The 40,726-nt window shown below is 56.9% G+C and carries 39 protein-coding genes and 2 tRNA genes; 15 read left to right on the top strand and 26 right to left on the bottom strand.

Translation table 11 applies throughout. The annotated features are described in order from the left end of the window. Positions 1–237: 237 nt before the first annotated feature. Both ABF824_RS05560 and ABF824_RS05555 read left to right on the top strand, forming a co-directional pair. Positions 238–543: a hypothetical protein gene (locus tag ABF824_RS05560; protein WP_415486892.1), complete on the top strand. Its 306-nt coding sequence runs from the start codon at positions 238–240 to the stop codon at positions 541–543. A gap of 222 nt (positions 544–765) precedes the next feature. Then, complete coding sequence (locus ABF824_RS05555; RefSeq protein WP_415486891.1) at positions 766–1,947, top strand: DEAD/DEAH box helicase; 1,182 nt, start codon at positions 766–768, stop codon at positions 1,945–1,947. Positions 1,948–1,953: 6 nt separating this feature from the next. Here the strand turns inward: ABF824_RS05555 and bioD are convergent, their stop codons facing one another. From bioD to bioF, 3 genes are read right to left on the bottom strand one after another with little or no spacing between them, the layout of a single operon-like run. Next, on the bottom strand, positions 1,954–3,384 hold the full coding sequence (gene bioD / locus ABF824_RS05550) for a dethiobiotin synthase (protein ID WP_415486890.1): 1,431 nt from the start codon (positions 3,382–3,384) through the stop codon (positions 1,954–1,956). After that, complete coding sequence (locus ABF824_RS05545; protein ID WP_415486889.1) at positions 3,377–4,006, bottom strand: alpha/beta fold hydrolase; 630 nt, start codon at positions 4,004–4,006, stop codon at positions 3,377–3,379. The genes bioD and ABF824_RS05545 overlap by 8 nt, the downstream gene beginning before the upstream one ends. After that, a complete protein-coding gene (bioF, locus tag ABF824_RS05540) occupies positions 4,003–5,196 on the bottom strand; it encodes an 8-amino-7-oxononanoate synthase (RefSeq protein ID WP_415486896.1) in 1,194 nt (397 codons plus the stop codon). The genes ABF824_RS05545 and bioF overlap by 4 nt, the downstream gene beginning before the upstream one ends. 173 nt (positions 5,197–5,369) lie before the next feature. Between bioF and ABF824_RS05535 the strand changes: the two genes are divergently transcribed. Next, positions 5,370–6,575: an adenosylmethionine--8-amino-7-oxononanoate transaminase gene (locus ABF824_RS05535; RefSeq protein WP_415486895.1), complete on the top strand. Its 1,206-nt coding sequence runs from the start codon at positions 5,370–5,372 to the stop codon at positions 6,573–6,575. A gap of 9 nt (positions 6,576–6,584) precedes the next feature. Here the strand turns inward: ABF824_RS05535 and ABF824_RS05530 are convergent, their stop codons facing one another. The 6 genes from ABF824_RS05530 to ABF824_RS05505 form a co-directional block, all read right to left on the bottom strand. Continuing rightward, positions 6,585–7,034, bottom strand: a complete 450-nt coding sequence (locus tag ABF824_RS05530) for a molybdenum cofactor biosynthesis protein MoaE (RefSeq protein WP_415486888.1) — start codon at positions 7,032–7,034, stop codon at positions 6,585–6,587. A gap of 4 nt (positions 7,035–7,038) precedes the next feature. Continuing rightward, positions 7,039–7,302: a molybdopterin converting factor subunit 1 gene (gene moaD / locus ABF824_RS05525; RefSeq protein ID WP_415486887.1), complete on the bottom strand. Its 264-nt coding sequence runs from the start codon at positions 7,300–7,302 to the stop codon at positions 7,039–7,041. A gap of 37 nt (positions 7,303–7,339) precedes the next feature. Next, positions 7,340–8,020, bottom strand: coding sequence for a hypothetical protein (locus ABF824_RS05520; protein WP_415486886.1), 681 nt, complete (start codon positions 8,018–8,020; stop codon positions 7,340–7,342). A 136-nt stretch (positions 8,021–8,156) separates the two neighbouring features. Beyond that, positions 8,157–8,762 carry a CDP-diacylglycerol--glycerol-3-phosphate 3-phosphatidyltransferase gene (gene pgsA, locus ABF824_RS05515; RefSeq protein WP_415486885.1) on the bottom strand — a complete coding sequence of 202 codons (606 nt, stop codon included), beginning with the start codon at positions 8,760–8,762 and terminating at the stop codon, positions 8,157–8,159. A gap of 116 nt (positions 8,763–8,878) precedes the next feature. Beyond that, the gene (gene uvrC, locus ABF824_RS05510; RefSeq protein WP_415486884.1) at positions 8,879–10,786 is read right to left on the bottom strand and encodes an excinuclease ABC subunit UvrC; all 1,908 of its coding nucleotides are present in this window, start codon (positions 10,784–10,786) and stop codon (positions 8,879–8,881) included. Between the two features lie 280 nt (positions 10,787–11,066). After that, positions 11,067–12,128 (bottom strand): dipeptidase, encoded by a 1,062-nt coding sequence (locus ABF824_RS05505; RefSeq protein WP_415486883.1) that lies wholly within the window; start codon positions 12,126–12,128, stop codon positions 11,067–11,069. Positions 12,129–12,256: 128 nt separating this feature from the next. Between ABF824_RS05505 and ABF824_RS05500 the strand changes: the two genes are divergently transcribed. Beyond that, complete coding sequence (locus ABF824_RS05500; RefSeq protein ID WP_415486894.1) at positions 12,257–13,051, top strand: exodeoxyribonuclease III; 795 nt, start codon at positions 12,257–12,259, stop codon at positions 13,049–13,051. 6 nt (positions 13,052–13,057) lie between these two features. On the opposite strand, the gene ABF824_RS05495 is transcribed toward ABF824_RS05500, so the two are convergent. Beyond that, the gene (locus ABF824_RS05495) at positions 13,058–15,103 is read right to left on the bottom strand and encodes a TonB-dependent receptor (RefSeq protein WP_415486882.1); all 2,046 of its coding nucleotides are present in this window, start codon (positions 15,101–15,103) and stop codon (positions 13,058–13,060) included. Between the two features lie 421 nt (positions 15,104–15,524). Beyond that, on the bottom strand, positions 15,525–16,241 hold the full coding sequence (locus tag ABF824_RS05490) for a response regulator transcription factor (RefSeq protein WP_415486881.1): 717 nt from the start codon (positions 16,239–16,241) through the stop codon (positions 15,525–15,527). A gap of 297 nt (positions 16,242–16,538) precedes the next feature. Between ABF824_RS05490 and ABF824_RS05485 the strand changes: the two genes are divergently transcribed. Beyond that, complete coding sequence (locus ABF824_RS05485; protein WP_415486880.1) at positions 16,539–17,075, top strand: L,D-transpeptidase family protein; 537 nt, start codon at positions 16,539–16,541, stop codon at positions 17,073–17,075. Here ABF824_RS05485 and ABF824_RS05480 read toward each other — a convergent pair. Further along, the gene (locus tag ABF824_RS05480) at positions 17,053–18,915 is read right to left on the bottom strand and encodes a cation:proton antiporter (protein WP_415486879.1); all 1,863 of its coding nucleotides are present in this window, start codon (positions 18,913–18,915) and stop codon (positions 17,053–17,055) included. The two genes, ABF824_RS05485 and ABF824_RS05480, sit on opposite strands and share 23 nt — an antisense overlap. 216 nt (positions 18,916–19,131) lie before the next feature. Here ABF824_RS05480 and ABF824_RS05475 point away from each other — a divergent pair, with 216 nt between their 5' ends. Next, complete coding sequence (locus tag ABF824_RS05475; protein WP_415486878.1) at positions 19,132–19,422, top strand: putative quinol monooxygenase; 291 nt, start codon at positions 19,132–19,134, stop codon at positions 19,420–19,422. Between the two features lie 34 nt (positions 19,423–19,456). Here the strand turns inward: ABF824_RS05475 and ABF824_RS05470 are convergent, their stop codons facing one another. The 3 genes from ABF824_RS05470 to ABF824_RS05460 form a co-directional block, all read right to left on the bottom strand. After that, entirely contained in the window at positions 19,457–19,645 is a 189-nt protein-coding gene (locus tag ABF824_RS05470) for a hypothetical protein (RefSeq protein ID WP_415486877.1), read from the bottom strand. Positions 19,646–19,669: 24 nt separating this feature from the next. Then, positions 19,670–20,305: a D-sedoheptulose 7-phosphate isomerase gene (locus tag ABF824_RS05465; protein WP_415486876.1), complete on the bottom strand. Its 636-nt coding sequence runs from the start codon at positions 20,303–20,305 to the stop codon at positions 19,670–19,672. Positions 20,306–20,397: 92 nt separating this feature from the next. Further along, complete coding sequence (locus ABF824_RS05460) at positions 20,398–22,389, bottom strand: glycosyltransferase family 2 protein (RefSeq protein ID WP_415486875.1); 1,992 nt, start codon at positions 22,387–22,389, stop codon at positions 20,398–20,400. Between the two features lie 82 nt (positions 22,390–22,471). Here ABF824_RS05460 and ABF824_RS05455 point away from each other — a divergent pair, with 82 nt between their 5' ends. After that, on the top strand, positions 22,472–23,881 hold the full coding sequence (locus tag ABF824_RS05455) for a glycosyltransferase (RefSeq protein WP_415486874.1): 1,410 nt from the start codon (positions 22,472–22,474) through the stop codon (positions 23,879–23,881). Further along, positions 23,881–25,233, top strand: coding sequence for a glycosyltransferase family 4 protein (locus ABF824_RS05450; RefSeq protein WP_415486873.1), 1,353 nt, complete (start codon positions 23,881–23,883; stop codon positions 25,231–25,233). Before ABF824_RS05455 ends, ABF824_RS05450 begins: the two co-directional genes overlap by 1 nt. A gap of 29 nt (positions 25,234–25,262) precedes the next feature. Here ABF824_RS05450 and ABF824_RS05445 read toward each other — a convergent pair whose 3' ends face one another. Then, a complete protein-coding gene (locus tag ABF824_RS05445; RefSeq protein WP_415486872.1) occupies positions 25,263–26,252 on the bottom strand; it encodes an adenosine kinase in 990 nt (329 codons plus the stop codon). A 272-nt stretch (positions 26,253–26,524) separates the two neighbouring features. Here ABF824_RS05445 and ABF824_RS05440 point away from each other — a divergent pair, with 272 nt between their 5' ends. Further along, entirely contained in the window at positions 26,525–27,262 is a 738-nt protein-coding gene (locus ABF824_RS05440) for a bactofilin family protein (RefSeq protein WP_415486893.1), read from the top strand. A 126-nt stretch (positions 27,263–27,388) separates the two neighbouring features. Here ABF824_RS05440 and ABF824_RS05435 read toward each other — a convergent pair whose 3' ends face one another. Together ABF824_RS05435 and rnd are read right to left on the bottom strand one after the other, a co-directional pair. Beyond that, positions 27,389–28,093 carry a GcrA family cell cycle regulator gene (locus tag ABF824_RS05435; protein ID WP_415486871.1) on the bottom strand — a complete coding sequence of 235 codons (705 nt, stop codon included), beginning with the start codon at positions 28,091–28,093 and terminating at the stop codon, positions 27,389–27,391. A 136-nt stretch (positions 28,094–28,229) separates the two neighbouring features. Further along, on the bottom strand, positions 28,230–29,420 hold the full coding sequence (gene rnd, locus ABF824_RS05430; RefSeq protein ID WP_415486870.1) for a ribonuclease D: 1,191 nt from the start codon (positions 29,418–29,420) through the stop codon (positions 28,230–28,232). A 105-nt stretch (positions 29,421–29,525) separates the two neighbouring features. Here rnd and queF point away from each other — a divergent pair, with 105 nt between their 5' ends. Beyond that, on the top strand, positions 29,526–29,996 hold the full coding sequence (gene queF / locus ABF824_RS05425; RefSeq protein WP_415486869.1) for a preQ(1) synthase: 471 nt from the start codon (positions 29,526–29,528) through the stop codon (positions 29,994–29,996). Between the two features lie 95 nt (positions 29,997–30,091). Here queF and atpC read toward each other — a convergent pair whose 3' ends face one another. From atpC to ABF824_RS05390, 7 genes are all read right to left on the bottom strand, one after another. Then, complete coding sequence (atpC, locus tag ABF824_RS05420; protein ID WP_415486868.1) at positions 30,092–30,499, bottom strand: ATP synthase F1 subunit epsilon; 408 nt, start codon at positions 30,497–30,499, stop codon at positions 30,092–30,094. Positions 30,500–30,526: 27 nt separating this feature from the next. Next, positions 30,527–32,005 (bottom strand): F0F1 ATP synthase subunit beta, encoded by a 1,479-nt coding sequence (atpD, locus tag ABF824_RS05415; RefSeq protein ID WP_415486867.1) that lies wholly within the window; start codon positions 32,003–32,005, stop codon positions 30,527–30,529. A gap of 60 nt (positions 32,006–32,065) precedes the next feature. Next, positions 32,066–32,947 (bottom strand): F0F1 ATP synthase subunit gamma, encoded by an 882-nt coding sequence (locus tag ABF824_RS05410; protein WP_415486866.1) that lies wholly within the window; start codon positions 32,945–32,947, stop codon positions 32,066–32,068. Between the two features lie 16 nt (positions 32,948–32,963). Then, on the bottom strand, positions 32,964–34,499 hold the full coding sequence (atpA, locus tag ABF824_RS05405; RefSeq protein WP_415486865.1) for a F0F1 ATP synthase subunit alpha: 1,536 nt from the start codon (positions 34,497–34,499) through the stop codon (positions 32,964–32,966). After that, positions 34,499–35,089 carry a F0F1 ATP synthase subunit delta gene (locus ABF824_RS05400; protein ID WP_415486864.1) on the bottom strand — a complete coding sequence of 197 codons (591 nt, stop codon included), beginning with the start codon at positions 35,087–35,089 and terminating at the stop codon, positions 34,499–34,501. The genes atpA and ABF824_RS05400 overlap by 1 nt, the downstream gene beginning before the upstream one ends. 209 nt (positions 35,090–35,298) lie before the next feature. After that, positions 35,299–36,726 carry an MFS transporter gene (locus ABF824_RS05395; protein ID WP_415486863.1) on the bottom strand — a complete coding sequence of 476 codons (1,428 nt, stop codon included), beginning with the start codon at positions 36,724–36,726 and terminating at the stop codon, positions 35,299–35,301. Between the two features lie 101 nt (positions 36,727–36,827). Further along, positions 36,828–36,901, bottom strand: a tRNA-Gly gene (locus ABF824_RS05390). A gap of 217 nt (positions 36,902–37,118) precedes the next feature. Here ABF824_RS05390 and ABF824_RS05385 point away from each other — a divergent pair. From ABF824_RS05385 to nusG, 3 genes are all read left to right on the top strand, one after another. Beyond that, positions 37,119–37,195, top strand: a tRNA-Trp gene (locus ABF824_RS05385). 158 nt (positions 37,196–37,353) lie between these two features. Continuing rightward, the gene (secE, locus tag ABF824_RS05380) at positions 37,354–37,548 is read left to right on the top strand and encodes a preprotein translocase subunit SecE (protein WP_415486862.1); all 195 of its coding nucleotides are present in this window, start codon (positions 37,354–37,356) and stop codon (positions 37,546–37,548) included. 9 nt (positions 37,549–37,557) lie between these two features. Further along, positions 37,558–38,088: a transcription termination/antitermination protein NusG gene (gene nusG, locus ABF824_RS05375; protein WP_415486861.1), complete on the top strand. Its 531-nt coding sequence runs from the start codon at positions 37,558–37,560 to the stop codon at positions 38,086–38,088. Between the two features lie 130 nt (positions 38,089–38,218). On the opposite strand, the gene ABF824_RS05370 is transcribed toward nusG, so the two are convergent. Beyond that, positions 38,219–38,692 (bottom strand): DUF2501 domain-containing protein, encoded by a 474-nt coding sequence (locus tag ABF824_RS05370; RefSeq protein ID WP_415486860.1) that lies wholly within the window; start codon positions 38,690–38,692, stop codon positions 38,219–38,221. Positions 38,693–39,100: 408 nt separating this feature from the next. On the opposite strand from ABF824_RS05370, the gene ABF824_RS05365 reads away from it, so the two are divergent. Then, positions 39,101–40,123, top strand: coding sequence for an aspartate-semialdehyde dehydrogenase (locus tag ABF824_RS05365; RefSeq protein WP_415486859.1), 1,023 nt, complete (start codon positions 39,101–39,103; stop codon positions 40,121–40,123). A gap of 264 nt (positions 40,124–40,387) precedes the next feature. Further along, positions 40,388–40,726: succinate dehydrogenase, cytochrome b556 subunit (gene sdhC, locus ABF824_RS05360; protein ID WP_415486858.1), on the top strand; the 339-nt coding region annotated here is incomplete at its 3' end.

Genomic DNA, 40,726 nt, shown 5'->3' with positions numbered 1-40,726 from the left:
TTTTTGATAAATTTAATCATAAATAAAAATATATTATTCGACACAACATTTCACTATATGAACAATAAACACTGAAAAAGTTGCATTTAAATATTTGTACAAAATATAAAAATAGATAACTTATTATAGCAACACACCCATCATCGTTAATAGAACGTCAAATCTCGCCTTCGTTTTTCAGTTGGTATCGGAATAATGAGGCCGTTCACCCGATCTGAAAGAGAAAGAGAGTATTTAATGCCTCGCGCACTGACATGGTCTCCTGACCAAGATGAAAATCTTTTCTTCCTTCTTAATAAAAAGAAAATGACACTTAGAAGTGCTGCTAAATTACTTGGTGTAAGCAGAAGTTTTATTCATAGACGATCACAGAAAATCCAACGTGAAGTTCATTTCCACGCATGCAGCACTGTCAGAGAAGCAGCAGGACTGGAGCCGCTTGCTGTTGGACACCCCATCAGCTGGAGAGCAATAGAAACTCCCTCTCAGGCTCGTTTGCGGCAGTCCGCAGAAAATATGATCGAATTTGCAGAAGCTGCCTGATATTCAGGCATCACAGGCACGTCCCAGAATGGGCAGGCTCAATCCTGCATTGATCCGGTTCGGGTGAACAGATTTCCATAACCAGCAATCGAAGTGAATTGGAGCGAATGCCACCTTGTCGTGGCGTTCGCTCCTGTCTTTTGGCATATGTTCCGGCACCTATCCGATCACAGTGTCTGTTATCACTGCTTTCCATCGGCTTCTCTTTGCCTGGATCACTTCATGTCTCATGCCTCTTCCACCAACGACACCTCCAGCCGTGACGCGTTCGTGTCGCTTGGGCTATCGCCAGCCTTAAGCGCCAAAGCAAAAAACGCTGGCATGAAGGAACCGACGCCGATCCAGACCATCGCCATCCCGCGACTGCTCTCTGGAGTGGACGCTGAGATTCTGGCACCGACAGGAACCGGCAAGACAGGCTGTTATCTCCTGCCGCTGTTCGCCATTCTGCAAAAAAGGAAAAAACTGACCGGTCTCGTGATCGTCCCGACCCGCGAACTGGCGCGACAGGTAACGGACATGGCCATGCTACTGGCGCCTTCCGAAGCTTTTGCCCCTTTCGCAGTATATGGCGGCGCAAAAGACGCTGAAGATCAGAATGACATTCCACCTCCCAATACCCGTCTGATCGTTGCAACCCCCGGACGGCTGCTTGACCTTTTCCGCTCGGAGCGGATCGAACCTGCCGACTGCCGCTTCCTCGTACTGGATGAGGGCGATCGGCTGATGACCAATGAATTTGGAGAGGAGATGCACGATATTCTGGCTCTGCTCTCAAAAGACCGCCAGACAGTCCTTGTGTCCGCAACTGCCTCAGACGACACCATCAAAGCGGCACAGCAGTTCCTGCACAAGCCGGTGCGCATAGAGCCTGCCCGCACGGAAAAACCTTCCATCAGGCAGGCGATCTTCTTCACGACCATGCAGGAGAAACCAGCCGCCACCGAAGCACTTTTGCGCAAACATCCCGACCGTAGCGCCATTGTTTTTGCATCCACGCGCGACGAAGCGGACCAGATCACACGCCACCTCCGCAAACGAGGTCTGAAAGTCACCACTCTGCATGGTGGCCTGAGCCAGCCCGCGCGCAATGCCTCCGTAGAGGCTTTCACCTCCGGCAAGGCAACCATACTTGTCGCAACGGATATCGCCGCTCGTGGTCTTGATATCGAACAGGTCGATCAGGTGATCAATCTCTCCCCACCAGAACAGCCTGAGACCTTTCTCCACCGGATCGGGCGCACTGGACGTGCGGGACGCACCGGCTGGGCCGCAACGCTCTGTGCTCCAGAAGAACGCAAGACAATGCGCAAGATCGAAAGCGCTTTGAAATTGAAGCTTGCTGTTCTGCCAGTTCCGCCACTACCGCAAGGGAGCGCTGGGCGAGCACGCGGCAATCGCTGAACGCCCTTACGCCTCAGCCCATGCCGGCATGAACTGGCAAGCGGTCGCTACGCTTTCCGCATTCACTGTCTCAAACATAGGCACTTCGGCCAGAACGGACACATGGCCATGTGCTTCAATCGCCGCCTTATTGCCGGGATTGAGGGGGCCGTTCAGCACTACGCCCGCAACAGCAATCCCGCGCCTGCGCAAGGCCGAGAGACTGAGTAGTGTATGATTCACCGTGCCCAACCCGCTGCGCGCCACCAGCACAACCGGCAATCCCAAACGTGCAATCAGATCAATCATCAGCAGTTCGGATGTAACCGGCACATCCAGTCCGCCTGCCCCTTCCACTACAAGCGGTCGCTCCGGCTCCTGCATGGGCAGAACGAGACGCGATGGATCAACGCAGCGCCCTTCCGCTGCCGCAGCCGCCTCTGGTGACAATGGCGCCAGAAAAGTATCGCCCGGCGGCACAATACTGGCTGGCGCGATGGTTGTGAGATGTCTGATGGTTGGTGTGTCGCCTTCCTCATCCGCCAGACCGGTCTGGAGCGGCTTCCAGTAAAGCGCGTCCCATGCCTGCACCAGACAGGCGGAAATGAATGTCTTGCCGACCCCTGTATCAGTGCCTGTAACAAACACCCCCGCGCGCGCAGGCTTGCGGATCAATCCGTAGCCAATATCCCAAGAAACCGCTGCCCCATCTCCATCGAACCGGCGAATGACCCGCTTCAGCATTGCCGCATTCAGTGGTCGGCTTCCCGCCACTGGTGCCGTTGCCCCGATCGCCCTTAAACCTTGCAGAAAGGCAAGCCCTCCTCCGGTCTGTTCCAGCACTGTGTCAAAATGCCAGTGCACGGCAGGATGACCGAACACTGATCCTTGATTGATATGTAGCGCTACAGTCTCCAACGCCGTCCGACTTGGATAACGCCTTATATTGGCCTCGATGTTTTCTGCGTGATGCGCCTGTCGCCATTCATGGAAACTGTCGCAAGCCAGCGTCGAGACGGCGAGAAGCCCGCCGGGAGACAGCTTCTGATAGAGAGCCGACAGGGCGCGTTCCGGTGGTTCGACCCACTGCAAGGCGAGATTGCCGCAGATCAGATCAAACGTTCCCTCCACCTCTGGTTCAACAGCATCCATGAGCATGAAGCGAACACTGGAACCGCAGCGTGCTTCTGCCCGATTCAGCATGGCCGGGGCCAGATCTGTCGCAATCAGTTCAGTATCGGGCCAGAGTGTATGAAGAAGCTGCGTAAACGCACCCGTCCCACATCCAAATTCCAGAATGCGCCGGGGTTTGCGGCCCGCCAACTCCTGTTCGATACGCTTCAGAAGCTGCCGTCCGACAAGCCTCTGCACTGACGACGCCGAATCATAATGTCTCGCTGCATCGAAGCGTTCCGCAATTTGCCGCCGCTCCCTAGCGCCCTGAACCAGTTCAGACATTGGCAGCCCCTTCAATAAAGCGGACACACAATTCCGGACGGGAAAGCGGTAAAAGGTGCCCACCGCTCTCAGCCCAGTGAATACATGTGGGTGATACGGAACTCTCACTCATGGCCGGGCTAACGATCGGATCATCACGGCTGGCCAGAAACGCCTGAACACAATCCGCATTTCCCCGCGCCTCACCGTCCTTCAACAGTTTCAAACCTTCAGCCAACCGTTCGACGCAGGGAACGCCTTTACCCTCATATTCCGTCAAATCCATTCCGCAGTTCGTCAGAAATTGCCGCAACACTGCATGAGGCTCCCTCTGTAATGCCGCCAGCATTCGTTCCAACACGCGGGAAGAAACGCCCATTGGAAAAGAGTCCTCCCGAGCAAAACGGGTAAATCCATTGATGCCGACAATCCGGCTGCCCTCTGGAAGCGTTGCCTGCGTAAGAAGCCACATCAGTCCCAGCGAGTGCCCAACCGCCAGAACAGGTTCGTTCTCAGGAATCGTTGTCTTTTCCGCGCCGAAGAAACCAAGATCGAGCGCCACCGTCTCACCACTCAGCCTGCTGCGCACCGGCTCCCAAAAGGCCGGGGTAAATCCCCATCCATGCACGAGGACGATCTTCATCGCGCCGCCTCCACCAGACGACAGATGGCCTCCCCGAGACGGTCCACGTCTTCCTTCGTATGGGCCGCCGAAAGAGTCACCCGCAGACGACTCCCACCTTTCGGCACAGTGGGTGGCCGAATGGCAGCAGCCAGCAATCCTTCCGCTTCCAGCCGGGCCGCCAGCGCGAGGGCTTCGCCAGCCTCCCCAATCATCACGGGCACGATCTGCGTGCTCGAATTGTCGGTATCGAAGCGCGCCGCATGCAGACGGGCACGCAAAACATCACCATGACGGGCGACACGCAAACGGGCCTCATTCAGAGAGGGCAACAGATCCAGTGCGGCGTCAGCCGCGCCGAGCACCGCTGGGGGCAAGGCAGTGGAATAAATGAATCCCGATGCCGCATTGATGAGCCAGTCACACAGCAACTGTGATCCGGCGATATATGCCCCCATTCCGCCAAGCGCCTTGCTGAATGTACCCATGATCAGATGCACGCCACCCGGCGCTTCGCTTGCGAGCCCAGCCCCATGCGGGCCAAGCACACCCGTGGCGTGAGCCTCATCGAGACAGAGAAAGGCACCGAACCGTTCTGCCAATGCAGCAAGAGCGGCGACGTCGGCACGGTCCCCATCCATGCTGAAAACACTCTCAGTCAGGATAATCCTGAGCCCCGGCTCGCCTTCCCGTGCCGCCAACAGCGTTTGCAGATGATCGAGATCGTTATGTCGAAATCGTATCTGGCGCACACCCGCCGCCGCACACCCCTGATGCAAACTGGCGTGATTCAGCCGATCAGAAAATACAAGCGGAAGAGCGCCTGTCTGCTCCGTTGAAAGACGGGCCAGCGCCGGGACGAGTGAAGCATTCGCCTGCCAGCCGGTAGCAAACAGCAAAGCAGCTTCGGTTTTCTTGAGATGGGCAACCTTTGCTTCCACCTGTTCGTGCAGAAGCCGCGTGCCAGTCACAAGACGTGAAGCCCCGCTCCCCGTGCCATAGCGCTCGGCCCATTCAGCTGCGCGATATTTCAGCGCCGGATGCTGGGATAGCCCGAGATAATCGTTGGACGAGAAATCCGTTACGATCGTCCCATCTCCACGCGCGAACCGAGCAGGACCAGCAGGCGTCAACGGACGAAGAACACGTCTTCGGTCTTCAGCCTGCAAGCCATCGAGGGCATTTCGGAAAAGGGAGTCAAAGCGCGTCATCGTGCCTGTCGTGCCGGAGCAGGCGATGGAGGTCAATTTCCCTCTTTCCAGAACCATTTGCCAAGCCCGAAAACTCCCGCCAAAACCGCCCTAGCATAGTGGAGGAGACACGCGTGTCAGAGCCTGATTGGTACCAAGCCGGACTGCCTCATATCTGGCTCCCCTATTCACAGATGAAGACCGCCCCCGCCCCTCTGGCCGCGCGCTCAACACAGGGAAGCCATATCACTCTGACGGACGGACGTTCTCTGGTGGATGGTGTCGCGGCATGGTGGACGGCCTGCCACGGATATAATCATCCCCATATCCGCGCCTGCGCCGAAGATCAGCTCAAACGGATGCCGCACGTCATGTTCGGCGGGATGGTGCATGAACCGGCGCTTCGTCTCGCAAGCCGTCTCTCCGCCATGCTGCCCGGCGATCTGGAGCGTGTGTTTTATACGGATTCCGGCTCGGTCGCAGTCGAAGTAGCCATGAAAATGGCCATTCAGTATCGGCTGAATCGCGGTGAAACCAATCGCACGAAACTACTCTCTTTCCGTGGCGGCTATCACGGCGACACGCTCGCTACGATGGCGATCTGCGATCCCGAAGAAGGCATGCACCATCTTTTCGCAGGCATAATGCCATCGCAATATGTGGTGGATCTGCCGCGCGACAATGCTTCCACGTCCGCTTTCGAGGCTTTTCTGAACGAACACGCCCACGAAATCACGGCCATCGTGGTCGAACCACTGGTGCAGGGCGCTGGTGGCATGCTGTTCCACGATCCCGCCGTATTACGCCGCTTGCGGGACGCCGCAGATCGCCACGGCCTCCTGCTGATTCTGGACGAGATTTTTACCGGCTTCGGTCGCACCGGCACAATGTTCGCCTGTGAACAGGCCGATATTGTGCCCGACATCATCACTCTGTCGAAAGCGCTTACGGGTGGCACCGTAGCATTGGCCGCGACTGTTGCCAGAAGGCACGTCTACGAGGCGTTTCTTTCAGATAACCCCGAACACGCTTTGATGCATGGGCCGACGTTCATGGCCAATCCATTTGCCTGCGCCTGCGCCAATGCTTCACTGGATCTTTTCGAGACAGAGCCGCGACTGGAGCAGATTGCGCAGATCAATCTTTTGCTCCGTGAACAGTTGGAACCCTGCCGCACGCTGCCCGGCGTCAAGGACGTTCGCGTGCTCGGAGCCATCGGTGTCGTGGAAATGGAAAAGATCGCCGATCCGGCAGCTTTACGGACGCGTTTTATCGAGGAAGGCGTCTGGATCCGTCCTTTCCGCAATATCGTCTATTTGACGCCCGCATTCACCATCACGCCAGACGAGCTTTCAGCGCTTACAGGCGCAATCCACCGCGTGTTGTCACAAGGCTTCTAAAAGCCTCGATCATTCCCAGCCAGCAGCCGCGTGGTCATCTTCGATGCGGCTGTCGACCCATGTGCGGGTGCCATCAGCAAATTCTTCCGCTTTCCAGAACGGTGCACCCGTCTTGAGACGATCGATAAGAAACCGCGTCGCATCAAGCGCGGCTGCACGGTGTCCGGCTGCCGCCAGCACAAGGACAATCGGCTCTCCAACCACGAGCCGTCCAACCCGATGAATCACGGTGCATCCGACCAGATCGAACCGTTCAACTGCCTGACGGGCAAGACTGGTCAGAACCTCTTCACACATACCGGGATAGTGCTCGAGTTCGAGGGCCATCAGGCCATTGCCGCCCCGCACGACACCAAGAAAGGAAGAAAGGCCACCGATCGTCTGGCCTGTTTCCAGAAGACGGGCGATTTCGGCCCCTATGTCAAACGGTTCGGCCTGAACCAGCACCCGAACTGACATGATTTTATCCCCCCGTCATGGGAGGGAAAAAGGCAACCTCATCCCCCACTTTGACAGGTGTTTCCAGACTGCCCAAAGCGCGATTAACAGCCACCTTTACCTGACCGGGTTGTGAAAAGACCTGATCGAAAACAGTATCGCGCTGGCGACACGCAGCCAGAAGATCGCCTACCGTTGCGATATTCTCACCAAGCGGCACATTTTCATTGCCACGCCCCATCCGTTCCCGCAGTGCCGCGAAATACAGGATCGTCACTGTTCCGCTCATCAGGACAGCCTCTCACACCAATTGGGTCTACAACGCCTCAGGGCTGAGAAGGCTGACCTGACGAGGGCAACAACGGCGTCGCTGGCACGATCAGTTCCCGCTTGCTCTTTTCCTGCGGCGAAAGCGGATAACTGTCATGCCAGATATCCTCCTGCCCGTTTTTATCAGACTCAGCAGCTTTGCCTGTGCCGTTCTTTCCGGCCGAAGCACCATGATGCAGCGTGGACGACTTCACCGTGCTGATCGAGCCGTCCGGATGGATCAGGGTTGTCGTGCCATCTCCATTCGGAATCTCGATGGTCGAATTACTGTTCTTGCCCGCACCGTATTTGGACGCCACGTCAGGCTCCACGCTTGGAAGGCTTACGCCCCCTCCTGCACCGGCGCCCGAGAACGAATCATTGGCATCTTCACCGATGGAAAGCTTGCCACCGTCAGGCAGATCGCCTGCCGCCTTGCCAATCGCATCATCACGCTCCGCAGCCACATCAGACAGTGAAGGAAGCGGCTTCGGCGCGCCCGGCCAGATATTCCCATTCTCGGGGAGAATCGGCGTTTCAGCCGTGCCGTATCCCTTCACCCGCCGAACGGTTTCGGAATCCCCAGTCGGAGAATTGGGGTTCTCCCCCGGTAGAGTCGCTGTGTCAGTAAGCCATTTGTCGAAGCCGGAACAACCGCTCAAAACAAGTAATGACGCCACAAGCGCGGCTTTCCGCATAAGATTTCCCCGTCCTCGTGGGTTTATTTGGTCCGTTGATACAAGCCTGACAGCTTCAGGTAAATTACACATTACTCATAAAGTCATCTGAAAGCTGTCATTCCGGAGCCCCACTCAGGAAAAACCAACCCGAATATCAAGTAGCGGAACCTGCCGATCGCTTTCCGTTCCCTGCGGCACCCAGATGGCGCAGGCCCGCCATCAGATAATCCCCGCCTGTTTTGAGGGTCAGCACAGCGGCGATCCACAACATGAGGGATCCCAACAATCCGACAGGCAACCAAGGCATATGCAGAAGGCGGCCAGTACTGTCGCCTGCCAGCAGAAAACCGATAGCCGTCATCTGAAAGCCCGTCTTCCATTTCGCCAGACGCGTGACCGGCAGGTTGATGCGTGTTCCCGCGAGATACTCCCGCAGACCACTGACAAGAATTTCGCGACAAAGTATGACAATCGCCGGCCACAGCGCGCCATAAGGCAGCCGGGCGAGTCCCGCCAGAACCATTAGCGAAGCGCCGACCAGCAGTTTGTCGGCGATCGGGTCCAGCATCCGCCCAAGGTCTGATTGCAGATGACGCGACCGCGCCAGATGACCGTCAAAATAATCCGTAACCGCAGCCACGATGAACAGGACACAGGCTGCCGCGTCCATTTCGGGACGGTTCATGGCGACAAGCCCGAGCAGCACCGGAATGGCGATGATCCGCGACAAGGTCAGGAGGTTCGGCAGATCGGTTATCATGGCCCTGACGATACTCCACTTTCTCACAGACAGAAACGCCATTCGACTGACGATGTTGCACTATTTTCTCTCAGCGCAATGACAGTTTCGTGGCATCGCGCGGTTCTTTTCCCGTTTCAGCCGGTCGCCGTCCAGTCAGGGTGGAAGTGGCCGTAGATTGTGCGGGCCGTCTCCCGATTGACACCCGGAACCGCTTCCAGCTCCGCAAGCCCGGCCTGTCCGACTCCCCGCGCCGAGCCGAAATGATTGAGCAGCGCCCGCTTCCGGCTCGGCCCCACACCGGCAATTTCATCCAATTCCGACTTGACCAGCGCCTTCGAACGCCCCGCACGATGCGTGGTGATGGCAAACCTGTGCGCCTCGTCACGCAGACGCTGAAGATAATAGAGCACTGGATCGCGTGGTTCGAGCTGGAAAGGCGGCGCATCGCCGGTATGGAACCACTCCCGCCCCGCATTGCGGTCCGGCCCTTTGGCGATCGATACGAGTTTCACGTCCGTCACCCCGAGCGAGTCCAGGACTCCACGCACGGCGGAATACTGACCCGCGCCACCGTCGATCAGCAGCACATCAGGCCAGTCAGCGGACTTCTCCCGTCCCTGCTCTGCCGCGTCTTTCAAGGCGCGCCCAAACCGTCGCTCCAGCACTTCGCGCATCATGCCGAAATCGTCACCCGGCGTGATGCCGCCCTTGATGCTGTATTTCCGGTAGGAACGCCGATCGAAGCCTTCGGGCCCACCGACAATCATCACACCGTAGGGGTGCGTCCCCATGATATGGCTGTTGTCGTAAACCTCGATGCGGTTGGGCGGCGCGTCCAGACCAAACACCCGAGCCACGCCTTCCAGCAGCTTGGCTTGTCCGGCGCTCTCCGCCAGCTTGCGCTCCAGCGCCTCACGGGCATTCGTCTCCGCGTGTTCGATGACCTCACGGCGCTCGCCCCGCTGAGGCCGCAGGATTTCAACCTTGTGGCCACGTTTGATGGCCAGCGCTTCCGCCAGTAACGGCGCTTCCTCAATATCCCGATTGACCAGCAGGAGCGACGGCGGCGGCTTGTCTTCGTAAAACTGCGCCACGAATGCCGCCAGGATATCCGAATCCGTCTCACCCTTCGTATGGGCCGGGTAGAAAGCCCGGTTGCCGTTATTCCGTCCCCCACGAATAAAGAACACCTGAATGCAGGCCTGACCGGCTGTCTGCCAGACGGCGATCACGTCCGCATCACGGACGCTCGAAGGATTGATGACCGAAGATTCCTGCATGCCAGCAAGCGCGCGGATACGGTCACGCAACACGGCGGCCCGCTCATAGTCCAGATTGGCAGCCGCCTGCTCCATCTCAGCGGCGAACTGTGCTTTCAGCAAGGTTCCCTCACCGGCGAGAAACTCTTTCGCCTGTTTGACGAGGTGCGCGTAATCCTCCTCGCTGATCCGGTCCACACAGGGCGCAGAGCAGCGCTTGATCTGATGCAGCAGACAGGGACGCGTGCGGGATGCGAACATGGAATCCGAGCAGGTGCGAAGCTGAAACACACGCTGGAGGATGCTGATCGTCTGGTTGACCGACCATGCGGAAGCGAACGGTCCCCAGTAGCTTGTGCCTTTCTCCATCTTGCCACGATGCTTGGCCAGTTGGGGAAAATCGTGTCGGTCCGTCAGCATCAGCCACGGATAGGATTTGTCGTCCCGCAACAGAATGTTGAAGCGGGGCTTCATACGCTTGATGTAGTTGGCTTCGAGCAGGAGGGCCTCAGCCTCCGTATGGGTCGTGACGATCTCCATCGAGGCCGTTTCGGACACCATCCAGCGCAACCGCTCGGGCAGCCGCGAAAGCTGGGTGTACGACGTCACCCGCTTCTTCAGCGCCCGCGCTTTGCCCACATAGAGCACCTCCCCCTTCGCGCTGATCATTCGATAGACGCCGGGCGACAGAGGCATGGTCTTGAGCGCGTTCTGGATCACCTCCACCCCAACCGGGGCGGTAGGCGCAGTTTCCGCTGTTACACCAAGGGTTTCACTGGTCATGGCTCATTCATCCACCGATGATGTGGATAACTCTGTGGAATGTAAGATGACAGTTTGATGGACATCGCGGTTTACCGCCCTGAATCTTGAATTGCATAATTTTTAGGCAAGCAACGCAACCCATTGATTTCATTTATTTTTATTATCTTGAGGAACAAGAGAGCAACTCGAATCGAGAAAAATGAATAAAAATTCAGGGAGTCAATCCCGGAGGTGGACAAAATCGACCGGTTTGGCCGGAACGCCGCCATTCACGACGATCCGGGTTTGTTCACCTGCTTCAGGAGCTTGATGCAGCCGCCTCTTCGGCCTGCCGCAACAGCCGTCGAAAATTCCCTCCCCAGAACGCCTGAATCTCGCTGCGATCATATCCACGTCGCATCAACTCGGCCGTCAGAGCGGGTGATTCCGCCGCGTTGGCCCAGCCATCGAGCTTCCCACCGCCATCGAAATCCGACGAAATGCCGACATACTCCACGCCCAACCGCTTCACGACATAATCGAGGTGGTCCATGTAGTCGGCGACCGTCGCCTTCCGCCCAGCCAGCTCTGCGCGGGAACGCAGAAAGCCGCCGATCGCCGTAATCTGGATGAGACCACCAGAGGCCTTCAGCGCGTCCAACTGCACGTCATCCAGATTGCGCGGGTGATCGCACAAGGCCTTCACGCAGGCATGTGTCGCCACCACAGGCACGGAAGAAACCTCCACCGCCTGCAACATCGTTTCCCGCCCGGTGTGAGACACGTCCACCAACATTCCCAGCCGGTTCATCTCCGCGATTGCCTCACGCCCCAACGCTGACAGCCCCCCATGCCGCATCTCCGGATCACCGAGACGACGGCTGGGCTGGCCTGAGTCGGCCAAGGCATTGTGACCGTTGTGGGTGAGCGTGACATAGCGCGCGCCGAGGGCACGGAATTTCGCCAGCATCCCGATATCGTCACCCATGCCGTAGCCGTTTTCCACGCCGGGAACGACAGCCAGAGCGCCTTCCCGATATGCCGCCTCGATCTCGTCCACAGTGGGGCACACGCGGGCAGTGATCCCGTTGTGTGTGCCCTGCATGCGGTTGATGGTCTCCAGCATGGCGATGGTCTGCGCTTGCGCAGCCTTGTGGCCTTCCTCGTCAACCGTGCCCTGCTCGATATAGGCGACGAAGCAGCCCGCAGAGAGATGGCCGCGCTGCATCTTCGGGAAATCCACAAAGCGGTTGGGCGTGTCGAGGAAGGCATCCCCGCGATCAGGCCACGGGATGTCGATATGGCTATCGAGCGTGAGGAGTGAATTGTGAAGGGCGAGCACATCCTCGGGATAGGACGCAGGGGCTGTATCAGAAGTCATGAGAGGAAAATCGGGTCCGTGCCGGGTGTTTGCAAGAGCTGCACTGTGCCCCGGCCGGGAGGACGATGACCAGCCCTGACCGAATCCCTCTTGCCTCATGGCGTCATTTGGGCGATCCACCACGCCCCATGCGTATCGTGACCTGGAACATCAACTCTCTCCGCCTCCGTCTGCCGCTGCTGGCGGAACTGGATCTGCAACTGCGGCCAGACGTGATCTGTCTCCAGGAAACGAAGGTGCCGGACCCGCTCTTTCCAGCGGAGGCGCTGACCGAACTGGGCTACCCGCATCAGGTGCGTCGGGGAATGAAAAGCTATAATGGTGTGGCCATCCTTTCCCGCCATCCGCTGGAACCCGTCTCCGATACCCCCGACTGGTGCGATAAGGGTGACTGCCGCCACGCCGCCGCACGGATTGCCGGTGAAAATGGTCCTGTAGAAATTCACAATTTCTACGTTCCTGCCGGTGGCGACATCCCCGATGTGGATGAAAACCCGAAATATGCCCACAAACTGGCCTTCGTGGATCAGGTGACGGACTGGTTTCACGATCACCCACGCAAGCGCACGGTAATCGTCGGCGACCTGAATATCGCGCCGCTGGAGCACGATGTCTGGAGCCACAAGCAACTGCTCAAGGTGGTGAGTCACACGCCACCAGAAACAACGCGCCTGAACGCCTGGCTCGACACCGGCTTCGTGGATGCCATGCGGCATTTCGTGCCGCCCACGGAAAAGCTCTACACATGGTGGTCCTATCGGAACCGCGACTGGAGCCTCTCCAACCGGGGCCGTAGACTGGACCACATCTGGGTCACGCCGGACCTGACGGATGCACTGGATGGCATGATGGTCATCCGCGAGACGCGCGACTGGGTCTCGCCCTCGGATCATGTGCCGGTAATGATCGACCTGCGCGCGTAAATCCGCTCAGAAATCGGAAACCCCAGAGAAATACGTGCCGCGCCGCTGGCCGTATTGCGCCTGATAAATCCCGACGCCACTGCCGTCCCGTAACTGGTAGCGGTGGTCGAACAGGTTCACCACATCGGCCCGTATTTTCACATCATGTCCGAACGGCGCTTCGGTGAAAGTATATTGGTAGCCGATATTAAACACGTAATATTGAGGTTCTTTCCCAAGATTGGCAAAGCCCGTTCGCAGACCGTTCCCATATATAAAGTCGAGATAAGCCATGTGGTGTTTCGAACTGTAGGAAACCCCGGCGCTGGCTGTATATTTTCCCTGATGATCGAGTTGGATGGCGTTGCGCGCGATGTAATCGAGCTCATCTGTCGGGAACTGATATTGGGCGGAATTGATATCGCGTGCCGCAGTCCGAACATATGAGAAATTGCCAAACACGGACCAGGGACCGTGGCGCCAGGAATTGCCGATTTCCGCTCCATAGACATGTCCCCGCCGATAGCTGAACGGCGCAAGGATAACGGCGCGGCCGAACTGGCCCAAATCAGTCAGATTATGTGCCCATTTGCTGTAAGCATCGATGGTGATCTGATAATCGCGTGTCACATGCTGAAGGATACCAAAATCGATATAATTGGACCGTTCTACGTGCGTCGGACTATCGATCGTATTAGCCGCGGCATTTGTCGTGCCCGCAAAATTGGCCAGAGTAGAAGGATAGACATATTGTGGTGATGGTGGCGCGAAATATCGTGAAAAGCCGAAATGGAGCGTGGTCGTGCGCGTCGGTTTCCACACCATGTTCGCACGCGGACTGAGCTGCCCCTCATTTCCAAATGAAGAGGCAAAACGATCGTAGCGAACACCATAATTGAAGGTAAGTGTTCGCGTGATTTTGTATTCATCCTGAACGTAGGCTCCCGCCTCCACCGACCAGTTGCCGCTATTATCAATCAGCCTGTGCGGAACATCGCTGGTTTGTTCCCCATTTTGATCGACCGCGAAAACAAGAGAGTTCGTATCGAGACGCTCTCCGGTATATTGTCCAAGCAATCCAGCCCGTAGCGTGTGTCTGCTCGCCACATCCCACGATAGATCGAACTGCATACCGCCAGTGGTGAAGTCGTTGACTTCGTGTTCCGCCACACCCTGAAAGACCAGATCGCGAACCGGGTCTGGCGTGTAGTCGATGCGTCCATATCGGAAATAAGGGGAAAGCTGGAGATTCAGCTTTTCCATGCTGCGCTGGTAGGACAGCACCGCATAGTAATTCTGTTCCGTCTGACTATCTCTCAGATCACGTGACCGCATGCTCGGATCATCAATCTCGTAACCGGCGACCTTATATAAGTGTGGTAACCCAGGCGTGTTCGGCAATTCGAAATCGGCATAGGAAGCACTGGTCAGCAGCGATACGCGACTGATGTCGTCCAGTCTCCACGAGAAGTAACCGAACGCCTTTTCCTGCTCTGTCGTGTCATGCACCGGCCGAAAAGAATGCGTCGGGTTCTCGATGCCAATGTTGTTCCGATTGTAGGACAGAGTGGTGAAATACTCGAACCGGCCTTTTTCGCCTCCCAACTGCATGGACGGCGCGAAGGTATTGTAACTCCCCCCATACAGTGAGACCTGATTGTGCTTCAGGCTCTCGCCCGTTTTGGTTTTTACATCCACCACACCCGCCGTGCGGAAGCCAAACTGCGCCGGTAATGTCCCGGTCAGAAGATCCACTGACTGGATGATTCGCGTGTCCAGTTCCTGCCCAAAGCCGTTCAGTCCTTCGGGCAACAGCACGCCATTGACGCGATAGGTCAGGCCACCATGCTCGCCCCGGACATGCACCTCGCCATAACTGTCGAGAACCACACCCGGCATACGCAGCATGATCTGATTGAATGCCGCGTTCTGTCCCTGCGGTGTGGCCTGTATCTGCCGCTGGTCGATGCCATAAGAAACGGCCCCCAAGCCCGGAAAAATACGTCCCCTAGCCTGATCGAGATGCCCCACGACACTGACACGCTCAACCGATGAGAGGGGGAGCGATGGCACGTGCGTTTTTTGGAGAGCTTTACCAGGCTTGCACTCCGCACCGCCTTTCAACGGTTTTCCATTACCCACAGCCTCGTATACCGTGTTCGCCTCACTCACCGGCGAAAAAAGCACGCTGCACGACAGGCTTACGCCAATTGCCGCGATAACCGCCCTTCCCAAAGACGACCTTCCAAATCCAACCAATACAAAATGCGTTGATATATAGCTTTTGCTATATTTTGGAGCTGCATAATCCGTCCGCCGTACACTTGTATCCTGAGACATTCTTTCCAGAGCCTTGCCTGCCAGAATGCCTATCAAACGCACATGAATGAAATATGCAACATGCTATACAAAAAAGCTAATACATTACCGGCAGCACCGTTCCCATTTCCCATAAAAAAACCGCCCTTTCCGGTGGGAAAGAGCGGTTCCTGCGTCAGGCAGCGGAAGCGCCACCTTCAGGGTCGAGGCGGTAACCGCCTCCTTCCGTGATCAATAGGGTCGCATTCGACGGATCAGGCTCGATTTTCTGCCGCAAACGGTAAATGTGTGTTTCCAGCGTGTGCGTGGTCACGGCCGCGTTGTAGCCCCAGACCTCGTTCAGCAGCACCTGCCGGGGAACAGGGCGTGTTCCGGCGCGATAAAGGAACTTGAGAATCGCGGCTTCCTTCTCCGTGAGCCGGATGCGCTTGTTGCGGGCAGTCTCCACCAGCAACTTCGCGGAAGGACGGAACGTGTAGGGCCCGACGGTAAAAACAGCGTCTTCGCTGTTCTCAAAAATCCGAAGCTGGGCGCGAAGACGGGCAAGAAGTTCAGCAATACGGAAAGGCTTGGCGACATAGTCATTCGCACCGGCATCAAGCCCGCGCACGATATCGGCTTCATCATCCGAACCCGTCAGCATGATGACCGGCATCCGGATTCCTTCGCGACGCAGTTCCATACAGAAGTCGCGACCATCCCCATCCGGCAGCGTCACATCGAGAATGATTGCATCAAACCGTGCATCTGGGGCCCGCAGGGCACTCCACGCAGAGGCGACCGAATCTGCCTCCACGGCCTCGAACTCACCATCAACCTGCAACTGCTCTACCAGCATCTGCCGTAGCGTCTGGTCATCATCGACGATCAGGATTGGTCTTGCGCCCGACATTTAATACCTCTTCTCTTTGTGGGCCCAATAAGCGCCCTTAACCGCCATATCAAAAGGGATGCCTTCGTCCCGGCACCCAGGAACGCAGATGAACTTCTTCCCTCACAGCGCTGTGACAAACTGGCATGAAACGGGCTAGGACGCCAATTCCCGGCCGCATCACTACGCTATAAAAACTTAAAGAGCATTCCCCGATGAAAGGAGAGCGCACCACACGAGGAAAGAACTTCTCGTAAAACGATGCACCGCCACTCTTTATAGAATGACAACTCGCCTGAAAGCAGAACCATACCCATCATGATACATGCGACACTTGTTCCCGAAAACGGCTGCACTGCACATCTGCGTTGCGCAGACCGGATTTTTTCCGCCGTCATCGGCGCAGCGGGCGTCACACACCACAAGGAAGAAGGCGATCACGCCACCCCTGTGGGCGAACTGGTTCTGCGGAAAATTCTCTATCGAGCAGACCGCATCGCACGGCCAAATTTGGGAGCAGCCTCCCCCGACGGAAGGCCCTTATTGCTTGAGCCCATATCCCCGACCGATGGCTGGTGCGATGATTCGTCACACACTGATTACAACCGGCAGATTCGGCTTCCCCATCCTGCACGACACGAAGAGTTGTGGCGGGACGATCACCTTTACGACATCGTGGGCGTGCTGGGGTACAATGACGATCCCCCTGTCCCCGGACGTGGTTCAGCAATTTTTCTTCATCTACAGGCACCCGACAGACGCCCGACGGAAGGCTGCATCGCTCTGACCGAAGCCGATCTGCGCCTCGCCCTCGCAATGGGCCTGTCGTCGATCACGGTTCTGCCGCCTCCATAGGATGCTGCTTGCGCTGCACGGATGACCCTTCCGCGGAGAACATGGAAGGCGGCATCATACAGACAACCACTTCTCCCGCCATCGGGAAAACCTCCTGCCCGTCCTCCGCCGAAAGGATAGAAAAGGAATTGCCCGGACGGATAATGAGGAAGTCCAGCCGTTCGAGGTGCTGCTCGCCGAAACGTGTCTGAGTTTCCGCAGTGACGGGCAACGCCACGAACCGCCATCCATCCTGATACAGCGTGTCGAGGCACGTGAAATTCCACGCAGGTTCACCCAGCAACTTGCCTCGCGCGTCGCGGCTTAGGCCACGATATTCATCCAGTCGCTTAAGCCCCGGACTGACCTGATAGACGCGCGCGCGCCCAAAATGGGGCGCGAGGTGGGCGCAGACCATGCCATTGTAAATCGCGTCAGGCGTTGCCGCGATCAGATAGTCAGCGGGCAATTCTTCCAGACTTTCAGCCCCCGCTTCCGACAGAATCTCTGTATGAAGCACCGGAATCCCCGCTTTCCGGGCCAGAACCAACGCCCGCGCGGAAGTGTCCACCATCGTTACAGGTGTGCCCGAACGGATGACCACTTCCGCCAGATTGCGCGACCACGGGCTGGCCCCGACAATCGCCAGCGCGGGCACGTTGGACAATGTAAGATGCAGTTTGCGTGCCAGAGGTCGAAGTGAAAAACCGTGCAGCAGCATGGTCGCGGCGATTACCGCAAATACCGCTGGCATCACGAATTCCGCACTGGCAAATCCCGCTTCGCTGAGACGGATCCCCGAGACACCCGCCACGGCGGCCGCGACAATACCGCGCGGCGCAATCCAGCCGACGAAGATCCGCTCACTGCTGCTCAACCCACTACGAAGCGTCGCGAGATAAATCCCCAACGGACGGACAAGAAAGATTGTCGCGCATGTCAGAGCCAGCACAGACCACGAAAGACGCGCCAGCACCGCCCGCTGCAAATCCGCCGTCAGCAAAATGAACAGCAGCGACACGATGAGAACAACGAGGCTCTCTTTCATCCGCTGCAACTCGTTCAGTCCCGGCACCCGCAGATTCGCCAGCGCCATGCCGAACACCGTTGCCGCCATCAGGCCCGCGCCGTCCATGAAGATCGACCCGAGCCCATAGACTGCAAGCGCCACAGTCAGCAGTAGCGGCATCTTGAGCGTTTCAGGCATCAGGTCACGAACGAACAGTTCCTTGACGCCCCAGCCCGCACCAACGCCAAGGCCTATGGCGACCACCATGCTGATCAGGAGATGCGGCAGAATGCTGAAGAAATAAAATGATGTCCCCTCATCCGGCTTCATCAGCAGGATTTCGAGAACCAGCGTGGCAAGGATAGCACCGACCGGATCGTTCAGAATCGCTTCCCAGCGCAGGAAAGCCGCAATGCGCGGCCGCAGCTTCGCCTGCCGCAGCAACGGCAGCACCACTGTCGGACCAGTGACGACCACAATGGAGCCGAACAGAAAGGCCGGCCCCCATGTCAGGCCACCTACATAATGTGCCGCCGCAGAACCCAGTATCCAGTTGATCGGCAACGCGACAAGCGTAAGCCGGAGCACTCCCTCACCCGCGACGCTGAGTTGTCGGAAATCGAGCGCCATCCCGCCTTCAAAAACGATCAGCGCCACGGCCAAGGACACAATCGGGTGAAATAGTGGCCCGATAAGGAGGGACGGATGAAGAATATCCAGCCCCGGCCCCAGAATAAGACCCAGACAGAACAGCAGAACGATGGCGGGAAGATGGAAACGCCAGGCGATCCACTGAGCGGCCATCCCGCCGCAAAATACGAAAAACACCAGTAAGATCGCGTCCTGACTCATGCCGCGACCAGCCTTCCCGCTTTTGCCATTTTTTCTCCGATACCGTTCTGCCCTTGGCAGATATGCAGCTTGCTTTACGCTCCTATTACACGAACGCAGGGGAAACAGGCTACACCCGACCCGACGGCAGGAGCTTGGCCTCTAAGCCATTCAGGGTCACAATGGCTTGCGCATCCCGCATGAAGCGGAGCCACTGCTCTTCATAAGGATAAACCCATGTCCCAGATCGAGGTCGTCGCCATCTTCAAGGTCAAGCCTTCTGACAGCGCAAAAGCCGCAGAACTCCTGAAGGCCTGCACAGCGCCTTCCCGCGCGGAAAGCACCAATGACACCTACATTCCCTGTCGTGATCTGGACGCCGACGGGACGTTTGTCTTTATCGAACGTTGGGACAGCCGGGAGGCGCTTCAGGCTCACATGGAAACGCCGCATTTCAAGGCAATGGCCTCCGCGCTCGAACCGCTGCTCATCGAACCGCTGAAAGTCCATATCCTTCAGCCGGTCTGAAACGACGGACCGCCTTACCGCTTTCACGCAGCTTCTATCGCCGTAGCCGTTGCAGAAAGCGACGTAGAGATGACTTCAGGTGCCGAGCCTGAAGTCGCTCTTCCAGTTCATGAATATGACGGCGCTGAGCCGCATTCTGCTCCAGCAGTTCCATCAGCCGCCGTTCCAGAAAAGCTTTTTCTTCCGCCAGATCGACGGGTGGCGGCGTGAATGCTTTCTTCATGAAGGAACGTTGCGCTGTCGAGTGTCAGGCGCCCACGGGACGAGGGCAAAGAGCCCGCTCCACAAGTCCGCAAACAATATGGGCGGCCGTAATGTGCAACTGCTGAATGACAGGCGTCCACGTCGCGGGAACCGCCAGCGTCACATCACAATGAGCGCCCTGCACGCCTGCATGACCCGTGAAGGCCGCCGTTACCATCCCGGCTTCCCGCGCTGCCTCGAACGCCCGCAAGATGTTCGCCGACCGACCTGACGTGGAAATGCCAAGAAACACGTCGCCTTCCCGTCCAAGCGCCATGACCTGCCGCGAATAGATGTCCGCAAAGCTGTAATCGTTGGCGATCGCCGTCATGGCGGACGTATCGGTTGTCAGCGCGATGGCGCTCAGCGGCCGCCGGTCGTACATCAGCCGTCCGGTGAACTCGCCGGCAATGTGCTGGGCATCCGCCGCACTTCCACCATTGCCAGCCACGAGAAGCCGTCCACCATTGCGAAGCGATGTGACAATTTTCTCCGCCATGAGGAGCATGATTTTCTGCGCATCTTCGTCTCGTGCGAAAGCCGCCATGGCATCCGCCGACTGACGCAGATAATCCGTCATGAAACCACGATCAGCGGCCATTTCCTCGGCGGTCATGTCACCCGCAACTCTGTCCAGCATGACTCAATATCCCTGTTGGCAATCACTCGAAACTAGATTGAAGAAGTATCTAAACCATTTCCGGCATTCATGCCGCCCCATTTACGCAGACATCACCCATACCCGTTGTCACGCAGGACAATCCTTCGTTCAGTAACGCGCAGAGCCGGATTGATGACTGCATCATCTGCGATCAGATCATGCCACCGCCCCACCAGTCGCGCTGTCTCCCGCCAGTGCGTCATCACCTGTTCCGGCAGGATATCGCGGCCTCGCGTGCCCCCATCGAGATGAGTCAGTGTTGCGTGTGGTGTCCAGACCACCTTCCACCCGCAGGAAACGGCACGCAGACAAAGATCAATATCGTTGCAGGATACGGCAAAGCTCTCGTCCAGTCCCCCCACCTGTTCAAACACTTCCCGCCGCACAAGCAGGCAGGCGCCCGTTACGGCAAGAAATTCGCGTTGCATGGACAGAATACCGAGGTAACCCTCTGCATCCGCTGGCATTCCACGCAGAAGATGCCGCGCGCCGTCCCGGGACATCACCACGCCAGCATGCTGGATCGTATCATCCGGGTAAAGCAGCCGCGCACCAACGATGCCCACATCGGGCCGGTGGATCTGACGGATCATTTCCTCAAGCCAGTCGGGATGACGAATGGCGATGTCATCATTGAGCAGCAGGAGCACATCGCCCTTACTTTTCCGCACTGCCACGTTGTTGAGACGTGCCCAGTTGAAGCTTCCCTCATCCCTCAGTACGGTGATGTCGGAATGTTGTTCATATTCCGACAGAAGGCTCAACATAGCTGTGCTTACGCTGCCATTATCCACGACCAGAATTTCGATCGCTGGATAATGGGTTTGTGTCAGAACCCCATCCAGACAGGTTTTCAACAGATCCGGCCGATCTCTTGTGGGAATAATGATCGACACACGCGGTAAATTTTCGGGAAGTGGATACAGAACCCGCAATTTTGCGGGATGCAGCAAGGATTCAACAATTTTCAATGTTGGGCGATGACGAATGAGATGCTCATTCACGATCTTCGCAACTGTGTTCAATGGAAGATCGGCCTTACCCTGCTCAATAGGACGATGCAGCAGTACACCGGGACAATGTCGAATCTGCTGGGCAGAACTTCCCTCCACCGCCGACAGCTTCAGCCGATAGTGCGCTACTGAGTCAAAAAACGATCCATCCTTCTGTTCACACAGGATTTCCTCAACGCGACGACGAGAAAAAACTATCAGACCAGCAATCGTATCACCGAACAGAAGCTGGTCATCGCTCCATCCCGCTTTCAAACGCGCTGAAACTCGATTTCCCTGCGCATCAATCCGGTCTTCATCGGTAAACAGCAGAACGGTTTCCGGATTACGCCCCAATGTTTCAGCAATAAGAGTGAGTGCTTCAGGAGCAAGCTGATCTCCTGCCTTGAGCCATATCAGCCAAGGCGCTCCACCGGATAGTGGCGTATTTTCTTCGAAAGAGACAAGCTCGCCATTGCCTGATTGGTCTTCCCCTGCCAGACACGCGAAAGTCTCTGAGTCCGCCTCGACATGCAGTGCCCAGTGAGGAAAATGCGGTTGTCGTAAAGAGGCAACAGTAGAACGCGCACCATCAAGGTCAGCCGCACGCACACGCATATACAGATCAAAAGAAAGATCATTCTTTATCGTGATAGGGACGGCGTTCGTCTGCTTTTCTGCTTTTAGAAAAGACCAGACTGCATAAGCCCTATCATCATCAGGCTCTGCTCCATTGGGATACAGGATACGAAAAACATCGATTTTCTCGATATATTCCGGAAGTGATGCCTGAAAAGCCACCCATTCCGGATTTCGACCCTGTAACTGTTGCTGCCTTTTATACTCAGCCGAACCACAGATTTCCTCCGCCAGTGCAAGACGCGATGCACTGGTCACCTCTCCGGTTCCCGCGTCGACAATAACCGGAAGATAATAGCTGATAGCCTCAGGTTCAGGATCACGTCCTAACGCCACGCGAAAAACGGCGACTATGGCGCGAATGGCCATATATTCCTGCTTCACAGTGAGTTCGATGCGTATATCTTTTTTGATCTTTCGTATAAAAAACATCACATATCAACATCAGGTTGACGGATATGTGGCTGGCAGCGATGGATGGAGCCCCGCGCCAAGCGACAGATACGAAAGCCCAATGTCACGCCCTTCTCCCACCTGCACCATCTGGGTCGATGTCAATGATTTCTTTCATTATGCGAGGAATAACATCCGACCAAGCAGAATTCAGCGCGTCGTTTATGAAATCCTGTTGGCTCTCGACAGATGCGCGGAGCATAGGCCGGCCCGTCCACACATCCGTTTCGTCACGCGCGGCGCAGGCGATGAGCTGTTTTCTGAAGTCACTCTGGCACAAATTGGCGCTCTTTTTCGTGCGCGCCCCACGCAAAAGCCCTTGCCCTTATACGATCGACGCGCGCTTATTCCGCAATCTCCTGTGATCGATGGAATTCGTAAAGCCCTCATCAGCAGTTTTCAGCAACTTCCTTCCAACCTCGGCGAGCCTCTTTTGTCTGCGGGCATCGCGCAGCAACGCGCATTTCGTCTTTTCAGACGCTTCCTGCAACCACATCCTGCTTCACAATCAAATCCAGAAACTAACGACTTTTCTGTCTCCCCTACCCCCGTCACACCACAACGAAACGACATCTTTCTCGTGCCGGGTGAAATATGGCGCGATCCTTTGGCCAGCGAACACCTGACAAATGCCCGGAAGCGCTTTGGCCTCAGGATCGTTCATCTCGTTCATGACCTTTTGCCGCTACAGCATCCGGAATGGTGCGCCCCTTCTCTGGTGAGCAATTTTCGACATTGGCTGGAAACGGGCCTTTCAGAATGTTCAGAGGTTGTGACTGTCAGCACATCAATCGCGCAAGATCTGAAACAGCAGATTCAAACACCTTCCCGCCCTATCCGTGTAATGCCGATGGGCAGCAGTCTCTACAAAGCCTCCCTCCAATCCCCTTGCCCGGGGCTTCCTTCACCTCAAAGCTATGTGCTTTATGCCTCCCCGCTCGAAATCCAGAAAAATCATGCCCTGCTCCTTCGCGTCTGGCGACGTCTGCTGAATGGAGCGGATAATCACGTCATTCCCACTCTCGTATTTGCTGGGTCTATTGGTTCACTCGCAACCGATCTGCTGCAACAACTCGATAATGCTGACTGGTTTGAGGGACGGATCAGGATGATTGTTGATCCGTCCGATATGGAACTGACTTATCTTTACCAGAACGCTCTTTTTACGGTTTTTCCTTCCCTGTCAGAAGGATGGGCGCTGCCGGTGACAGAGAGCCTCAGCTTCGGGACGCCCTGCATTGCGTCTGATACTGCCCCCATTCGGGAATCTGGTGGCTCATTCGTCAGATATTTTGATCCAGAAAACGTCAATGAGGCCACAGAAACGATACGACAGCCCCTTATGAACCGAGAAAATATCCTGACATGGAAAGCAGAGATCGGAAATTCATTTCATCCCATATCGTGGGAAACATCGGCCAACTTTCTTCTGGATGTGTGTGAAGCATCCTTGACGCAGGAACACGGCTAATGCCTGCAAAACTCTTCATCAATGTCACGGATCTTCTGGAGTATCTCCGGCAGCATAATCGTCCAAGTGGCATTCAGCGCGTCGTCTTTGAACTTGGACAGGCGCTTCACCTGGCAGCCCCCGACAGGGTACGCTTCGTATGTTGTGTTGGAGGAGCAAAAGATTTCGAGACAGTCTCCTGGACTGACATAGCCAGTGGCTTTGCATACGTGACCGATCAGAGGCCGCCAGTTCGGAAGACCGATGCTCTCCGCACGGTAACGCCTATTCCTGTTGGACCTGTCTCGCTCTTTTTAGCAATGGTCCGATCTCAGGCAGACGTTTTTCGTCAGTTTGGAAAGCTGGGCACGCTTCTTGTTCGTCACGTTTTTACCCATCAATCAGTTTCAGAAAAAACTTTTCCCACTCAGGAAGAAGGGCAACCTTTGACAGCTCTGCTTCAACCGGGAGACATGTTTTTCGTGCCCGGAGCGCCTTGGGCCACTGAAGATTACGCCGAAACTGTCCGCTGGCTACGCGATCAACATCGCGCGACCTTTTCGCTCCTCATTCACGACATGTTCCCTGTGACAAACCCCGAATGGTGCGATCGCTCCGTGATCAGCCCTTTCACAACATGGCACCAGGCCGTCCTTCCTCTTGCCGACCATGTCTTCACCACGAGCACGGCAGTCGCCCGCGATGTCGAAGCATATACGGTACGAGAACGAATCCCGCTTCAGAACGCAGTCACCCGCATCGGCGCAGGCATGGGGTTCAGAAGAGAAGCTACAGTGCCGCGCACTTATTCACAGCATCCGCCACGCCGCACTTATGTGCTGTTTGTCTCCACGATAGAAGCACGCAAGAATCATCTTCTGATGTTCCGTGTATGGAAACGACTAATGGACGAGAGCAACGGTGTCGATGTGCCAACACTCGTCTTTGCCGGTCGGAAAGGCTGGCTTGTGGAGAGTCTTTTTCAGCAACTCGACAATACGCGCTGGCTGGATGGCAAAATCATACACATTCCCAGCCCCACCGATGAGGAACTGGCAGCCTTGTATGAGAACTGCCTGTTCACGGTATTCCCTTCTCTTGCAGAAGGCTGGGGGCTCCCGGTCGCGGAAAGCCTCTCATTCGGGCAGCCATGCCTCGCTTCGGCAACCACGGCCATTCCAGAAGCTGGAGGGGGGTTCGCCCGCTATTTTGACCCCGAAAACATGGCGGACGCTTTTCGCGCCATCAGCGAGACTCTGGATGATCGCAACGGGCTGGAAGCGTGGCGAGATCAGATTCGAAAGGATTTTATTCCCGCCGACTGGCGCTCATGTGCCAGCATCATTCTTAGCAAACTGGAACCAGAAAAGTAACTGGCCCCACTTGCTCTTATAAACCGTTATCAGACGCCCATATCTTTCCAAGGATTGGAAAGAGGCCGGGCCCCATAATGTGAAATCACTTCAGAGGCCGCCAGAGACGCAAGACGCCCACTTTCCTCCAGTGTGCGATTGGACGTCAGCCCGACGAGGAACCCGGCCGCGTAGGCATCGCCAGCGCCGGTGGTGTCCACCACCTGCGTCGGCACGGGAGCAACATTGATCCGTTCGCCGCTGCGGATAATAACACTGCCTTTTTCTGAGCGGGTCAGTGCAGCGAAGTTCGTGTCTTCCGCAACATGACCGGCAGCTGTCTCGAAATTCTCCGTCTGATAAAGGGAGCAAATCTCGTTTTCGTTCGCAAAGAGAATATCGATATGCCCCCTCACAAGATCCAGAAATGCCTCACGGTGACGGCCTACACAGAATGGATCGGAAAGCGACAGAGCGACCTGCCGTCCCGCATTATGCGCCAATGTCGCCGCGCGACGGAACGCTTCCTGTGCGTGCGGCGGATCGAACAGATAGCCTTCGAGGTAGACGACAGATGACGCCGCCAGCACATCTTCGAGCACATCGTCCGGAGTGAATTCGGTACAGGCCCCAAGAAACGTGCACATCGTGCGCTGCCCATCGGGTGTGATCATCACGATGCAGTTCGCGGTCGAAAGATTGGCCCCGAGCCGCCCATCAAGCGGTGCGGAAGGAAAGTTCACACCGCACTGACGAATGTCCTGAGCGAAAGCCTTGCCGGCGGCATCTCCCGCAACTTTTCCCAGATAAGCGACACGTGCGCCGAACTGAGCTGCCACCACACAGGTGTTGGCAACAGAACCACCGCCTGTTTCACCTTCGATCTGCACGGCCTGACGAAGCGCATGCGCCCGATCTTCATCAATCAGCGTCATGCTGCCCGCAACCAACCCCTGACTCTCAAGAAACTCGAAACTCACCTTTGCAAGAACGTCAGTGATGGCATTGCCGATCCCGCAGAGGTCGTAGAGGATGGTCATGGTCTTGTCCCGGATTGCTGAAAAGTCATCCTCCCTTATCGTTCTGGACAGATGTCGTCCATGCCCCGAGCGACCGGCTCATGCCAAAGTGGGAAATTCAGGCAAAAAACGCAGCGAAACGCCCTTGCCGCCCCGTCTCGAATGCGTATAACCCTTGTTGAAATCAACGCTGACCTTACTCGTGCCGTCGTGAAAACCTTGACGGTGGGAGTAAGGTCAGCAGCCATGCGGGCCGTTCTGCGGCCCAGATAACGAGTGACGGGGTTTTCTTGCTGTTCAAGAGACGCAAACCTGACGCCGCCAAGCCCCAGCAAAGCGGAGCATCCACGCCGGCGCCAAAGGCGGACGCGGTATCCCGGCCTGCTGTTCCTGGCACTTCCGAAAACAAGCCTGCCAAAGGCGACGTGACCGGGCGTGATGCCATTTTTCCGCCCAAGACAGTCAATACACCGGACGGGGCGGCAGCCAAAACCATTGGTTCTTCCACACCTTCAAAGGATTCCAAATCTATGGGCCGTGCTCCCTTCCCTCCTACTCCCGGCACCAATCCTACACCTGCCGGTGGCCCGACCCCGCCAAATGCACCGGGTGCCACAGCCGCTCCGGGTCTGATCCCGGGTCAGCGCCCCAGCGCTGCTTCAGCTCCGCGTGATGACCGTCGCACACTCGTTGTGGGTCGTGGCATCAGCGTTCAGGGTTCCGTGCAGGATGCCGAGCGTCTGGTCGTGGAAGGCACTGTTGAGTCCAGCATGATCAATGCCAAGGAACTCTCCGTCGCTCCGGGCGGTCTGTTTCGCGGTGGTGTGGAAGTGGAAGACGCCGAAATCGCCGGGACCGTTGACGGCACCCTGACCGTTCGTGGCCATCTGACAGTTGCCGCTACTGGCCGTCTGCTGGGCAAAGCGACCTGCAAGCGTCTGCGCGTGGAAGATGGTGGTCAGATCACCGGTCAGCTGGAAATGCTGTCTGACAAGGACATTGCTACGCCGAAGAGCGACAGCGCTTCCTGATATCCAGATTTCTTTCTGGATACGAAAAACCCGCCTTCAGGCGGGTTTTTTTGTAAATAGCGCTTATTGGAACAAAGCATATAAAAAAAACCCGCCAACCATAAGCTGGCGGATTTCAGTAAAATGTCAGGCGCTGTCCCGGCGATCTCGCAGTTTGACATACGCCATCGCCGCATGCTCGGCGCAATAGGGTTTGCCCGGAAGTGGCGTTGCACCACAGAAATGGAACCCCGGCGTACCCGGATCGCCAAGCGGCCAGCAGCAGCTTGCACTGCGGCGACGCGGCTCCATGATCGAAGTCAGACGCTGAGCAGCGGCCCGAGATGCAGCGGAAGTTACTTTACGTTCCTGCTGCACGGGAGCCGATGGTTCCTTGGCTGCCGGAACCAGTTGCACAATCGTGGCAGGCTTCGGTTTGACTGGTTCAGCCTGTTTCGTTGCCACAACTTCAGGTTCACTTGCCTTGGCAGCAGGAACAGCAGCGACTTTCTGATCATCCAACACAGCAGCAGCCGTGACGGGCGCTTCCGATGCGGTCACTGGAGCAGAAGTGGGTGCAACCGGAGAGGCTGCTTCAGGCGTTGCTTTCGCAGAACGACGCGGAGTAGCTGCCTTTTTGGGCTGCTCGCTCCCCTCTTCACCTGTCGATTTCGCTGTAGTCTTGGCTTTCTCACGCCGAATCGGTGATGGCCGTGCGGGCAAGCCAAGACGATGCGCCTTCCCAACAACCGCATTTTTGGTAATGCCTAGTTGGCGCCCGATCTCTGCCGTTGACAGTCCTTCCTGCCATAAGGCCTTGAGACGAGCGATCGTCTCCTCAGTCCACTCCATGACACGCCTCTCCACTATCGGCCGACAACTGCCAACCAGAATTTGAATGGAAAATAGGGATTTTGTCGCTCACACTCAAGGAAAGCTTGCCAGAAACATTGGGACGAAGCCGCATTTCTGACTTACAGAAACCAGCCTATTCGGTCCGCAGCAGCTTCACGCGTCCATTCTGAACGGCGAGAGCCAGTTTGCCTTCGCATAAGGCCAGCGCTTCCTCACCGAAAACATCGCGACGCCACCCGGTCAGGAGCGGTCCCTGTGCATCAGGTTTCAACGCAAACGCATCAAGATCATCAGAACTGGCGACCAATTTCGGCGCAACATCGTGGCGCTCACATTCGTATGCCAGCAGAACCTTCAGCAAAGCGACCAGAGCGGGCGAAGGCCTCGGCGCATCAGCCCCGCGGTTACGCGTAACCTTGGGCAATTCGGATTCCGGCAACGCACAGGCCGCCTGAACGACTGCGAGAAGATCCTGCCCCATCCTTCCGTCAGCAAAACCACGGGTCACACCGCGCACCCGCGCGAGAGCCTCGACCGTCTTCGGCACTGTAGCCGCGATTTCGAGCAGGCTTTCGTCTTTCAGCATCCGTTGACGGGGCACGTTGGCATTCTGGGCTTCCCGCTCCCGCCATGCCGCAATAGCCTTCAGGATTCCCAACATACGACGATTGCCAGTGCGGGCCCGTAACTTCTCCCACTGCTTTTCAGGATCAACGATCAAACGATCCGGGTCTGAGAGCGCAGCCAGTTCAGCCTCGACCCAACCTGCCCGCCCTTCGCGTTCCAACTGATCAATCAGCCCCTGATAAACCAGACGAAGATAGGTCACATCCGCTGCGGCATATGTCAGTTGGGCAGCGGAAAGAGGACGAACGGACCAGTCAGTGAAACGATGGCTTTTATCAATCGCCGCCCCGGTCAGCGCTCCCACCAGATTGTCATATCCAACCTGATCGCCATACCCCGCGACCATGGCAGCAACCTGCGTATCGAACAGAGGCGTCGGAAGAGCTCCAAAAAGATGCAGGAAAATTTCCAGATCCTGTCGCGCAGCATGGAAAACCTTCACGACGTTAGGATCGTCGAAAAGCGCTTTCAGCGGATCGAGATCGATGCCAGGCGCAAAGGAATCAATCAGAACAACTTCTGTCTCGCCAGCAATCTGAATGAGACACAGTTCGGGCCAATAAGTCTTTTCCCGCATGAATTCCGTATCGACAGTCACGAACGTCTCCTGACGGAGGCGCGATACAGTCTCGGCAAGGTCGTCTGTAGCAGTGATCAGACGCGGCTCGGGGAAGGCATGTTTCCGACTTTTGCTCATGTCTGTTCCATACACATCAGACGCAAGAAGAGGAAGATGCCTGCTTGACGGCATAATCAGCGGAATGACACATCGCTTTTCAAGATACGCACAAGGAACGATGTCATGACCCAATCACCTGACGGCACGGACGCCCTGACCCAATTGGGTCGGCATGCCCCGATCCCTACATCACCGGAAGATGCCCAGCTTGAACGTGTACCGGCGCCTCATAAGGGCAAGCTCTATGTCGTGCGCTTTACAGCACCCGAGTTCACTTCCCTCTGCCCTGTTACGGGTCAGCCAGACTTTGCGCATCTTGTGATCGACTACATTCCTCGTGACTGGATTGTGGAAAGCAAATCGCTCAAACTCTACCTGACGAGTTTCCGTAACCATGGCGCTTTCCATGAAGACTGCTCTGTGACAGTGGCCGAGACGCTGGTGAAGCTGCTTGATCCGGTCTGGCTGCGGATTGGCGCTTACTGGTATCCGCGGGGCGGCATCCCGATCGACGTTTTCTGGCAGACCGGCGCACCGCCACAGGACGTCTGGATTCCGTCACAGGATGTTCCCGGCTATCGGGGCCGTGGCTGAAACAATCCATCAACAAACAAAAAAGGTTTGCGAAGGAAGCCCCTCGCAAACCTTTAAAAGCTATCGACAGCCTGTTTGCTGAAAACAGTCAGATATTAGTTTCCAGCTCCGACGTCGATTTCCGCCCGCACGGACTGGATTTTCGACATAAGCCCCTCAAGACGGGAAACATCCGACTTGTCAGCGGATTCCCATGCTTCCGTCAGAGCTTCCAGCCTTGCTGTTGCTTCATCGACTGAAATTTCAGTCACAGGCACAGCTTCGTCTGCAAGAATGGTGCAACGCGTCGGCGTCATATCGGCAAACCCGCCACCAACGAAATAGCGATCCGTTGGTTTGTCACCTTCATACAGCGTGACGGTGCCTCCGCGAAGAAGAAGCATCATCGGCGCATGCTCGGGCATGGCGGCAATATCGCCTTCCTCACCCGGCATCACGACCATGTCCACGTCGCGGGACACCAGAACCTTCTCCGGGCTGATGATCTCGACCTTGATCGGCATTCTGTTGGTCCCTTCCGACGTCGCGACTTACGCCGCTTCCTTCATCTTCTCAGCCTTGGCGACTGCTTCCTCGATGGAGCCGACCATGTAGAAGGCGCCTTCCGGAAGGTCGTCATACTCGCCGGCAACAATCGCCTTAAACGAACGCACCGTGTCTTCCAGCGAAACCAGCTTACCCGGTGCGCCTGTGAACACCTCAGCCACGTGGAACGGCTGGGACAGGAAGCGCTGGATACGACGAGCACGGGCAACGAGTTGCTTGTCGTCTTCCGAAAGCTCATCCATGCCGAGAATGGCAATGATGTCCTGCAGGGACTTATAGGTCTGCAGAATACGCTGCACGTCGCGGGCAACCTTGTAGTGCTCTTCGCCAACGATCTTCGGATCGAGCGAACGCGACGTGGAGTCCAGCGGATCAACGGCCGGGTAGATGCCCATTTCGGCGATCGAACGGTTGAGAACCGTGGTGGCATCCAAGTGAGCAAAGGTCGCGGCAGGAGCCGGATCGGTCAGATCATCGGCAGGCACGTAAACGGCCTGAACGGAGGTGATCGAACCCTTCTTCGTGGAGGTGATACGCTCCTGAAGAGCACCCATTTCCGTGGCCAGCGTCGGCTGATAGCCCACGGCAGACGGAATACGACCCAGCAGAGCGGACACTTCCGAGCCAGCCTGCGTGAAGCGGAAGATGTTGTCGACGAAGAACAGGACGTCCTGACCTTCCTCGTCACGGAAATACTCAGCCTGCGTCAGACCGGACAGAGCAACACGAGCACGTGCACCCGGCGGCTCGTTCATCTGGCCATAGACCAGCGCCACCTTGGAACCCTCGGTTGAACCGTCTTCATTCACCTTGATGACGCCAGCGTCCTGCATTTCGTAATACAGGTCATTACCTTCACGCGTACGCTCACCAACACCAGCGAACACCGATACACCACCGTGCGCCTTGGCGATGTTGTTGATCAGTTCCTGAATGATAACGGTCTTGCCGACACCAGCACCGCCGAAGAGGCCGATCTTACCACCCTTGAGGTAAGGGCAAAGCAGATCGACAACCTTGATTCCTGTGACAAGAATCTCGGAAGCGCCAGCCTGCTCTTCAAAGGACGGAGCTTCGCGATGGATCGGAGCCGTGCGCGTCGTCCGGATAGGGCCTTTTTCATCGATGGCTTCACCGATGACATTCATGATGCGACCCAGCACTTCCGGGCCAACCGGCACAGAGATCTGCGCGCCGGTATCAACAACTTCCTGTCCACGGACCAGACCATCAGTCGTGTCCATGGCAATGCAGCGCACTTCGTGTTCGCCGATTTCCTGCGCCACTTCGAGCACAAGAGTATGGTTGCCAAGCTTCACGTGCAGAGCGCCGAGAATCTTGGGCAGTTCGCCTTCAAACTGGACGTCAACGACGGCGCCGCGAATCTGTGTGATCCGGCCAACATTGTTCGACGAACCCGAGGCTGAAGACTGGGCCGGGGTCTGTGTGGTGGTGTCCGACATGGGGTCAGCTCCTGCGGGCAAAAACGGTCTGAATGATTCGGGATCGGATGGAAGCGGCCGTCAGACCGCCTGCGCACCCGAGATGATCTCGATAAGATCGTTGGTGATGTTAGCCTGACGCGTCCGGTTATAGGTCTGGGTCAAGCGGTCGATTGCCTTGCCTGCGTTCCGGGTGGCGTTGTCCATGGCGGTCATACGCGCGCCCTGCTCACCAGCTGCCGACTCAAGCAGCGCCGCATAGATCTGCACCTGCAGATTACGCGGAAGCAGACGTTCCAGAAGTGTCTGATCATCCGGCTCGAACTCATACTGAGCGGCATTCGGATCAGGCTGCGTCTCGGCAACATCCAGTCCCAACGGAATGAGTTGCAGAGGCGTGGGCACCTGCGACATCACGTTTCGGAACTGATTATAGATGATCGTGCAGACATCAAACTGCTCACCTTCAAGGAGAGCCGTAATCTTCGCACCGAGATCGCTGGCGGCAGAAAAAGGAATTTCCTTCCCACCAACACCGATGACGTGATCAATGATCAGATCGGCATATTCCCGGGAGAGATAATCATATCCCTTCCGACCAATCGGCAACAGCTTGACGGTCTTGCCTTCAGCCTGAAGACGACGGATCGTCAGACGGGTCGTCCGATTGATGTTCGAATTGAACCCGCCAGCCAGACCGCGATCACTCGTGATTGGTATAAGCAGATGGACACGGTCATTACCCGTTCCCGCCAGAAGCTGAGGAGCACCATCCTGACCAGCCATCGCACCCGCAAGCTCACCGAGCATGCGTCGCATGGCGGCCGCATACGGACGGGCCGCTTCGGCATGCAACTGGGCGCGGCGGAGCTTGGCCGCCGCGACCATCTTCATCGCGCTCGTAATCTTCTTCGTCGATTTGACGCTTCCGATCCGTGCGCGGAGTTCCTTCAGGGAGGCCATGAACGGTTACTCGCGATCAGGCTGCGAAACGACGGTTGAAGTCCGTGAGGAACTCGCCGATTTTCGTCTCGAGATCCTTGGTGATCTGACGCTCGGTGCGCAGACCCTGGACGATATCCTTGGCAGGACCACGCAGTTCGGAAAGCAGCTTTCCTTCCCACGGCACAACCTGCTCCACGGCGATGCCGTCGATATAGCCACGTGTTCCGGCGAACAGAACCACCACCTGCTCTTCGACGGAAAGCGGCGAGGACTCAGGCTGCTTCAGAAGCTCGACAAGACGGGCGCCACGAGCAAGCTGCTTCTGCGTCGCCGGATCGAGATCGGATGCGAACTGCGAGAACGCAGCCATTTCACGATACTGAGCCAGCTCCAGCTTGATCTTGCCAGCAACCTGCTTCATCGACTTGATCTGCGCGGCAGAACCAACACGAGACACGGAGCCACCGACGTTCACGGCAGGACGGATACCACGGTAGAACAGATCAGTCTCAAGGAAGATCTGACCGTCGGTGATGGAAATCACGTTCGTCGGAATATACGCAGCAACGTCACCGGCCTGTGTTTCGATGACCGGCAGAGCTGTCAGCGAACCCGCGCCATTGGCATCGGACATCTTCGCGGCGCGCTCCAGCAGACGGGAGTGCAGATAGAAGACGTCACCCGGATATGCCTCACGTGCCGGCGGACGACGCAGCAGCAGGGACATCTGACGATAAGCAACAGCCTGCTTCGACAGATCGTCGTAGCAGATCAGGCCGTGCATGCCGTTGTCACGGAAATATTCACCCATCGCACAGGCAGCGTAAGGCGCCAGATACTGCATGGGAGCCGGATCAGATGCCGTAGCAGCGACTACGATCGAGTAAGCCATCGCGCCATGCTCTTCGAGCGTGCGGACAAGCTGCGCAACGGTAGAGCGCTTCTGGCCGATCGCGACATAGATGCAGTACAGCGACTTCTTGTCGTCACCGAGTGCATTCACATCTTTCTGGGCGAGAATGGTGTCGAGCAGAATAGCAGTCTTGCCGGTCTGACGGTCACCAATCACAAGCTCACGCTGACCGCGGCCAATCGGCACGAGTGCATCGATTGCCTTGATGCCTGTCTGCATCGGCTCGCTAACGGACTGGCGCGGCATGATGCCCGGCGCCTTGACTTCAGCAGGCGACATCTTGACGTCGGTCAGAGGACCCTTACCGTCGATCGGGTTGCCGAGACCGTCGACCACACGACCGAGGAGGCCGCGACCAACCGGAACCTCGACAACGGCACCGGAACGGCTGACCGTATCACCTTCACGGATTTCGGTATCGGAACCGAAGATAACGACACCAACGTTGTCGTTCTCAAGGTTCAGCGCCATACCTTTCTGACCAGCTGCCGGGAAATCGACAAGCTCGCCAGCCATGACGTTCTGCAGCCCGTAAACACGAGCGATACCGTCACCGACGGTCAGAACAGTACCGGTTTCGGCGACTTCAGACGCCGTATCAAATGAAGCGATCTGCTGCTTCAGGATATCCGAAATCTCTGCGGGACGGATTTCCATCACGCGGCTCCCTTCATGGCATAATGCAAGCGAACAAGGCGGGATTGCAGGCTGGTGTCAACTAGACGCGAACCAACGCGGACCATGAGACCACCAAGGATCTCCGGATCAACGCGCTCATGGAGACTGACACGGGAATAACCGGCTTCAGCGAGCTTGCCCTGCAACTGGGCGCGCTGTGCGGTTGTAAGAGGGCTGGCGCTGACAACTTCCGCAGTGATTTCACCGCGGCGGGCAGCAGCAACTGCGGCCAGAGCCGCAAGAATCTGGCGAAGATGACCAAGACGACGGTTATCAGCGATCACACCAACAAAGTTGACGATCAACTCGCCGAAACCCTGCTGCCGGATGACAGCAAGAACAGCCTTGCTCGCGTCGCGGATATCAAGGCGCGTATCCTGCAGCACGGCACGGAAATCAGCGCTTTCATCAATCATCTGCGCAAGAGAATCAGCTTGGGAAAGCACCTCATCAAGCATCCGCCGATCGGCGGCAAGCTCGTACAGTGCGGTCGCATATCGCCCGGCGAGCCCTCCCGTCCCTGCAGGGGACTGGGAAACGGAGCGGGTACTTGTTACGGCAGTGGCCACTGGCGGCTATTTCCTTCTGCGTTCCCCATGGGTGCCAGCGGGCGCGCCCTCTGGTCCGGTTTTTATCCGGGACCTGATGAACTGCCCGGTCGCATTTCTTATTGGGGCGGCGTCTAGCATGGAGTTTTCGGGGGCGCAACCAACAGATGAACGGAAATCAATCTTCATGAAGAGAATGCTACGAAACACCCTTCGACGGCATCCTCGCATCATGAAAATCTTTCCGCCACTCTTTCCGCACTGACCTTCGCGGACGCCCCCGTCGCGACCATTCCAATCACGACAACACCCGCGCTCAATCCGACAGCAATCCAGCAGACAACAGTGCTCAGATGCAGAAAAGATGCCGCAAAAAGATGCATGTCGCCTGAGGTCACGCCCGTTCCCCGCACGCTTCCGGCAATAGCCACCCCCAAGGCCGCACCGATTTGACGACTCGTCGACGCCACGGCGGCCGCAAGTCCGGCCTGACGGCGCGGCATTCCCGAGACGGCGGCATTGGTGATCGGAGCATTACATAATCCGAATCCACCGCCCACGAACGCATAGGCCATTGCCAGCCAGAGAGCGGATGGCGACTCAGTCAGTCGCGCCCGCCTCCACGCCCCCGTCCCCAACCCCAATCCGGACAGAACAAGGGGAAGCCGTGCCCCCCGTCCCGCAACAAGCCGTCCGGACAAGGGGGCCGCCACCATCACGGCCAACGCAAACGGCATGAGTTTCCAGCCCGCCTGTGCCGGACTGAAACCTTCAATCTGCTGGAGATAGAGCGTGCTGAGGAACAGTAGGGAGGCGAACACGGCAAAGCAGAGAATCGCCAGAACGGTCGCTGATGCGAACGGAATGGAATGGAAAAAACCCAGATTAAGCATCGGATTGGCGATTCGACGCTCCACAAGCACAAAGCCACCCGTGGAAGCCGCGGCTAAAACCAGAAGAAGAGCGATGGGCGCACTCCCCCATCCAAGATCCGGCCCTTCGATCAGCGCACCTACCAATGATGCGGTAGCGAGAGCAGCCAGCAACTGCCCGACGGGGTCGAATCGTTTCACGATGGGCGAACGCGATTCCGGCACGAATCGCAAAGTCATCAATAGTGCGATGAGGCCGATTGGAAGATTGACCCAGAAGACCCAACGCCAGCTAAACGAATCGGCAATAAAGCCACCCACGACTGGCCCGAGAGCAAGCGCGATCCCGGACATCATGCCCCAGACACCGATCGCCTTCGCCCGCTCCGCCGGCTCGATGAATGTGTTGGCGATAATGGAGAGCGCCACGGGGTTGAGCATCGCGCCACCAACCCCCTGAAGCGTCCGGGCAAGAATCATCTGGGTTGGTGTAGCAGCCAGCCCGCAAAGAGCAGACGCCATACAGAACACCACGATACCCGCAAGAAAGATCCTCTTTCTTCCGAATCGATCAGCAAGCGTCCCTGCGACCATCAGAAGAGCCGCGACCATCAGCGTATAGGAATCAACAATCCATTGCAGGCCGGCGATACTGGCGCCGAAAGCCTGACGGATGGAGGGCAGCACGACGTTGACGATCGTGACATCCATCATCACCAGCAACAGGCTCAGGCAACAGGATGCGAGCACCAGCCAGCGGCGCCCCTCGGTGACGTGTGGCGGCATGATTTTTCCCGGAAACAAAACAACATCGACTGTCCATACGCGGACACTGCCATGTCATATGCCGGAAAATTTTATCACGTTTCTGTTTTGCTGGAAAAAGTTGGAGCGGGCGAAGGGAATCGAACCCTCCTCAGAAGCTTGGAAGGCTACTGCATTACCACTATGCTACGCCCGCCCATATGGCCCTTCCATACCGCCGAACCCGCCTCTCCGGCAAGCCCTCTCCGCCATCCCGCAAGGGCATGAATCAACACCGGGAAGAACGAATCGCCTCCCCCCTCTTGACTTTACCCGCTGGGCATACTTTTTTCCGCTGCCTGCGCCGGGTTCGCACGGGTGGCCAGGGGAACAGCTTTCCGCTATTCCGTTGGTCGGCGCCGCAGGCGGCTTGCAGGGGTGTAGCTCAATTGGCTAGAGCGCCGGTCTCCAAAACCGGAGGTTGTGGGTTCGAGACCCTCCACCCCTGCCAGAAACATCCTGAATTCAGTATCTGTGGTTTTTCCTCTGGATCTGGCGAAGGGTGGCGCAGGCCGGTCGGATTCGACCGGATTCTGGCGAGTGTTACCTGTTGCTGTGGCCGATCGGATGTGATCGATAAAAGCCGCAACGGAAAGAGAAGGTTTGTTCGTGTCAGCCAGTCCAGTCAAATTTCTGAAAGATGTGGAGGCCGAGGCCAAGCGCGTCACGTGGCCATCACGGAAAGCGACGCTGGTCACCACGGGCGCTGTCCTTGCCATGGCGACGCTCGCTTCCATTTTCTTCTTCGTCGTCGATCAGGTCATCGGCCTCGGCGTTCGAGAACTTTTCGGGCTGGGAGGCTAGAGGACCGGGATGGCCAAACGTTGGTACGTCGTTCACGTCTATTCGGGTTTCGAGAAGAAGATTGCTACCCAGATCATGGAAGAAGCCGCCGACAAGGGGCTCTCTGACCATATCGAGCAGGTTCTCGTTCCCTCTGAAGAAGTGGTTGAGGTCCGTCGGGGCCAGAAGGTCAACACGGAACGCAAATTCTTCCCCGGATATATTCTGGTGAAAATGGAGCTGACCGACGAGGCATGGCATCTGGTGAAAGACACTCCTCGTGTCACCGGCTTCCTCGGCTCCAAGACACGTCCGTCACCGATCCCTGAGGCGGAAGCCGAGCGGATCATGAAGCAGGCACAGGAAGGCGTGGAGCGTCCGCGTTCTTCTGTCACCTTCGAAGTCGGCGAACAGGTGCGTGTGGCGGATGGTCCGTTCACGTCCTTCAACGGCGTGGTGGAAGAAGTGGACGAAGAGAAGCAGCGGCTCAAAGTCAGCGTTTCGATCTTCGGTCGCTCCACACCGGTCGATCTCGATTATGGACAGGTCGAAAAGCTCTGACCGCTTCCTAAAAGTCGGATTGCAAAAAAGCCTTCGTTCAGTGAACGAAGGCTTTTTTATTGGGCAGAATTTTCTGACCAGAACCGTAAGAGCGGCCACCACCGTGCGATGGTAGCCACTCCTGAAACGATCAGAGCAGAGAAGAAGCGCGGTTGAGAACTGCGTTGCACATCTTCTTGCGTACCTTTGCTTTCAGCGAATCAAGCGAAAGCTGGTTGCCGTTACCAAGCTGCAGAATGCCCTGCTGGCCACTGGCGTAGGACGTATCGCTGGTGACATCCGATTTGCCCGTCAGCGAGTTGAGTGTCGTCTGAGCCGTTGACGTGCTGGAAACCAGCTTGTTCTGCACGCAGTAGCTCAGAACACCGGTGATGTTGCCCGTGCTGGCGGTTGAAAGCGACGGCAGACCCATGGAGCCGAGCAGGCCCGATGTGAGGTCGCCGCCAGCGATGGAGGACGCGTTGTTGGTTCCAACCGCGCTCTGAAGAGCTCCCTGCTCCGCTCCCTTGACGATGTTACCGAAGGACTGGGCCTGCGCGGCGGAGACGCCAGCAACTGACAGACCGCAGGCAACGGCGAGAGCGCCAAGACGAAGAATGGTCATGAAATTTCCTTTCGACATACGGCCTGAATCGGAGCGATCCGCTTCAGGCGTCAGGAGGCTTGTTGAATACGCAATAAGGCAGCAAAGCGGCAAAACGCTTTCATTTCCATAAGTTCACGTAAGGCTACCTTCTGCATTCACGCGTGCAGGACGCCATGACTGCCGCCCGCATACAAGAGAGATCACGGCATGCCTCACCCGCTTTCCCGATAGACATGCGCCGCCTTGCATAACGACACATGGGATAAAAGATCATGAAGATGCGACGAAGGAACGGCGGGCCAACACAATGTCAGGTGTGAAGCCGTCCGCTGCACATTATACGATAAATGTTTCGCCCATAGCGTTCCTGCTATAGGTGTCGACCCGTCATTCCGCCAATGAGTGTGGATCAGGAGAAATAAAGCAATGGGTTATCGCGTAGCGGTCGTCGGAGCGACTGGAGCCGTCGGGCGCGAAATACTGAGAACGCTGCATGAGCGGGAATTCCCGGTCGATGACATCGTGGCGCTGGCGTCCCCACGCTCGGCAGGCCGTGAAGTCTCGTTTGGTGACCGGACTCTGAAGGTTCAGAATCTCGAAACGTTCGATTTCACGGGCTGGGATGTCGGCCTGTTCTCGCCTGGTGCCAGTGTGTCCGCCATTCATGGTCCCCGCGCTGCGAAGGCGGGATGCATCGTGATCGACAACACATCACATTTCCGTATGGAACCTGATGTGCCGCTGGTCGTGCCGGAAGTGAACCCGAACGATCTGAAGAAGGCGAAGCGCGGCATTGTCGCGAACCCGAACTGCTCGACAATCCAGATGGTCGTGGCCCTCAAGCCGCTGCACGATCTGTTCACCATCAAGCGCGTCGTGGTCGCCACATATCAGGCCGTCGCTGGCGCGGGCAAGGATGGCATGGATGAGCTTTTCGCCCAGACGAAAGGCACATTCGTCAACGATCCTCCGAAGATCGAACAGTTCCAGAAGCAGATCGCCTTCAACTGTATTCCGCAGATCGACCGTTTCATGGATGACGGCGCGACCAAGGAAGAGTGGAAGATGACCGTCGAGACGAAAAAGATTCTCGACCCGGAGATCTCCGTGATCGCCACGTGCGTCCGCGTTCCGGTGTTCATCGGGCACTCGGAAGCCATCGTCGTCGAATTCGAGGAGCCTGTGGACCTCAAGCAGGCCCGTGAAGCCCTGCGCGAGGCTGAAGGCGTCGTGCTTGTCGATGAACGCGAGGATGGCGGCTACGTCACACCCATCGAATGCGTGGGTGAAGATGCGAGCTACGTCTCCCGTCTCCGAATCGATCCGACCGTGCCAAACGGACTCGCGTTCTGGTGCGTGTCCGACAATCTCCGCAAAGGTGCTGCGCTGAATGCGGTTCAGATTGCCGAAACCATGATTGCACTCGATCTGCTACCGAAACGAGACTGATTTCGGGCGGTCACATTGGTTTGATGTGACCCTCTGCTTCTCATGCGACGTTTCTTTCAGTTCGATGTCTGAAACAGTAACAGACTTGGCCCACCGGGAGACTTACGCCTGCCGGTGGGTATTTTTTTAGGTAAAACGTCAGCTTTCCTCTCGGTCTCGTGTTTCCCCGTTGAATTGACCCGGTAAACCCTCAGGCGTAGGACCGATTTCGGAATGACGCCGTCCACGCACGGCGGATGACTTGGACAAAACGACGAGGCGACGATGCAGGATGTCCGGGAAGCGCTCTATGTTGGGAGCCGTAGTGACGGCACTCTAATCCGACGACCGATGTCACCGCATCTTCAGGTCTATAAAATGCGCCTGTCGATGTTTCTTTCTATTTCGAACCGAATAACGGGTGTGGTGGCTACCGCCGGTTCCGCGCTGGGAGTGTTCTGGCTCGCGGCCCTTGCAAAGGGTCCGAAGTCTTTCGCTTCAGCGCGCAAGGTTACTGGCAATCCGCTGGGGCAGCTGGTGCTGTTCGGCTGGATTGTCTCTCTGGTTTGGCACACGGTCTGTGGTCTGCGCCACTTCATCTGGGATGCAGGCCACCGTTACGAC

It is taken from the genome of Acetobacter sp. (assembly GCF_047721705.1).
Classification (GTDB): Bacteria; Pseudomonadota; Alphaproteobacteria; order Acetobacterales; family Acetobacteraceae; genus Acetobacter.
This window is presented reverse-complemented; position numbering and strand designations above follow the sequence as displayed.

Bases quoted from the DNA above. Each gene is read 5' to 3' on its own strand.
- pgsA (WP_415486885.1), bottom strand. From the start codon at position 8,762: ATGATAACCGATCTGCCGAACCTCCTGACCTTGTCGCGGATCATCGCC.
- ABF824_RS05500 (WP_415486894.1), top strand. From the start codon at position 12,257: ATGCGTATCGTGACCTGGAACATCAACTCTCTCCGCCTCCGTCTGCCG.
- ABF824_RS05560 (WP_415486892.1), top strand. From the start codon at position 238: ATGCCTCGCGCACTGACATGGTCTCCTGACCAAGATGAAAATCTTTTC.
- ABF824_RS05480 (WP_415486879.1), bottom strand. From the start codon at position 18,915: ATGAGTCAGGACGCGATCTTACTGGTGTTTTTCGTATTTTGCGGCGGG.
- ABF824_RS05475 (WP_415486878.1), top strand. From the start codon at position 19,132: ATGTCCCAGATCGAGGTCGTCGCCATCTTCAAGGTCAAGCCTTCTGAC.
- ABF824_RS05370 (WP_415486860.1), bottom strand. From the start codon at position 38,692: ATGACCATTCTTCGTCTTGGCGCTCTCGCCGTTGCCTGCGGTCTGTCA.
- ABF824_RS05530 (WP_415486888.1), bottom strand. From the start codon at position 7,034: ATGTCAGTTCGGGTGCTGGTTCAGGCCGAACCGTTTGACATAGGGGCC.
- atpD (WP_415486867.1), bottom strand. From the start codon at position 32,005: ATGTCGGACACCACCACACAGACCCCGGCCCAGTCTTCAGCCTCGGGT.
- ABF824_RS05455 (WP_415486874.1), top strand. From the start codon at position 22,472: ATGTCACGCCCTTCTCCCACCTGCACCATCTGGGTCGATGTCAATGAT.
- ABF824_RS05490 (WP_415486881.1), bottom strand. From the start codon at position 16,241: ATGTCGGGCGCAAGACCAATCCTGATCGTCGATGATGACCAGACGCTA.
- nusG (WP_415486861.1), top strand. From the start codon at position 37,558: ATGGCCAAACGTTGGTACGTCGTTCACGTCTATTCGGGTTTCGAGAAG.
- moaD (WP_415486887.1), bottom strand. From the start codon at position 7,302: ATGAGCGGAACAGTGACGATCCTGTATTTCGCGGCACTGCGGGAACGG.
- ABF824_RS05505 (WP_415486883.1), bottom strand. From the start codon at position 12,128: ATGACTTCTGATACAGCCCCTGCGTCCTATCCCGAGGATGTGCTCGCC.
- ABF824_RS05435 (WP_415486871.1), bottom strand. From the start codon at position 28,093: ATGGAGTGGACTGAGGAGACGATCGCTCGTCTCAAGGCCTTATGGCAG.
- atpC (WP_415486868.1), bottom strand. From the start codon at position 30,499: ATGCCGATCAAGGTCGAGATCATCAGCCCGGAGAAGGTTCTGGTGTCC.
- rnd (WP_415486870.1), bottom strand. From the start codon at position 29,420: ATGAGCAAAAGTCGGAAACATGCCTTCCCCGAGCCGCGTCTGATCACT.
- bioF (WP_415486896.1), bottom strand. From the start codon at position 5,196: ATGACGCGCTTTGACTCCCTTTTCCGAAATGCCCTCGATGGCTTGCAG.
- ABF824_RS05445 (WP_415486872.1), bottom strand. From the start codon at position 26,252: ATGACCATCCTCTACGACCTCTGCGGGATCGGCAATGCCATCACTGAC.
- ABF824_RS05535 (WP_415486895.1), top strand. From the start codon at position 5,370: ATGAAGACCGCCCCCGCCCCTCTGGCCGCGCGCTCAACACAGGGAAGC.
- ABF824_RS05410 (WP_415486866.1), bottom strand. From the start codon at position 32,947: ATGGCCTCCCTGAAGGAACTCCGCGCACGGATCGGAAGCGTCAAATCG.
- ABF824_RS05450 (WP_415486873.1), top strand. From the start codon at position 23,881: ATGCCTGCAAAACTCTTCATCAATGTCACGGATCTTCTGGAGTATCTC.
- atpA (WP_415486865.1), bottom strand. From the start codon at position 34,499: ATGGAAATCCGTCCCGCAGAGATTTCGGATATCCTGAAGCAGCAGATC.
- ABF824_RS05365 (WP_415486859.1), top strand. From the start codon at position 39,101: ATGGGTTATCGCGTAGCGGTCGTCGGAGCGACTGGAGCCGTCGGGCGC.
- ABF824_RS05545 (WP_415486889.1), bottom strand. From the start codon at position 4,006: ATGAAGATCGTCCTCGTGCATGGATGGGGATTTACCCCGGCCTTTTGG.
- ABF824_RS05465 (WP_415486876.1), bottom strand. From the start codon at position 20,305: ATGCTGGACAGAGTTGCGGGTGACATGACCGCCGAGGAAATGGCCGCT.
- ABF824_RS05470 (WP_415486877.1), bottom strand. From the start codon at position 19,645: ATGAAGAAAGCATTCACGCCGCCACCCGTCGATCTGGCGGAAGAAAAA.
- ABF824_RS05395 (WP_415486863.1), bottom strand. From the start codon at position 36,726: ATGCCGCCACACGTCACCGAGGGGCGCCGCTGGCTGGTGCTCGCATCC.
- uvrC (WP_415486884.1), bottom strand. From the start codon at position 10,786: ATGACCAGTGAAACCCTTGGTGTAACAGCGGAAACTGCGCCTACCGCC.
- ABF824_RS05555 (WP_415486891.1), top strand. From the start codon at position 766: ATGTCTCATGCCTCTTCCACCAACGACACCTCCAGCCGTGACGCGTTC.
- bioD (WP_415486890.1), bottom strand. From the start codon at position 3,384: ATGTCTGAACTGGTTCAGGGCGCTAGGGAGCGGCGGCAAATTGCGGAA.
- queF (WP_415486869.1), top strand. From the start codon at position 29,526: ATGACCCAATCACCTGACGGCACGGACGCCCTGACCCAATTGGGTCGG.
- ABF824_RS05485 (WP_415486880.1), top strand. From the start codon at position 16,539: ATGATACATGCGACACTTGTTCCCGAAAACGGCTGCACTGCACATCTG.
- ABF824_RS05520 (WP_415486886.1), bottom strand. From the start codon at position 8,020: ATGCGGAAAGCCGCGCTTGTGGCGTCATTACTTGTTTTGAGCGGTTGT.
- ABF824_RS05460 (WP_415486875.1), bottom strand. From the start codon at position 22,389: ATGTTTTTTATACGAAAGATCAAAAAAGATATACGCATCGAACTCACT.